The sequence below is a fragment of the Thalassobaculum sp. OXR-137 genome, from assembly GCF_034377285.1.
In the GTDB taxonomy this organism is placed as follows: domain Bacteria; phylum Pseudomonadota; class Alphaproteobacteria; order Thalassobaculales; family Thalassobaculaceae; genus Thalassobaculum.
The window spans coordinates 3290526-3348196 of record NZ_CP139715.1 but is presented as its reverse complement, the minus strand read 5'-3'; the positions used below and the strand labels follow the sequence as shown (position 1 = coordinate 3348196).

Below are 57671 nucleotides of genomic sequence, written 5' to 3'. Positions count from 1 at the left end.
CTGAAGCTGGCGCCGATCGGCGTGCCAGGCGAGATCTGCGTCGGCGGGGTCGGCGTCGGCGCCGGATACTGGCGCCGACCCGAGCTGACGGCCCGGGCCTTCGTCGCCAACCCCTATGCCGGCCGCACCCATGGGGACACCCTGTACCGCACCGGCGATCTCGGTCGGATGCGGGCGGACGGGACACTGGAGTTCCTGGGCCGGCTCGACGGCCAGGTGAAGATCCGCGGCTTCCGGGTCGAGCTTGCAGAGATCGAGGCCGTCCTCGCTCGTCATCCGCAGGTGCGCGACGCGGTCGTACAGGACTATCTCGATGCGGCCGGGGAGCGCCGGCTCGCCGCCTATCTGCAGACCCGGATGCCCCGCGAGCTCTCCGCCGATCTGGTGCGCGACCGGGTCGATCTCTGGAAAGAGCTGCACGAGGCGAGCTACGGCGACACCGAGGCGGCACCGCCGGACCCGACCTTCAACACCATCGGCTGGGACAGCACCTTCACCGGCGAGCCGCTGTCGGCGGAGGAGATGCAGGAATGCGTCGACAATGCGGTCGCGCGCATTCTGGCGCTCAACCCGAAAAGCCTGCTGGAGATCGGCTGCGGCACCGGGCTGCTGATGTACCGGCTTGTCCCGCACTGCGCGCGATATCTGGGCACCGACCTGTCGGCCGTGGCCGTCGAGCAGCTGCGCGACGGTCAGGGGAGGCTGGCGGTCGAACGGCTGAGCGAGGCGGAGCTGCGGCAGCAGACCGCCGACGACTTCCATGGCATCCCGGCGGGGAGCTACGACACGCTCGTCCTGAACTCGGTCGTCCAGTATTTCCCGACCCGCGACTACCTGCTCGCCGTGCTGCGGGAGGCGGTGGCGCGCTGCGCCGAAGGCGGGTCGATCTTCGTCGGCGACGTCCGCAGCCTGCCGCTGCTGCGCTCCTATCACGGCGCGGTCCAGCACTTCAGGGCAGAGCCCGGGGTGACTCCGCGAGAGCTCGCCCGGCGGATCGAAGAGCAGGTCGCCCGCGAGCAGGAACTGGCCGTCGCCCCCGCCTTCTTCCTCGCCCTGGCGGACCGGATACCCCGGATCGCCGGCGTCAGCATCCGGCCGAAGCGGGGCACGCTGAACAACGAGATGACCCGCTTCCGCTACGACGTGGTGCTGCGTGTCGCCGGGCCCGGCGCGGACCCGTCGGCGGACGTCGCGTGGGAAGACTGGCGCATCCGGCGGCCGGATCTGGAGGCGATCCGCGATCGGCTGATGGCGGGCGAGGAGCGCGTGGCGCTGCGCAACGTGGCGAACCGCCGGCTCGCCCAGGACCGGGCGTTGGCCGAGTGGCTGCGGGACGCGCCGGAAGAAGCCGGCGTGGCGCCGCTCGATGCCGAGCCGACCGGTCTGGATCCGGAGGACCTGTGGCGCCTGAGCGACAGCCTGCCGGTGGATGTGGAAATCTACTGCGAGCCGGAGAGCAGCCTGGGCGATTTCGCGGTGATCCTTCAGCCAGCGGGCGCCCCGCGGCCGGACGTCTGCCGCAGCCTCCTGCCGGCGCGCTTCGCCGAGGACGATCCGTTCGCCGGCCTCACCAACGAGCCCCTGGCCGAGAGCTTCACCCGCCACCTCCTGCCGCAGCTCCGCGCCGCCCTGAAGGCGAGCCTGCCGGACTACATGGTGCCGGCGAGCTTCGTGGTGCTCGACCGCTTCCCGCTGCTGCCGAACGGCAAGATCGACCGCAAGGCTCTACCCGTCCCCCGCACGGCCGCAAGCGATACCGCCGGCGGTGCGGAACCGGTCACCGAGACCCAGCGGGTGGTGCAGCGGATCTGGGCCGAGGTGCTGGCCATCGACCCGCCGGGGATCGACCGCAACTTCTTCGACCTGGGCGGCCACAGCCTGAAGGCGACCCAGGTGCTGAGCCGGTTGCAGGACCGCCTGGGCAAGGACCTGACCCTGCGGGACATCTTCCGGCACCCGACCATCGCGGAGCTTTCCGAAGCCCTGGACGCCTCGGAGAGCGGCGCTGGCGGCGCGCCGATCCGGCGCCTGCCCAATGCGGCGGACTATCCCGTTTCCGATGCCCAGCGCCGGCTCTGGGTGCTGTCGCAGATGGACGGCGGCGGGGCCTATCACATGGCCGACAGCCTGCGTCTGACGGGTCCGCTCGAAATCCACGCCCTGGGCCGCGCGATAGACACGGTGACCTCCCGGCACGAAAGCCTGCGGACCTGCTTCGTGGAGCGGAATGGCGACCTGCGCCAGCGGGTGGACGAGAACGCGACCGTCGAGCTGGTCGTGGAAGATCTGGGCGGGGAGGCCGATCCGCTGGCTTCCGCCCGGCGGCGGGCGCTGGAGGATGGCCGGCTGGGGTTCGACCTGACGCGGGCGCCGCTGCTGCGGCTCAGGCTGCTGCGCCTGGCCGACGACGACCACGTGCTGCTGTTCAACATGCACCACATCGTCTCCGACGGCTGGAGCATGGACGTGCTGCTGCGCGAGATCATGCAGGTCTATCGCGCCGTCCTTTCCAGCCTGCCCGACCCGCTTCCGCCCTTGGCGGTCCAGCCCCGGGACATCGTCGCCTGGCAGGCCGAGCGGCTGGCGGAACGGGAGGCGGAGCATCGCGCCTACTGGCAGGCTCGGCTCGGCGATCTGCCGCCGCCCCTGGACCTGCCCACCGACCGGCCGCGTCCGGCGGTCAAGACCTATCGCGGCGGACGCCTGCGCCGGCGCCTGTCGGCCGAGCAGTCGGCTGCCCTGTCGGCCTTTGCCAAGGCGCGGGGCGTCAGCCTGTTCATGGTGACGACCGCGCTGCTCAAGGCGTTGATGCACCGGGTCACCGGCGAGAACGATATCAGCCTCGGCACGCCCGTGGCCGGCCGGCCGCATGTGGATCTGGAAAGCCAGATCGGCTTCTTCATCAACACGCTGGTCCTGCGCGACCGGCTGGACGCGACGGAGAGCTTTGCCGGCCTGCTGGACCGTGTGCGGGACACCGCGATCGAGGCCTATGCCCATCAGGACTATCCGTTCGACGCGGTCGTGCGCGACCTGAACGTCCCCCGCGACCCCAGCCGCAATCCGCTGTTCGACGTGATGGTCGTCGTCCAGAACACCGAGAACCTGCGCCTCGACCTGCCGGGCCTGACGATCTCATCGCTGGATGTCGATTACGGCACGACCCAGTTCGACCAGCTCTGGAGCTTCGCCGAAGATACCGAAGGTCTGCGGATCGAACTACGGTTCAACCGGGATCTGTTCGACCAGGCGAGTGTCGAACGGCTGCTGGACTGTTGGCAGACCCTGCTGGCGGGTGCTCTGGCCGCGCCGGAGACGCCCGTCGGCCGCCTGCCGCTGCTTACGCCGCAGGATCGAGCGGCGCTGATCGCGCCCGCCGCGACGGCCGAGGTCCCCCAGCCCCTGCACGACAGCCTGACCGCCTGGTTCGAGGCGCAGGCGGCGGCGACCCCCGAGGCGATCGCCGTGACCGACGGCGCGATGCGGATCACCTACGGCGCGCTGAATGCGCGGGCCAACCGCCTGGCCCGGCGGCTGCGCGCGACGGTGCCGCCGGCCGAGGCCGACCGGACCCCGCTGATCGGCATCTGCCTGCCCCGCTCGGCGGAAATGATCGTTGCCATGCTGGCGGTGCTCAAGGCGGGTGCGGCCTATCTGCCGCTCGACCCGGATGCGCCGGCGGCGCGGCTCTCCTTCATTCTGGACGACGCCGAGGCACCGGTCCTGATCACCGACCCGTCCCTGGCCGACCGGTTCGCGCAGACGGGTTGCACGCTCTGCCAGATCGACGACGACGCCGACCTGCCGGCGGACGACGAAAACCTCGACCTCACACTCCGTCCGGACGACCCCGCCTACGTCATCTACACCTCCGGCAGCACCGGCGTGCCGAAGGGCAGCGTGATCCCCCACCGCAACGTCATGCGGCTGTTCACGGCGACCCAGCCCTGGTTCGGGTTCGACGGCGCGGACGTATGGACCCTGTTCCACTCCTTCGCCTTCGACTTCTCGGTCTGGGAGATCTGGGGCGCGCTGCTGCACGGCGGACGGCTGGTCATCGTGCCCTATGCGGTCAGCCGGGAGCCCGACCGCTTCCTCGCCCTGCTCCGGGACGAGCAAGTCACCGTCCTGAACCAGACGCCGTCGGCCTTCGGCCAGCTGCTCGCGGCCGACCCGGACCAGACCGTGCCGCTCAGCCTGCGCGCCGTGATCTTCGGCGGCGAGGCGCTTGACCCGACCATGCTGCGGCCCTGGTTCGCCCGACGCGGCGACCGGACGCCCCGGCTGGTCAACATGTACGGCATCACCGAGACGACCGTGCACGTCACCTATCGGCCGCTCACCGCCGCCGACGCGGAACACCCCGCCAGCCTGATCGGGGAACCGATCCCGGACCTGCAGCTCCACGTGCTCGACGCCTTCCTGGAGCCGGTGCCCCTCGGCGTGCCGGGCGAGCTGTATGTCGGCGGCGCCGGACTGGCGGCCGGGTACCTGAACCGGCCGGAACTGACCGCCGAGCGCTTCATCGACAACCCCTTCGTCCCCGGAAAGCGGCTGTACCGGACCGGCGACCGGGTGCGCCGGCGGGCGGATGGCGAGCTCGAATATCTCGGCCGCCTGGACAGCCAGGTGAAGATCCGCGGCTTCCGCATCGAGCTGGGCGAGATCACCGCCACCCTCAACCAGCATCCAGGAATCCGGGAGTCGGCCGCCCTGCTGCAGGGTGCGGCCGAAGACAAGTCGCTGACCGCCTATTACGTGGCCGCCGCCGACCCGCCGCCGGTGGAGGATCTGCGCCGGTACCTCCAGGCGCGGCTGCCCGGCTACATGGTGCCCGCCCGCTTCGTGGCGTTGGAGCGGATGCCGCTCACCGTGAACGGCAAGCTCGACCGCCGCGCCCTGCCCGACCCGGCTTCGGTCCCGACCGACGCAACCGGTCGAGCGCCCCGAACCGAGCGGGAAGCCCAGGTGGTCGATCTCTGGCGCGCGCTTCTGGCCCTGCCCGCGCTCGGCCTCGACGACAACGTGTTCGAGCACGGCGCCCATTCGATCCTGGCGGTCCAGGCCCGCGGCCGGCTGGAGGCGCTGACCGGCCGGTCCATCCCGGTGGTCCTGCTGTTCCAGCACCCGACCCCGGCCTCCCTGGCCGCCGCGCTGGAGACCCCGGAGGCGGCGACGGAACCGGACGCAACCGCCGACCGGGCCGCCCGCCGACGCAAGGCGTCTGGAAAGCGCCGCCGCCTCCCGCAACCGACGGCCGGAGAGTGACCGCCATGACCGCCCAATCCCTCGACCCATCCGCCGAGCGCGAGGAGATCGCGATCATCGGCATGGCCGGCCGCTTCCCCGGCGCCGACATCGTCGATGCACTCTGGCGCCTGCTCCGCGACGGGCGCGAGGGGCTGACCCGGTTCGAGCGCGAGGACCTGCGCGCCGCCGGACTGTCCGCCGAGGTGACCGACCGGCCCGACTACGTCGCCGTGAACGGCCGGCTCGACGGCGTCGAGAGTTTCGACGCGCCGTTCTTCCGGATGACCCCGCGCGAGGCTCGGATCACCGATCCCCAGCACCGGGCGATGCTCGAACTCGCCTGGCAGGCGCTGGAAGACAGCGGCTACGATCCCGCTCGGTACGACGGCTCGATCGGCGTCTTCGCCGGCTGCGGGCCGAGCAGCTACCTGCTGCACAACCTCTGGCCCAACCGGGCGGCCCTGGCGGGTATCGGCGAGCTGCCGGTTCAGATCGGCACCAACAAGGATTATCTGGCCACGCGGATCTCGTACCGGCTCGACCTCACCGGGCCGAGCGTCTGCGTGTCCACCGCCTGCTCCACCTCCCTCGTCGCGGTCCACATGGCCGCCCAGGCCCTGCTCGACTACCAGTGCGACATGGCGCTGGCCGGCGGGGCCGGCATCCAGGTTCCGCAGGACACAGGCTATCTGCATCAGGCGGGCGGGATCCTGTCGCCGGACGGCCATTGCCGCGCCTTCGACGCCGAGGCGCAGGGCACGGTGGGCGGCAACGGCGCCGCCCTGGTGGTGCTGAAACGGCTGTCCGATGCCCTGGCCGACGGCGACACCATCCACGCGGTGATCCGCGGGTCCGCGATCAACAACGACGGCGGCGACAAGGCGGGCTACACCGCCCCCAGCGTGGACGGCCAGGCCCGGGTCGTCGCCGAGGCCCTGGCAGTGGCGGCGGTCGGACCGGAGACCATCGGCTATGTGGAGGCGCACGGCACCGGCACGCCGCTCGGCGACCCGATCGAGGTGGCGGCCCTGGCCCGCGTGTTCGGCGGACGGGACCGGCCCTGCCCGATCGGCTCGATCAAGACGAATATCGGCCATCTGGACGAGGCGGCGGGTGTCGCCGGACTGATCAAGGCGGTGCTCTGCCTGCGCCACCGGCAGATCCCGGCGAGCCTGCATTTCGAGCGGGCGAACCCGGAAATCGATTTCGCCGCCGCCGGCCTGACGGTCAACCGGAGCCTCGTGGACTGGGCCGCGCCGGTAGCCGGCCATCCGCGGCGGGCGGGGGTCAGCTCCTTCGGCATCGGCGGCACCAACGCCCATGTGGTGCTGGAAGAGGCGCCGCCCGTCGTCCCCGTCGCGCCGTCGCGCCCGCTCCAGCTTCTGCCGGTCAGCGCCCGCAGCGCGGCGGTACTGTCGCGGCGGGTCCGGGACCTGGCCGACTGGTTCGCGGGCGGCGCCGACGCGGATCTGGCGGATGTCGCCTTCACCCTGCAGCGCGGAAGGCGCGCCTTCGAACATCGCGGTGTCGTCCTGGCGGCCGACGGCGAGGAGGCGCAGGCCCGGCTCAGACGTTTCGCACCCGCAGAGGGCAACGTCGCCGCCGCCGATCCGCCGCCGGTGATCTTCCTGTGCAGCGGCCAGGGCAGCCAGTACCCTGGCATGGGGCGCGGCCTCTATGAGCACGAGCCCGTCTTTCGGATGGCCCTGGACGCCTGCGCCGAGCGGCTTCTGCCGCATCTCGGCCTGGATATCCGCCGGGTCGTCCATCCCCGGGACGCGGCGTCGGAAGCCCGGGCGGCGGATCGGCTCCAAGCGACGGAGGTGGCCCAGCCGGCCCTGTTCGCCGTGGAATACGCAACCGCCGCCCTGTTGCGTCACTGGGGGGTCAAGCCCACGGCCCTGATCGGCCACAGCCTAGGCGAATACGTCGCCGCCTGCCTCGCCGGGTCGCTGGACCTGGACACCGCCCTCGCCCTGGTCGCCGCCCGGGGCCGGCTGATGCAGGCCGCACCGCCGGGCGCCATGCTGGCCGTCCCCCTGCCGGCGGACGAGCTGATGCCGCTTCTGGGCGCGGATCTGGCGCTCGCAGCGGTGAATGCGCCGGATCGCTGCGTGGCCAGCGGCAGCGGGCCGGCCATCGATGCGCTGGCGACACGGCTGGAGGAGAGCGGCGTCCCGGCCCAGCGACTGGCGGTCTCCCACGGGTTCCATTCGCCTCTGATGGAGCCGGTCCTGGTCAGCTTCGCGGCGGAGATCGGCCGCCACCGGCTGGCGGCGCCGACGCTGCCCTACATCTCCAATCTCGACGGCGACTGGATCACCCCGGAGCGGGCGCGCGATCCGCAGACCTATCTCCGCCATCTGCGCGAACCGGTTGCCTATGCCCAGGGGATCGCTCGGATCCTGCGCGACCATCCGGACGCCATCCTGCTGGAAATCGGGCCCGGCCAGGCGCTGGCCATGGCGGCGCGGCGCACCGGAGCGTCCCAGGCCCGGACCCTGACCACCCTGCCGGGGGCGCAGGCGCGGTCGACCGATCACCGCACGACCCTGGCCAGCCTCGGCGCTCTCTGGCAGGCCGGTGTCGCCGTCGACTGGGCCGCCTTCGCCGAGCCGCGCCGCCGCCGGGTGTCCCTGCCGGGATATCCGTTCGAGCGGGAACGGCACTGGATCGATGCGCCCAAGGAGGAGCCGGAGGCCACCGCCGCCGCGCCCGCCCACCCGCGCAAGAACTCGGACGTGACCCGGTGGTTCTACGCCCCGACCTGGCGCCGGGCGGAGGCGGCCGGGGGTCCTGCGGTGGATCCGGCGCAGACCTGGCTCGTCCTGACCCATCCGCACGGCAGGGGCGCGGAGGTGCTGCGGGCGCTGCGGGAGCGCGGGGCCCGGGCGATCGCCGCCCTTCCGGGCGACGCCTTCGCCCGGCTCGAGGACGCGACCTACTCCCTGCGCCCGGACGTGCCTGAGGACTTCGTCGCCCTGCTCGACGCCCTGGCGCGGGAGGGGCGGCAGCCCGACCGGATCGTCTATCTGTGGTCGCTGGAAGCGGAGTCCCGCGCTGGCGAGGGCCACGGTTTCACCGGTCTCGCCCTGCTCGGCCGGGCGCTGGCGGAGCGCTGCGGCGGCGGGAGCGTCGATCTCTGCACCGTGACCGCCGGCGCGGAGGACGTGACCGGCGACGAACCGCTCGTGCCCGACGCCGCGGCCGTGACCGGGGCGGCGCGGGTGATCGGCCAGGAACTCCCCGGTATCGTCTGCCGGACGATAGACCTGGACGCCCGCGAGCTGGCAGACGGGGTCGACAGGCTCTGCCAGGAACTCGCGACGGCCCGGCCCGACGGCCGGGTCGCCCTGCGCGGCCGCTACCGCTGGATCCATGGCGTCGAACCGCTGACCGTGACCGCGCCCGCAGCCGGCCTTCCGCCGCTGCTGCGCCGCGAAGGCACATATCTGATCGTCGGCGGGCTCGGCCAGCTCGGTCTGCTGCTCGCCGAATACCTGGCCGAGCGCGTGGCCGCGCGGCTCGTGCTGGTCAGCCGAACCGAGACCCCCACGGCCGCACAGTCCCGGCGCATGGCCGCGATGGAGCGGGCCGGAGCGCGGGTGCTGCATCTGGCCGGCACCGTCGGCGATCCCGCCGACATAGCCACGATCCGACGCAAGGCCGAAGCCGCCTTCGGCCGGATCGACGGCGTGATCCATGCCGCCGGACTGCCCGCCGCCGACACTCTTTGCGACCTGCGCAGCGTCGATCCGGAGGACGCCGCCCGGCATTTCGCGGTGAAGCCGCACGGGGTCGCCGCGCTGGATCGGATTTTCGCCGACGGCCCGCCCGACTTCTTCCTGCTGTTCTCCTCGCTCGCCTCGATCCTCGGCGGCCTCGGCTTCACCGCCTATGCCGCCGCCAACAGCATGCTCGACGCCGCCGCCCGCCGGCGACAGCGGGACGGCGCCGCCACCTGGATCAGCGTCAACTGGGACGCCTGGGACCTGGAGGCGCAGGACCGCCCCGAGCAATCGGCCCTGGACGGCCGGTTGCGGGCACTGTCGATCACCCCGGCCGAGGGCCGCCGGGTGTTCGACATCCTGTTCGACAACCGCTTCGCCCCGCAGGTCGCCGTCTCCACCTGGGACCTGCAGCAGCGGCTGACGCGCTGGCGAAGCGAAGGGCCTGCCGACACCGGTCCGGAGCCCGCCGTCATGCCCGCCACCGATCCGTCGCCGGAGCTGGAGGACGGACCGGGCGGCGCGATCGCCGACATCTGGTGCCGGGTGCTCGGTCTGGAGCGGGTCGGACCGGAGGACAACTTCTTCGCCCTCAACGGCGACTCCCTGCTGGCCACCCAGCTCATCGCCCAGATCAACCGGCGGCTCGGCACCAATCTCGGGGTGCGCGCGATGTTCGAGCACCCGACCGTCTCCGGTCTCGCCGCCCTGGCGGCGGCCGGCACCGACGCGGCACCGGCGGCCATTCCCCCCGCGCCGCCCGCGCCGGACTATCCGCTGAGCCACGGCCAGAAGCGGCTCTGGCTGCTCTGCCAGTCGCCCGAGGCCTCGGTCGCCTACAACATGAGCTACGCGGTGCGGCTGATCGGTCGCCTCGACCCCGACGCGCTGCGCAGGGCCTTCGACTATGTGGTGGCGCGGCACGAGAGCCTGCGGACCGCGTTCGTCGTCAGCGGCGGCGCGCCGCGTCAGGCGGTCCGGGAACCGGCTCCCTTCCCGCTGCCGCTCCGCGATCTGTCGAGACGCGCCGATCCGGCGGCCGTGGCCGAAGACGCGGCCCGGGCCGAGGCGCTTGCGCCCTTCGACCTCGGCGCACCGCCGCTGCTGCGCGCCGGCCTGCTGAAGCTCGGCGCCGACGATCACGTGCTGCTGATCACCCTGCACCACATCGTCGGCGACGGCCTCAGCCTCAACGCGCTGATCCGCGAGCTCGACCGGGCCTACGGCTCCCTGCGCGCCGGCGACGCCCCGAGCCTGCCGCCGCTGACCCTGCAGTACCGCGACTTCGCCGTCTGGCAGGAACGTCAGATGGCGGGGCCGGCGATGGCCCGGCACCGCGAGTACTGGATGACCAAGCTGCAAGGCGACCTGCCCCGCCCGGCACTGCCCGGGGTGCGGAACGCCGACGCCGGCCGGGCTCATGCCGGCGCGCAGGTCGTCGTCACCCTGTCCGACGCCGACCGCGACAGGCTACATCGGCTCTGCCGGGCCGAGACGGTCACGCTGTTCATGCTGCTGGCCGCCGCCCTCAAGGTCCTGCTCCACCGGGCCAGCGGCGAGGCGGACATCGTCATCGGCACCCCGGTCGCCGGCCGCGAGCAGGCGGAGCTGGAGGGCCAGATCGGCCATTACCTGAACAACCTCGTCCTGCGCGACCGCGTCACCCGGCGCGAGAGCTTCCGCACCCTGCTGCACCGGGTGGCCGCCACCGTCGCCGAGGCGTTCGAGCACCAGGCCTATCCCTTCGACCGGCTGGTGGAGGATCTGGGCGTGCCCGTGCGCCCCGGCGAGACGCCGCTGTTCGGCGTCCTGCTCAACCTGATGCCGAGCCGGGATCTGGAGCTGAGGCTGGGCAATCTGGAGCTGCGCCCCTTCGGCCGGGAGGCCGAGACCACCCTGTTCGACCTGAACGTGATGGTCTGCGACGGGCCGGACGGGCTTGCGCTGCAATTCGCCTACAACAGCGCCCGCTACGAGGCCGCCGCGATGCACGAGCTCGCCGAGGGTTACGCGCGGCTGCTCCGGCGGGTGGCGGAGACGCCGGAGATCGGGGTGCGCGACCTCTGCGCGGCGCTCGACGCCGCCGGTCCCCGCGAGGACGGCGACAAGGCCAAGTTTCTCGCCGACGCCCTCGACCTCGACGAGGTGTTCTAGCCATGTGCGGGTTCGTCGGCTGCTACACTCCCGGACGGGCGGACGCCATCGACGCGGCGCTGCTCGACCGCATGACGCGGACCCTGGAGCATCGCGGGCCGGACGGGCGCAGCCTCACCCGGATGCCGCATCTCGGCCTCGGCTTCTGCCGACTGGCGATCGTCGATCTGGCCGGCGGCAACCAGCCGATCCACAACGAAGACCGGTCGATCGCGCTGGTCTGCAACGGCGAGATCTACAACCACCTGGACCTGCGCCGCTCACTGCAGCGGCGCGGCCACAGCTTCCGCGCCCAGGTCGATGTGGAGGTGCTGGTCCATCTCTACGAGGAGCACGGCCCGGCCTTCCTCGACCGCCTGAACGGGCAGTTCGCCCTGGCCCTGTACGATCCGGCGCGCAACCGTCTGCTGCTCGCCCGGGACCCCGCCGGCATCGCGCCGCTGTACTATGTCTGGCGCGACGGCACCCTGCTCTTCGCCTCCGAGCTGAAGGCGCTGCTGGAACACCCGCTGGTCGGCCGCCGGATCGACCTCACCGCCCTGGACCAGGTCGTCACCTTCCCCGGACCTGTGAGCCCGCGCAGCCTGTTCGCTGATATCCGCAGCCTGCCACCGGGCCATCTGCTGATCCTGGAGGGTGGCGAGCCGGTCGTCTGCCCCTACTGGGACCTGGACTATCCGCTTGCCACCGACCTCGATCCCGCCGCCGAGCCGGACTACGAGGCTCTGGAGTCCAGCCTGCGCGCCTCGGTCGGACGGCGACTCCAGGCCGATGTGGATGTGGGCTTCTATCTCAGCGGCGGTCTCGATTCCTCGCTGATCGCCGCCCTGATCGGCGAGCACGACCGCGCCGCCGGCCTGACGCGCAAGCGCCACGCCTTCTCCATCGGCTTCCCCGACCGGCAGATCGACGAGCGCTGCCAGCAGGAGATGGTCGCCCGCCGCATCGGCGCCGTGCATCACACCGTCCTGTTCGACGCCGAGCAGATCCATGCCCGGCTGCGCGCCGCGGTCCGTCATGCCGAAGCACCGCTGAAGGAGAGCTACAACACCTGCTCCCTCGCCCTGTCCGAGCTGGTCCGTCGGCACGGGCTGAAGGTGGTGCTGACCGGCGAAGGCGCCGACGAGCTGTTCGGCGGCTATGTCGGCTACCGGCTCGATGCTCGTCCCCGGTCAGGTACCGAGGATTTCAGCCTCGACGCCCAGTTGGAGCGCGACCGCCGGCGGCGGCTCTGGGGCGATGCGGACTTCTTCTACGAGCGGGACTACGTCGCCCTGTCGGAAACCAAGCGGGCGCTCTACGCCCCCGATCTCGCCGCCGAGCTGGACCGGTTCGAATGCAGCCTGGCGCCGCCGGTCGACACCGCGAAGCTGGTCGGACGCCACCCGCTGCACCAGCGCTCCTATGTCGACTTCAAGCTGCGCCTCGCCGACCACCTCCTCGCCGATCATGGCGACCGTGTCGCCTATGCCCATTCGGTGGAAGCCCGCTACCCGTTCCTCGACCCCGAGGTCATCGACTGGGTGCGCACCGCCCCGCCCGGCTGCCTGGTGCGCGGCGGCATCGAGAAGGCTCCCCTGCGCCGCCTGGCCGCCGACCGCCTGCCGCCGGAGATCGCCGGCCGGCAGAAGTTCGGCTTCGTCGCCCCGTCCAGCGCCGCCCTGCTCCAGGCCCGCATCCCCTGGGTGGAGGACCTGCTGAGCCGCGCGCGGATCGCCGGCGCCGGCTACTTCGACCCCGATACCGTGGAGCGGCTGAAGACCCGCTACCGCGCGCCCGGCTTCGCCCTGAACACCACCTTCGAGCCCGATCTCCTGATGATCGTCCTTTCCTTCGAAATCCTGCGGGACTGCTTTCGGGTTCCGCCCCTGTAACCGCCCGGAAACCGTACCGCGCCAGCCACGGATGGTGATGCCATGGGAATGCCGACCACGACCAAGACCGTCATCCACGCCGCCTTCGAACGGGTCGCCGACGCCCATCCCGAGCGGATCGCGATCGAGGCATCCGGCCGCCGCATCGCCTACGGCGATCTGAACCGGGCGGCCAACCGCGCCGCCCATGGCCTGATCCGCCAGCATGGCGTCGGCAGGGGTGCCGTGGTCGGCCTGCACCTGCCGCCGGGCATCGCGTATGTGACCGCCATGCTCGCGGTGGCCAAGGCCGGGGGGATCTTTCTGCCGCTGGCCATGGCCGCCCCGCCCCGTCGCCAGGAGAAGATCCTGGCAGTCGCCGCCCCTGCCCTGATCCTGACCGAGCGGCCGTCGGACCTGCCGCCGGGCGCCGCCACCGCCTCACCGGCATCGCTGGGCGCGCAGGACGAGGCCAACCCGCCGCTCGCCGTCGCGGGCGACGATGCCGCCTACATCGTCTCCACCTCCGGCTCCACCGGCGCGCCGAAGGCGATCCTGGGCAGCCAGAAGGGCCTCAGCCATTTCATCCACTGGGAGGTCGGGCTGTTCGGCGCCGGCGGCGACACCAGGGTCAGCCAGCTCGCCCCTGCGACCTTCGACGTGAGCCTGCGGGATATCTTCTTCCCGCTGCTGGCCGGCGGCACCCTGTGCGTGCCCGACGACGCCACGCGCACCGACAGCCGGCGTCTGCTGGCCTGGCTGGAGGCGTCCCGGGTCACCCACATCCACTGCGTGCCCTCCCTGTTCCGCCAGCTCACCGCCGACCTCGCCAGCGCAGACGCGGCGGCCGACCGCCTCCCCGACCTGAGGCACATCCTGCTCGCCGGCGAACCGCTCTACGGCGCCGATGTCCAGCGCTGGCAGGCGCTGATGGGCCGGCGGATCGAGCTCACCAACCTCTACGGCCCGTCGGAGACCACCCTGGCCAAGGCGTTTCACCGGATCGGCGCCGCCCCGACCGAGCCCGGCCGCATGGTGCCGGTCGGGCTGCCGTTGCCCAACACCTCCCTGCTGGTGATCAAGGACGGCGAACTCTGCGACGAGGGCGAGATCGGCGAGGTCTTCATCAAGACCCCGTTCATGTCCAAGGGGTACCTCGCCGCCCCCGAGGAGACCGCCGCCGCCTTCGTCCAGAACCCGCTGACGCCCGGGACCCCGGACACGATCTACCGCAGCGGCGACCTGGGACGGTATCTCGCCGGCCATGTGGTCGAACTGCTCGGCCGCCGGGACGGGCAGGTCAAGATCGCCGGCACCCGGATCGAACTGGCCGAGGTCGAGGGGGCGATCCTGAAGCATCCCGCGGTCCGGGCGGCCGTCGTCGCGGTCAACCCCGCCACCGCCCGAGACCCGAGCCTGACCGCCTACTACATCGCCGACGCGCCGGTCGCCGCCGCCGACCTGCGCCGGCACCTGGACGACTGGCTGCCCGCCGCGATGCAGCCGGCCTACCTGATGCAGCTGGACCGGTTTCCGCTGAACCTGCACGGCAAGGTGGACCGGCGCGCCCTGCCCCGGCCGGCGGACCTGCTGTACCGCGACGCGCCCTATGTCGCCCCCCAAGGCGAGACCGAGACGCGGATCGCGGCGATCTGGGGCGAGGTGCTGGAGCTGGAGAAGGTCGGCGCGACCCACGGCTTCGTCGATCTGGGCGGCGACTCCCTGAAGGCGATCCGCGTCCTGTCCCGGCTCTATCAGGCCTTCGGCGTCGAGGCGACGCTGCCCGACCTGTTCCCCCACGGCACCGTGCGCTCCCTGGCCGCAACCCTGAACGCCACCCTGCCGGCACCCACGGCGGACCCCCGGCAGCCGGCCGTCGCCGGACAGGAGGGCTAGGTCATGTCGGACAACGCCCTTCCCGCGGATCTCGAGACGCCGCCCGCCACCGCGAAATCCGGCACCCCTCCGCCGCGCCGGACTGCGGACGCCTCGGCGCCCCGCGTCTATCCCGCCTCCTTCGCCCAGCAGCGGATCTGGATCCTCGCCCAGATGGATCGCGCGGCGGATGCCTACGGTATCACCCGCGCCCTGCGCCTGCGCGGGCCGCTGGACGACGCGGCGGTCCGCGCCGCCCTCGAGGGCATCGCCCGCCGGCACGACAGCCTGCGCACCCGCTTCGCCGAGGCCGACGGGGAGTTGACCCAGATCGTCGAGCCGGCGATCGCCCTGCCGCTGGAACCGGTCGACCTGCGCGATGCGGCCGAGCCGGAGGCCGCCTGCCGGGCGCTGCTGGAGACGGCGGCGCGACGTCCGTTCGATCTCGGCCGCGCGCCGCTCTGGCGGGTGCAGCTCTGCCGCCTGGCGGAGGCGGACTGGGTCCTCGCCCTGCACATCCATCACAGCGTCGCCGACGGCTGGTCCCTGGAACTGATCCAGCAGGAACTCGCCCTGCGCTACCGGGCTCATCTCGACGGACGCGAGCCCGACCTTCCCGACCTGAGCGCCAGCTACGGCGCCCATGCCGCCGGGCAGCGCCGGCCGGAGGCGCTGGCCGCGACGGACGCGGCGCGGGACTACTGGCGAAAGGTCCTGACGCCCCTGCCGCCGCATCTCGACTTGCCGGCGCTGTCCCGCCGGCCGCAACCGGGCCCGGCGCCGGCCGCCAGCCATCAGATCCACCTCGACGCGGTCCACACCGCCGGCCTGCGCCGGCTCGCCACCCGCCACGACGCCTCCCTGTTCATGGCCCTGACCGCCCTGGTGAAGCTGCTGCTGCATCGCTACGGCGGCGAGCGCGACGTGACGGTCGGATCGCCGGTGGCCGGCCGGGACAGCGCGGCGCTCGAACCTCTGGTGGGCCAGTTCGTCAATCTCGTCGCCCTGCGGGACGAGATCGATCCGGCCCTGGGGTTCCACTCCTTGCTCGACCGGGTCGCCGGCACCGTCTACGCGGCGCTCGAGCGCCAGGACTACCCGTTCGACCGGCTGGTGGAGGAGCTCGGCGTCCCGCGCGACGGCGGCCGGCCGCCGGTCTTCGACGTGCTGGTGGCGCTGCAGAACATGACGGGCGCGTCCGCCCCGATCGCGGGGTTGCGGGTCGAGGGGTTTCCCACCGCCCCCGGTCCGGCGAAATACGCTCTGATCTTCGAGTTCGCCGAGCATGACGGCGGCCTGCTCCTCACGCTCACCTACGACGCCGCCCGCTTCGCCGAGGTGGGGATCGCCCGGATGGGCCGCCATCTGATCCGGCTGCTGGAAGGCGCGCTGGCAGACCCGGAGATTGCGGTGGGACGCCTCGCCCTGCTCGACCGCGGGGAACGCCGCCGCATCGCGTCCTGGAGCGGCGGGGCGAGCCCCTATCCGCGCGACAAGAGCCTCGCCGCCCTGTTCGCCGAACGGGTCGCCGCCGAACCGCAGGCGGTGGCGCTGCGCCGGGGCGACCGCACCCTGACCTATGCCGAGCTGGACGCCCGATCCGACAGGCTGGCGGCTTATCTGACCGCACAAGAAGGCGATCTCTGTGGGCGGGTGATCGGCCTGTGCCTGGAGCGCGGACCGGAGTTGATCGTGGCGATGGTCGCGGTTCTGAAGGTCGGGGCCGCCTACCTGCCGCTGGACCCGGAGCTGCCCGACTCAAGGCGGCGCTACATGGTGGACGATGCCGGCGCCGCCCTGGTCGTCACCGAAGACGCCTTCGCCGACGCGCTGGACGGGTTGCCCTGCCCGGTCATCCGGCTCGACCGCGACGCCGACGCCATCGCCGCCTGCACGGATCCGGTCCCGGCCGTGGCGACCGCCGGGTCCAGCCTCGCCTATGTCATGTACACCTCGGGCTCCACCGGTCAGCCCAAGGGCGTGCTGATCCCCCAGCGGGCCGTGACCAGGCTGGTCCGCGATACCGACTATATCGACATCCGCCCCCACCACCGGATCGCCCAGGCGGCCAACACCGCCTTCGACGCCGCAACCTTCGAGATCTGGGGCGCGCTGCTGAACGGCGCCGCCCTCGTCCTGCTGTCCCGCGACGACGTGCTCGACCCCGACCGCTTCGCCGGGCTGCTGCGGGCGCAGAGGGTGGACATCCTGTTCCTGACCACCGCCCTGTTCAACCGCCTCGCCCAGATCGATCCGGGCGTGTTCGGCGGGCTGGACAGCCTGCTGTTCGGCGGCGAGACAGTCGATCCGCGACCCGTCCGCTCGATCCTGGCGGCCGGCGGGCCGACCCGCCTGCTGCATGTCTACGGCCCCACCGAATGCACCACCTTCGCCACCTGGCACCAGGTGACGGCCGTGCCGGACGACGCCGTCACCGTCCCCGTCGGCCGGCCGCTCGCCAACACCACCGTCCATATCCTCGATACAGACGGCCAGCCGGTGCCGGTCGGGATCGCCGGCGAGCTGCATCTGGGCGGCGACGGGTTGGCCGAGGGCTACCTCGGACAGCCCGACCTGACGGCACAGAAGTTCATCCCCCATCCGACCCTCGGCCGGCTCTACCGCACCGGCGACCTGTGCCGCTGGACCGAAGACGGTACCGTGGAATACCTCGGCCGCAGCGACCACCAGATCAAGCTGCGCGGTTTCCGCATCGAGCTCGGCGAAGTGGAGACCGCCCTGCGCCGCTGCCGCGGCGTCGACGATGCCGTGGTCGCACTGACCGGCGAGGGCGAACACCGCCGGCTGGTCGGCTATGCCGCCGGTCCCGGTCTCGATGCCGACGCGATCCGGGCCGAGCTGCGGGCCGACCTGCCCGACTACATGGTCCCGGCCCACCTGATCGTGCTCGACGCGATGCCGCTCAATGCCAACGGCAAGCTCGACCGGAATGCCCTGCCGGCGCCGGCCGAGAGCGCCGAGGGTCCCGCCGACGACCGCCCCGCGACGCCGCAGGAGGAGCTGCTGGCCGGGCTCTGGGCCGAGGTGCTGGGGCTGGAGCGTGTCGGCCGCGGGCAGAACTTCTTCGATCTGGGCGGCCACTCCCTGCTGGCGACCCAGCTGGTCTCCCGCATCCGCCAGGCCTTCGACGTCGACATTCCCCTGCGCCTGCTGTTCGAGCACCCGGTGCTTGGCGATCAGGCCGCCGCGATCGAGGCCGCGCGCAGAGGCGCCGACGCTCCCCCGCCACCGCCGATCACGCCGCGCGCGCACCGCGACAGCCTGCCGCTCTCCTTCGCCCAGCAAAGGCTCTGGTTCCTCAGCCAGATGGACAGGGGCCAGCTGGACGGGTCCGCGTCGAGTGCGGCCTATAACGTCACCGCCGCCCTGGCGCTGGACGGCGCGATGGACCAGGCGGCCCTGCGCCGGGCGCTGATCGCGCTGACCGGGCGCCACGAGAGCTTGCGCCTGTCCCTGCACGAACAGGCCGGCCAGCCCGTCCTCTCCCTGCGCGACCCCTTCGACCCGCTGCTGGTGGAGGATCTGTCCGCCCTGGACCCAACCGATCGAGACGCCGCCGTGGACGCGCGCGTCGCCGCCCATGCCGCCCAGCCCTTCGACCTGGAGGCCGACCCGCTGCTGCGCCTGACCCTGCTGCGGCTCTGTCCGGACCGCCATGTGCTGTTGGTCAACCTGCACCACATCGCCGCCGACGGCTGGTCTCTCGGCGTGCTGGTCCGCGATCTCGGCGCGCTCTACGCCGAGGCCCTGGGTCAGGGGCCTGGCCTGCCCGCACCTGCCCTGCACTATGCCGACTACGCCGCCTGGCAGCGCGGCTGGCTGGAGGGGACGGTTCTCGACCGCCAGCTCGGCTACTGGCGGTCGCAGCTGGCCGACGCTCCCCTGCTGCTCGACCTGCCCGCCGACCGCAAACGCCCCGCACTCAGGTCCGCCCGCGGCGCCCAGCTCGCCGTCACAATCGAGCCCGATCTGCTCGCCCGGCTGGAGGCGCTCGGCAGGTCCCGCGGCGCCACCCTGTTCATGACCCTGCTGGCCGGCTTCGCCGCCCTGCTGCACCGCCACACCTGCGAGAGCGACATCCTGGTCGGCAGCCCGATCGCCAACCGCACCCAGCGCCAGACCGAGGATCTCGTCGGCTTCTTCGTCAACACCCTGGTCCTGCGGACCGCCGTGCAGCGCGACGACCCCTTCGCCGAGCTGCTGGCCCAGGTCCGGGCGACCGCGCTGGACGCCTATGCCCATCAGGACCTGCCCTTCGAGACCCTGGTCTCCGAGCTTCGCCCGGAGCGCTCCTTGTCCCACACGCCGCTGTTCCAGGTCATGTTCGGCCTGCAGAACGCCCCGGAGGAGAACCTCACCCTGGGCGACCTCGCGGTCCGCGCCCTGGCGCCGCAGACCGGCACCGCAAAGTTCGACCTGACCGTCAGCGCCCAGGCCGGACCGGGCGGGCTGAGCGTCAGCTGGGAATACAGCACCGACCTGTTCGACCGGCCGCGCATCGAGCGCCTGGCCCGACAGTATGTCCGCCTGCTGCAGGCGGTGGCGGAGGCGCCGGAGCGGGCCGTCGGCCGCCTGCCGCTGCTCGACGCCGACGAGCAGGCCCGCATCGCGTCGTGGAGCGGCGGGGCGAGCCCCTATCCGCGCGACGAGAGCCTGGCGGCCCTGTTCGCCGAGCGGGTCGCCGCCGATCCGCAGGCCGTGGCACTGCGCTGGGGCGACCGCACCCTGACCTATGCCGAGCTGGACGCGCGCTCCGACCGGCTGGCCGCCTATCTCTGCGACCAGGCGGGCGATCTCCGCAGCCGGGTGATCGGCCTGTGCCTGGAGCGCGGACCGGAGCTGATCGTCGCGATGGTCGCGGTTCTGAAGGTCGGAGCCGCCTACCTGCCGCTGGACCCGGAACTGCCGGACGCCCGCCGGCGCTACATGGTGGACGATGCCGGTGCCGCGTTGGTCCTGACGGAATACGCCTTCGCCGACGGGCTGGACGGGTTGCCCTGTCCGGTGGTGCTCCTCGGCCAGGAAGCCGAGGCGATCGCCGCCTGCACCGCCGCGGTCCCGGCGGTGACGACGGACGGCTCCAACCGCGCCTATGTCATGTACACCTCCGGCTCCACCGGCCAGCCCAAGGGCGTGCTCATCCCCCAGCGGGCTGTGACCAGGCTGGTGCGCGATACCGACTATGTCGACATCCGCCCCGGCCAGCGGATCGCCCAGGCGGCCAACACCGCCTTCGACGCCGCCACCTTCGAGATCTGGGGCGCCCTGCTGAACGGTGCCGCGCTGGTCCTGTTGGCGCGCGACGATGTGCTCGACCCCGACCGCTTCGCCGGGCTGCTGCGGGCGAAGACCGTCGACATCCTGTTCCTGACCACCGCCCTGTTCAACCGCCTCGCCCAGATAGACCCGGCCGTCTTCGCCGGGCTCGACACGCTGCTGTTCGGCGGCGAGGCGGTCGACCCCCGCCCGGTGCGCGCCGTGCTCGCCGCCGGCGGACCGACCCGCCTGCTCCACGTCTATGGCCCCACCGAATGCACCACCTTCGCCACCTGGCAGCATGTGACGGACGTGCCGCAGGGCGCCGTCACCGTCCCCATCGGCCGGCCGCTCGCCAACACCACCGCCCATATCCTCGACCCCGACGGCCAGCCGGTCCCGGTCGGGGTCGCGGGAGAACTCCATCTGGGCGGCGACGGCCTCGCCGACGGCTACCTGGGACAGCCGGAGCTGACGGCGGACCGGTTCGTCGCCCATCCGGAGCTCGGCCGGCTCTACCGCACCGGCGACCTGTGCCGGTGGCGTGAGGACGGCGCCGTGGAATACCTCGGCCGCAGCGACCACCAGATCAAGCTGCGCGGCTTCCGCATCGAGCTCGGCGAAGTGGAGACCGCCCTGCGCCGCTGCCGGGGCGTCGACGATGCCGTGGTCCTGCTGACCGGCGAGGGCGAACACCGACGGCTGGTCGGCTATGCCGCCGGCCCCGGCCTCGATGCCGACGCACTGCGCGCCGAGCTGCGGGCCGACCTGCCCGACTACATGGTCCCGGCCCACCTGATCGTGCTCGACGCCCTGCCGCTCAATGCCAATGGCAAGCTCGACCGCAAGGCCCTGCCGGAACCCGCGCCCGGGGCCGCGCCGGAGGACTACACCCCACCGCGCACGCCGCGCGAGACGGTGCTGGCCGGGATCTGGGCGGCGGTGCTGGGCCGCGACCGCGTCGGGCGGGACGACAACTTCTTCGCCCTGGGCGGGGACTCGATCCTCAGCGTCCAGATCGTCGCCCAGGCCCGCCGGGCCGGGCTGGCGTTCGGCGTGCGCGACCTGTTCCGCCACCAGTCGGTCGCCGCCCTCGCCCCGCACGTGTCGGAAGCCGGACTGCCGCTCGCCGCGGACAGCGACCCGGCGGAGACGTCCGGTCCGGTCGCCCTCAGCCCCGTCCAGTCCTGGTTCTTCGCCTGGGACCTGGCGAAGCCGGGGCATTTCAACCAGGCCCTGCTGCTGCGGCCCCGCGACCGGATCGCGCCGGACGCCCTGGCCGCCGCCGCCCGCGCGGTCCTGGCCCGGCACGGCGCCCTGCGTCTCCGGTTCGAACGGGGGCCCGAGGGCTGGCGTCAGACCGTGGCGCCGATGCCGGACGTCCTGCCGGTCCATCGCGAAGACCTGCGGGACCTGCGGGACCTGCCGGAATCGGACCGGACGACCGCCCTGACCGACCGGGCGACCCGTTGGAACCGCAGCCTCGACCTCGCCGCCGGGCCGCTCACCCGCCTGGTCCTGTTCGAGCTGCCGGACGGGCAGCGGCTGCTTTGGTGCATCCACCACCTGGCGGTGGACGCGGTGTCCTGGCGCATCCTGCTGGCCGATCTGGAAAGCGCCTGCCTCCAGGCCCGGGCCGGCACCACGCCAGTCCTGCCGCCGCCGACGGCCGGCATCGCCGACTGGATCGGTTATCTCCACCGCCGGGCGCAGGATCCCGCCCGCGCCGCAGAGCTGGACCATTGGCGCGGCTGGCCGGCCGCAGCGCCCCTGCCCAAGGACGACCCGGACGCCCCGGCGCGCTGGGACAGCACCGCCCATGTCCGGTTCGCGCTCTCCCGACCCCGCACCGCCGACCTGCTGGAGCGCGCGCCGGCCGCCTTCAACACCCGGATCAACGACCTGCTGCTCGCCGCCCTCGCCCTGGCCCTGGGCGACTGGACCGGCCGCACCGACTGGCCCATCGTCCTGGAGAGCCACGGCCGCCCCGCCGATCCGGACGCGCCGGACCTGACCGCGACCGTCGGCTGGTTCACCGCCCTGTATCCGGTCCGCTTCGACCTGCCGGAGGACGGCGATCCCGCCGCGACCGTGAAGGCGGTCAAGGAACGGCTCCGCGCGGTGCCGGGCGACGGGCTCGCCTACGGGATCGCCCGGCACGGGCCATGGGCGGTCCCGGGTCCGCTTCCCGAGGCGGAGATCGCCTTCAACTATCTGGGACAACTCGATATCGGCATGGCAGTCGGCGAGAGCGGCGGCGGGTTCTTCCTGCCGGCACGGGAAGGCACCGGCGAGACCCAGTGCCTCGACGGGACCCGGCCCCACGCGCTCGACGTCAACGCCATGGTCGTCGGCGGCACCCTGCGCGTGTCGATCAGCTACAGCGACCGGCAGTACCGGCGCGCCAATGTCGAGGCGCTGGCCCGGCACCTGGAAGACGCCCTCGACCGGCTGATCGCCCTGTGCTGCGACCCGGCGCGCTGCGGCTATACGCCGAGCGACTTCCCTCTGGCCCGGCTGGACCAGGGTCGGCTCGACGCCCTGGCCCGGCGCGAGGGACGCGGGATCGCCGCCCTCTACCCGCTGAGCCCGATGCAGCAGGGCATGGCCTATCACAGCCTCCTCGACGCCTCGCCGGAGCGGCAGACGGACGCGGCCTATTTCGAGCAGATGACCTGGCGGATCGGTCCGCCGTTCGACCCGTCGGCCTTCCGGCGGGCCTGGACCGCCCTGGTCGAACGCCACCCGGTCCTGCGCACCGCCCTGTGGCTGGAAACCGAGCCGCCGCTGCAGATCGTGCGCCGGTCGGTCGACCTGCCCTGGCGCGAGTTGGACTGGCACGACCGCGGCGCCGAGGCGCAGAAAGCGGAACTGGAGACGCTTCTGGCGTCCGACCGGCGTCGGGGTGTCGACCTGTCCCGCGCCCCGCTTCTGCGCTGCACCCTGATCCGGCTGGGCGCAGACTCCTGGCGCTTCGTGCTCGGCTTCCACCACCTGCTGCTCGACGGGTGGAGCCTGCCCCTGCTGTTCGCCGATCTGATGGCGCTTTACGCGGCACCGGCGGCCGACCTGGCGCCGGCCGCCCCCTACGAGGACTACATCGCCTGGCTGCAGCGCCAGGATCACGGGGCGGCCCGGGACCACTGGCACGCGGCGGTGGGCGATGTGGAGGCGCCGACCCCGCTGCCACCGGCGCTCGGCCCCGTGCCGGAAGCCGACGGCGCCGGGGCGCGCGGCGAGATGCTGTTCGCGCTGGATGCCGAGGACAGCCAGCTGCTGAGCGACACGACCCGCCGCCGGCGGCTCACCCTGAGCACGCTGCTCCAGGCGGCCTGGGCGGTCGTGCTGAGCCGGACCAGCGGCGAGAGCGACGTGGTGTTCGGCACCACCCTGTCCGGCCGCGACATCGACCTGCCGGGCATCGAGCGGATGGTGGGACTGTTCATCAACACCGTGCCGCTGCGGGTTTCCACGGAAGACGGTCCGGTCGGCGCCTGGCTGCAGGCCCTGCAGGACCGGCACCAGGAGAACAGCCTGCACGGCTTCCTTCCCCTCGCCGAGATCCAGCGCGGCAGCGCCGTGCCGGCCGGCGACGCCCTGTTCGACAGCCTTCTGGTCTTCGAGAACTATCCGAGCGAGCCGGCCGAAGGCGCCGCCGCCGCGGGCGGGCCGTCCTTCGCCGACGGGCAGGCGATCGACCACACCAACTATCCGCTGACGCTGATCGCCGCGTCGGTGGAGGACCGGCTGCGGCTGCGCGTCGGCTATGACGCAACCCGGTTCGCGCCGCGCGACATCGAGCGGATCGTCGGGTTCCTGCGGGTGGCCCTGAGGCGCCTGGCGGAGGCCGAGCCGGAGGACCCGCTCGATGCCATCGGCATTCTCACCCGAGCGGAACGGCAGGGGCTTCTGGCCGCCGGCGGTGCCCAGGTGCGGCTGGATGTGGGGGAGACGCTGACGTCCAGGGTCGCGGCGCAGACCGCCGAGGGCCCCGACCGGATCGCGGTGACCTGCGGCGCGCAGTCCCTGACCTATGCGCAACTGGACGCGCGCGCCGAGGCGATCGGCCGGCATCTGCGGAAACTGGATGCGGGCCCGGAGAAGATCGTGGGGCTCTACCTGCCCCGCTCTGCCGACCTCGTCGCCGGGATGCTGGGGATCCTGAAGGCCGGCGCCGCCTATCTGCCGATCGACCCGGCAACGCCCGCCGAGCGGGTGGCGTTCATGCTGCGCGATGCGGGGGCCGTCGCCCTGGTCACCGAGACGGGACTGCGGGCCGGGCTCGGAGAGCTGGATCTGCCCTGTCTCTGCCTGGATGCCCTCTGCGTCGATGCGCTCTGCCCCGATGCGGCCGACCCGTCGGGCCCTGTCCCTGCCCCTGCCCCCGCCCCTGCGCCCGACGACCTCGCCTATGTGATCTACACCTCGGGCTCGACCGGCACCCCCAAGGGCGTGATGATCAGCCACGCCAACGTTCTGCGGCTGTTCGACGCCACCAACCCCGACTGCGGATTCGGGCCGCAGGACGTTTGGACGCTGTTCCATTCCGCCGCCTTCGACTTCTCGGTCTGGGAAATCTGGGGCGCCCTGCTCCATGGCGGACGGCTGGTCGTCGTACCGGAGGAGGTGCAGCGCGACCCGACCCTGTTCCACGGGCTGCTCGAGCGGGAACGGGTGACGGTGCTGAACCAGACGCCCTCGGCCTTCCGCCAGCTCATCCCGGTCGCCCGGGAACGCGGCGCGTGCCTCGCCCTTCGGATGGTGATCTTCGGCGGCGAGGCACTGGATCTGCCGTCGCTGCGCCCCTGGTTCGCGCTCTACGGCGACAGCGCCCCGCTGCTCGTCAACATGTACGGCATCACCGAGACCACGGTCCATGTGACTTGGCGGCGGCTGTGCGAGGCGGATTGCGACACTCCGGCCAGCCTGATCGGACGACCGCTGCGCGACCTGGACCTGCATCTGCTCGACCGGCGGGGAGAGCCGGTGCCGGACGGGGTCACGGGCGAGATCCATGTGGGCGGCGCCGGCCTGGCGCGCGGCTATCTGAACCGCCCGGAGCTGACCGCCGAACGCTTCGTGGTGCGCGAGATCGACGGGGAACCGACCCGCCTCTACCGCAGCGGCGACCTGGCCCGGCGGCGGCCCGACGGCGATCTGGAATTTCTGGGCCGCGCCGACCGGCAGGTGAAGCTGCGCGGGTACCGGATCGAGACCGGCGAGATCGAGGCGGTGCTGAGCCGGCATCCCGGGGTGCGTCAGGCCGTGGTGGTCGCACAGCAGGACGAAGGCCGGCTGATCGCCTATGCGGTGGCCGACCCGGAGACGGCCGCGGAACTCCGCGACTGGGCCTCCACCCGCCTGCCCGCGTACATGGTGCCGGCGCTGGTCGTGCCGATCGACGCCGTCCCCCTGACCCGCAACGGCAAGCTCGACCACCGCGCGCTGCCCCGGCCCGAGACGTCGCGGTCCGTGGAGGCGGCCGCCGGGGTGCCGCCCGGGACCGAGACCGAACGGCGGCTCGCCGCGATCTGGCGCGACGTCCTCGGCGTCGAGGTTGCGGGGATCGATGACGGGTTCTTCGATCTGGGCGGCCACAGCCTGAAAGCCGTGCAGGTGGTGGCCCGCATCCGCCGGGAGTTCGGGGTCGAGGTCTCCCTGGCGGCGTTCCTGCGCCGGCCGACGATCGCCGCCCTCGCCCCGCTCACGGGCGGGCCAAGCACCGCCGACGGCGCCATCGCGCCGGTAGCGGACCGGGCCGACTATCCGTTGTCCCATGCCCAGCACCGGCTGTGGCTGGAGGACCGGCTGCACGGCGACGCCCGCTACACCATGCCGGCGGCGGTCGAGCTGCGGGAGCCGCTCGATCCGGACGCGCTACGCCTGGCCCTGGGCCGGCTGATCGAGCGGCACGAAACCCTGCGGACGGTCTTCGTGGAGGTGGCGGGCGAGCCCCGGCAGACGGTCCTGAACCGCATCGAGGTGCCGCTGGACGTCGTCGATCTGCCGGCCGGCGACGACGACGCAAGCGCCATCGTCGAGCGGGAGAGCCGCCGGCGCTTCGACCTCGACCGCCCGCCGCTGTTCCGCATCACCCTGGTCCGCCGGACCGCCCTACCGCCCGTTCTGATCCTGGCGATGCACCACATCATCGGCGATGGCTGGACGATGCAGGTATTCCACCGGGAACTGGCCGCCTTCTACGCCGCCGCCCGGACCGGCGGCACCCCCGACCTGGCACCGCTGGCGATCCAGTACCGGGACTACGCGGTCGCCCAGCAGCAGCGGGACCGCGAGGCGGATGCGGCGTTCTGGGCCGATCACCTGGCGGGGCTCGACGGCCCGATCCGACTGCCCCGGGACGCGACCGACGGCGCCGGCGGCGACCGGCGCAGCCTCAGGCTGTCGCCGGCCTGCACCGCCAGGCTGCGCGCCCTCGCCGCGGCCCAGGGCAGCACCCTGTCGGCGCTGATCCTGACGATCTTCACCCTGTTCCTGCACCGGCTGACCCGCCAGGACGACCTGTGCATCGGCATGGCGGTGGCCAATCGCGGCCGGCCGGAGCTGGAACCGCTGCTCGGCATGTTCGTGAACCTGCTGCCGATCCGCATCCGGATCGAGGACGACATGGACGTCGCGGCACTCCTCCAGGCGGTGACCCGCACCGCCTATGCCGCGCTGGACCACCAGGACCACCCCTACGACCTCATCCTGAGGGCGCAGCGCCGAGACGCCGGGTCCGGCGACCTCGTGCGAGTGGTCTACGCCTTCCAGAACGCGGCGGAGCCGGATGGCATGGCCGAGCCGGCCGCGACCACGGTCCCGCTCAGCTTCCCCTTCGCCAAGTTCGACCTGAGCCTGATCGTCGAGGATCCCGGCCCGCATCTCGACCTCACCCTGGAGTTCGACGCCGGCCTGCTCACCGCCGCGACGGTCGAGCGCTACCTGCACAGCCTGAACCGCTTCGCCGAAGACATCGCGGCCGGACCGCCACGGGAGGATTCCGATGAGACTGTCTAAATTCACCCTGATCGACGACGCGGCGGGATCGGCGGAGGCCGCGGCCCTGGCCGCGCGTTTCAACGCGACGACGCGGCCCTACCCGCGCGACCGCGGCGTCGCCGACCTGTTCGCCGAGCAGGCGGCGCGCACACCGCAGGCGGTCGCCCTCAGCCGGGGCGGCCGGGCCGTGACCTACGCCGAACTGGACCGCCGCGCCAACCGGCTCGCCCGGTATCTCCGCGCGCGGCTGCCGGACTGCCGGGGCAGGCTGATCGCGCTCGCGCTGCCGCGATCGGTCGACCTGATCGTCGCGATGCTGGCGACCCTCAAGGCCGGGGCCGGCTATCTGCCGCTCGACCCGGCCTATCCGGCGGCGCGCCGGGATCTGATTGTGTCGCATTCCGGGGCGCTGGCCGTGATCGACCGAGACGGCGGGACGGACGACGCGGCACCGCCGCCGGTCCGCCGGATCCGCCTCGACGCCGAGCGGTCTGCCATCGACGCCGGTCCGGACGACACTCCGCCCGTCACGGCCGCCGGCGGCGAGCTCGCCTATGTCATGTACACCTCCGGCTCCACTGGCCGTCCCAAGGCCGTCGCCGTGCCCCATCGTGCCGTCGTCCGGCTGGTCCGCAACGCCGATTACGCCGATTTCTCGCCGGACCGGATCTTCCTGCAATACGCGCCGGCGGCCTTCGACGCGGCCACGTTCGAGATCTGGGGGCCGCTGCTGAACGGCGCCCGTCTGGCCCTGGCGCCGGAGGGACGGCTCGGCCCACGGGAGCTGGGCGCGGTGATCGCCGACGAAGGGGTGACGACCCTGTGGCTTACCGCCGGTCTGTTCAACCTGATGATGGACGAGCACCCGGAGGGCCTGCACCCGCTCAAACAGCTGCTGGTCGGCGGCGAGGCGTTGTCGGTCGCCCATATCCGACGGGCCCTGGAGCTGCTGCCGAAGTGCGCCCTCGTCAACGGCTATGGCCCGACCGAGAACACCACCTTCTCCTGCTGCTTCCCGATCGCGCCCGGCGACTACCGGGGCTCGATCCCGATCGGCCGCCCGATCGCCAATTCCACCGCCTATGTCCTGGACGAGGAGCGCCGGCCGCTGCCGCCGGGCACCGCCGGGGAACTCTATCTGGGCGGCGACGGCCTCGCGCTCGGCTACTGGAACGATCCGGAGCTGACCGCCGAGCGCTTCGTGGCCAGCCCGGCCCTGCCCGGCGAACGGCTCTACCGCAGCGGCGACCTCGCCTGCTGGCGCAGCGACGGCACGATCGAGTTCCTCGGCCGGCTCGACGACCAGATCAAGATCCGCGGTTTCCGCATCGAGCCGGGAGAGATCGAAGAGGCCCTCTTGCGGTATCCCGGCGTCACCGCGGCCGTCGCGCTGGCCCGGGAGATCGCGCCGGGGCGCCGGGAGCTCGTCGCCTACGTGGCAGCGAGTGAAGCCATCGGGACGGGCGACCTGCACCGGCATCTCGGCGCGACCCTGCCGGACTTCATGGTCCCGGCCCATATCGTCCGGCTCGACGCCCTGCCCCTGAACGCGAACGGCAAGGTCGACCGCGCCGCCCTGCCCCTCCCGGCCGCCTCGAACCCGGACGGCGCCCAGCCCCCGGAACCGCCGGCAAGCGAGACCGAAACCTCGCTGGTCAGTCTCTGGGAACGGGTGCTCGACCGCGAAAGGATCGGCGTCACCGACGATTTCTTCGCCCTGGGCGGCCACAGCCTCACCGCCGCCAAGCTGGTGTCGCTGATCGCCGGCGAGCTTGGGGTCGCCCTGCCGCTCGCCTCCATCTTCACCCATCCCACGATCCGCAGCCAGGCCGAGGCGATCCTCGACGCCGCAAGGTTCGGGATCGACGCCCTCGACCGGCCCCGGGTGCTGCTGAACGCGCCGAGGGGCGGTCGTCCGCTTTTCGCCCTGCCCCCCGGCACCAGCGACACGCTCGGCTACGCCCGGCTGGCGGCGGGGCTGGACGGAGTCGACGTCCACGCCTTCAACTTCATCGAGGCAGAGACACGGATCGCCGACATCGCCGACCTGATCGCCGAGGTGCAGCCTGAGGGGCCGGTCCTGCTCTTCGGTTATTCCGGCGGCGGCAACATCGCGTTCCAGGTGACGTCGGAGCTCGAGCGGCGGGGCCGGACGGTCAGCGACATCGTGATGCTGGACGCCTCCCGCTTCCTGCGGCCCTTCGCCTTTCCGCCGGAGGAGGCCGACCGGCTGGCGGATTCCTTCCTCGCCGATGAGAGCGTCGCCGCGGCGGTCGGCACCGGCGTCCTGCGGGACAAGGCCCGCAGACGGATCCGGCGGTACTACGCCTATCTGTCGTCCCTCTCGGAGGACCGGCCGGTCGCCGCCGACATCCACCTGATCCGCAGCGCCGGCGGCGCGGACGAGCACCGCGACGCGGCCGGCACCGTGCTGTCCAGCCAATCCGCCTGGGTGGAAGCGACGACCGGACGCTTCACCGCCTGCAACGGCGCCGGCGGCCATGGCGAGATGCTGATCGAGCCGCATTTCAGCGCCAACCTCGCTCTGCTGCAGGCGGTGCTGGCCAGAACGGGGAGGTCGGCATGACCGCCCCCCTGCCCTCCGATCCGTGGATCCGCCCCGCCCAGCCCCGTCCCGACGCCGCCCTGCGCCTGTTCTGCCTGCCCTATGCCGGCGGCGGCGCCTCGATCTACCGCACCTGGGGCGAGGCCCTGCCGGACTGGCTGGAGGTCTGCGCGGTGCAGTTGCCGGGGCGCGAGGAACGGATCGGCGAGCCGGCCTTCCGCCAGGTCGACCGGCTGCTTCCCGTGCTGCTCGACCGGCTGCGGCCGCATCTGGACCGCCCCTACGCTCTGTTCGGCCATTCCATGGGCGCGGTCATCGCCTACGAGACCGCACGCGCCCTCGAGGCCGAGGGCGGCGGGCCGGTGCATCTGATCGTCTCCGGCCAGCGGGCCCCGCACCTGCCCCTGAACCGCCCCCCCAGCTACCACCTGTCCGAGCCGGCGTTCCAGGAGCGACTGCGGGTCCTCAACGGCACGCCGGCCCCGGTGCTTCAGGAGCCCGAACTGATGAAGATGGTCCTGCCGCTGCTGCGCTGCGATTTCGAACTGAGCGAAACCTACCGACGGCAGCGGGCCGAGCCGCTGGCCTGTCCGATCACCGCGCTCGGCGGCCGCGACGACGGCGAGGTCGATCCGGCGGGGGTGGAGGCCTGGCGAGAAACCACGAGAGGACCGGCGGAGATCCGCATGTTCGCCGGCGACCACTTCTTCCTGCACGGCCAGCGCCGCGTCCTGCTCGACACGGTCGCCCGGTGCCTGCGCGGCCACGCGCCGGTCGCGGCGGAGACCCCGGGAGGCCGGTCATGAGCGCACATCGGGCCGCCCTCGCCTTCGCCGCCTTCGAGGACAAGGACCTGGAGGCCGCCGCCGCCCATGCCCAGGCGGCGCTGGACGGCGGCTACGGACCGATCCGCCAGCTCGCCGCGGTGATCGCCTATCAGCGGCGCGACTACGCCACCGCGATCCGCCTGCTGGAATCCCTCGACGGCGCCGGCGACGCCGCCGTCTCCCTGCTGATCCGCCTGCATCTGCTGGCAGGCGACGTCCGGCGCGGCGGGCAGCTTCTCCTCGACTGCTGCCGGGCCGACGCCTTCGGCCCGCCGCTGCACCCGGTCCCGCGCTGGACCGGCGAGCCGCTGGCGGGAAAGTCCGTCGTCGCCTGGGGCGGCGGGTACGGAGACGACATCCTCTACGCCCGGTTCGTTTCGATGCTGGCCGAGCGGACCGGAGCCGAGGTGACCCTGCAATGCCGCCCGGCCCTGGTGCGGCTGTTCCGGTCGCTGTCGGGCGTCGCCCGGGTGCTGCCGCTGGATGCGGACGTGCCGGAGAGCGACTACCAGGTCCAGACCGCGGAAGTTGCCGCGCTGTACGGCCTGCTCCAGGGCGAGACCTGGTCCGGCCCCTATCTCCACGCCGATCCGCGGCCTCTGCCCTCCGGCGGGCTGAAGGTCGGGTTGGTCTGGGCCAGTGCCGCGGCCCATTGGGAGGTCGGCGACAAGAGCGCCGCCCTGGCCGCCATGGCGCCGCTGGCGCAAGTCCCCGGCGTCCGTCTCTACAGCCTGCAGGTCGGCGCCCCCCGCACGCAGCTCTCGCCCCCGCCGACGGGCATGGCGGTGGAAGACCTGGCCGGCGGTCTGCGCGATTTCGCCGATACCGCCGCCGCCATCGCCGGGCTCGACCTGGTCGTCGCCATCGACACCGCCGTCGCCAATCTCGCCGGCGCCATGGGAGCCGCCGTCTGGGTCGCCGCCCCCTTCATCCCCGACTGGCGCTGGGGCCGGGACGGAGACCGGACCCCCTGGTTCCCGACCGCCCGGGTCTACCGGCAGGCCGGACCGGGCGACTGGCGCGGCGTGTTCGAAGCCATGGCGGCGGATCTCGCCGCGCTGGTGGAGGCAGGGCGATGACGGACCTGGCCGAAAGCTGCGACTGCCGGCTATGCATGGAGACGCCGGACCATCCGGCGCGGCGCTTCCACGATGGGTTTCGCCGCATCGCCCGGTGCCTGCCGCGCGACGAGCTCGCCGTCTGCCTGGCGCAATACGGCGGGAAATCGGAGATGGGCGACACCGCGGATCCGATCCTGTGCCGCATCGGCGGTCTGTCGCCGGACCAGCTCGACCGCGGCCGGGAGGAGGCCGCCCGGGATGCAGCGGAGCTGACGGACGGTCTGGCCCGGGCGCCGGAGGCGATCGGGACGGTCGCCGCCGATGCGGATACCGCCGACTGGCTGACCCGCGTGGCCCAGGCCGCCGCCGCGCTGTGCCGGGACTTCCAGCTGCGGCCGACCACCCTGTCGGTGCTGATCAACGAGCGGCGCTACCGCATCGACATGCCAGCCGACTGGATGGCCTACGGCAACCTGTTCGAGGTCCTGCTGCAGGCCAATTACGACCACGCGCGCCGGCCGGTGGACGCGATCTACGACCTGGGCGGCTATATCGGCCTGTCGGCGCTGTACCTGCATAGCTGTTACCCGGAAGCCGAGATCGTGGCGGTCGAGCCGGACCCGGCCAACCTGCGCTATCTGCGGGCCAATCTCCGCGGATCGGGCCAGCCGATCCGGCATCGGGTGGTGGAGGGCGCGGTCGCCGCCTCGGCAGGGACGGTCGCCCTGTCGAGCCTCGCCGCCTCCGCCGAGGCGACCAGCATGATCCATTCCACCGTGACCTCTCATGCCCAGGCCTCGACGACCCGGGTGGCGGCGGTCGACCTCGGCACGCTTTTCGATCCTCGGCGGCCCTACGGTCTGAAGCTCGACATCGAGGGGGGAGAATTCGACCTGGCGCCGGCGCGCGACGTGCTGCGCGGCGCCACCTGGATCCTGGGGGAGTTCCATTACGGCCCCTGGACCCGGGCCGAGGACCGCTGGCTGCGCGACCTGCTGGCGCACGACTTCGCCCTGACCGTCAGTCCGCCGCGCTTGGAGATGACCGGCACCGGCGACTATCTCTGCATCGGCCAGGATTTTCGAGCCGTTCGATAGTTATGCTCGCATGACGCGCATTTTCAGAATAGAGTAATATATTATTCAAGCCAGCTTCGGTCCGGGAGTCCGACCCATGCACGACATCTTCGACCTCGCCGAATCCCGTGTCCGCTCCTACTGCCGCAGCTTCCCCGCCCTGTTCACCCGGGCGATCGGGCATCAGGTCTTCACCGAGGACGGCCGCTGCCTGACCGACCTGCTCACCGGCTGCGGCGCCCTAAACTACGGCCACAACAATCCGACCCTGAAACGGGCGGTGCTCGACTATCTCGCCCATGACGGGATCGTGCAGGCCATGGACCTGCACACCGAGGCCAAGGCGGCATTCCTACGACGCTTCCGCCGGGTGATCCTGGAGCCGCGCGGGATGCCGCATCGGGTCATGTTCACCGGCCCGACCGGCACCAACGCGGTGGAGGCGGCGCTGAAGCTGGCGCGCAAGGCGACCGGCCGCGCCACGATCGTGGCCTTCACCGGCGGGTTCCACGGCATGACCCTCGGCGCGCTCGCCGCCACCGCCAACCGGGACAAGCGGCGCGGCGCCGGCCAGCCGCTGCCGGGGGTGCTGCGCCTGCCCTTTGACGGCTACGGCACCGCCGACATGCTCGATTTCCTGGAACGCGCCATCGAGGATCCGGGCAGCGGCATCGACGCGCCGGCCTGCTTCCTGGTGGAGACGGTGCAGGGCGAAGGCGGCCTGCGGGCGGCGTCCGCCGACTGGCTGCTGCGGGTGCAGGCCCTGGCCGAGCGGTCGGGCGCCCTGCTCGCGATCGACGACATCCAGGCGGGATGCGGGCGCACCGGCAGTTTCTTCAGCTTCGAGCCGTTCGGCCTTAAGCCGGATCTGGTCTGTCTGTCGAAATCCATCGGCGGCATCGGCCTGCCCATGGCGCTGCTGCTGATCGAGCCGTCGCGCGACGTCTGGGAGCCGGGGGAGCATAACGGCACGTTCCGGGGCAACAATCTCGCCTTCGTCGCGGCGGAGGCGGCGCTGGGCTACTGGGAGGACCGGGCGTTCCAGGACGACCTGGCGCAGAAGATCGACATTCTGGACGACCGCTTGGAGGCCATCGCCGCCCGCTGGCCGGAGCATGTGGCCGGGCTGCGCGGACGCGGGTTCATGCGCGGGCTGGTGCTGCAGGGACCGGGCACCGCCGCCCTGGTCTCGCGGCAGCTTTTCGCGCGCGACGTGATTGCGGAGACCTGCGGGCCGGACGACGAGGTGCTGAAGCTGCTGCCGCCCCTGACCATCCCGATCGACGCCCTCACCCAGGCGCTGGACACCATCGAGGACGTGATCGCCGGCCTCGCCTCGGTGGAGCTGGCGGCGGCGCGGTGATCCCCCGTCACCGACTTCCTGGACTTGATCCAGGATCGTGCCGCGGACGCTGCAGAGGCACGGTCCTGGACAGCGCCTCCGGCGCTTCCAGGAAGTCGGTTGTATTTGCAGGTGAATGTAGAGCCTGGTGCCGAGCCCGGCTTCTTCCCTACCCCCAAACCGACTTCCCGGACGATCCCGGATCTCATCCGGGATTGAGCCGGGAAGTCGGTTGTTTTCAGTATTTTGCGAATCTATCCTGAATCAGAGATTCAACTCCGACATCACCTCATCGGTGCTGCGCACCCGGCCGAAGAGGCGCTGGAAGTTCTGCATCGTGCCCTCGTGCAGCTCTTTCCGCGTCGTGGCGCAGCCGTCTTCCACCATGGTCACGTGATAGCCGCGGTCGGCCGCCTCGCGGGCCGTGGTCTCCACGCACATGTTGGTCGACACGCCGGTCATGTAGAGATTGTCCCAACCCATCGAGCGCAGCAGGTGGTCGAGCCCGGTGGAGGCGAAGGCGCCGATGCTGGTCTTGCGCACGATCAGTTCGCCCGGCTGCGGTTCCAGGCCGGCGACGACCTTGTGCTCCTCGCTGCCGACCCAGTTGTTGGTCTCCTGGAACATCTTGCGCATGTGCGGCGGGGCGTCGGCGGCATCCTCGCGCTGGGCGCCGAGGGTGACGTAGACCACGCCGCCGCCCTTGGCGCGGAAGCCGTCCAGCATGCGGCGGATGTTCGGCACCACGAGCTTCTCGATCCGGTCGAAGCGGTAATCGGTGGAGGTCGACCCCTCCGCCTTCATCCGGCGGCCGAGCGCGCCGGTGCGCGAGCCCGACGCGTTCTGCATGTCGACGATCACCAGGGCGGAGCGCTCGAACTCCACCGGGCGCTCGGTCATGAACGCGCGGATGTAGTCGACATTGTCGATGCCTGCGGTGGCCATGTCAGTCTCTCCTTAGGGGCGCCGTCGGGCGCGAAAAGTCAGTCGGATTGCAGGGAGCGGAAGTGCCGGGCGACGTCGCCGGCGGTGGTCTGCCAGACGCCGTCGCGCGCCGGCGCGATGCGCTCCAGCACCTGCTCCAGGAAGCGGATGCGGTGGAACTGGCCGACGATCCAGGGATGCAGGGACAGCGAGAAATACCGTCCCCCCGCCCGCTCCTCGTAGAGCCGGTCGAAGGCTGAGACGACCATCTCCTCCCAGGTCTCGCGCGGCACCTTGCGCAGCCACATGATCTCGCCGTCGTCCCATTCGGGCTGGCGCGGGATGGAGACCAGGGACGGCTTGGTGGTGAGCATGTAGGGCTGGTCGTCGTTCGGCCAGTCCATGACGTAGTCGAGCCCGAACTCGGCCAGCAGGCCGGCGGTGATCTCGCTCTCGCCATAGGCCGGGCCGGCCCAGCCGGTCGGCCGCTGGCCGGTGATGCGCTCCACCGTCTCCAGGCTCTCGTCGATCATCCAGCGCTGGGCGTCGGCGTCGAGCTTGGAGGTGATCATCCGGTCGGAATGGGTGCCGGCGGCGACGAACTCGACCTTGCGGTCCATCAGACGCTCGACGATGGCCGGATAGCGCTTCAGCGCCGAGGCGTTGGCCGGCACCGTCAGCTTCAGGCCGAACCGGTCGAGCCGGTCGAGCACCCGGAAGATGCCGATGCGGTTGCCGTATTCGCGCTGGGTGTAGCCGGTGTAGTCCGGGTAGAAATTGCCGAACGCGCCCTGATAGCGCGGGTCGCGCCAATCCTCCTTGGGCGGCTCGAGCCGCCAGAACTCCAGGTGCAGCAGCACGGTGAAGGCGAGCCCGTTGCCGTCGGGCCAGGAGATCGCCGGACGCCGGTCCATCGCCGAATAGCGATAGAGATCATGGTCCATGCCGGGACGCGGTTCGGTCATGGCGCGTCCTCCCAGCCCAGATGGGCTTTCATCGTGTCGAGGTGATTGGCGATGTACCAGTCGGCAATCTCCTCGCCGGTGGCCAGCCAGACCTTGTCGTGGCCGGTGATGTAGGCGAGCGTGCGGTCCAGATGCTTGATCCGGTGCGGCTGGCCCAGGATGTAGGGGTGCAGCGCCAGACAGAGCACCCGCGGCTGCTCCTCGCCCTCCTTGTACAGGGTGTCGAAGGCGTCGCAGGTCCAGTTGGCGAAATCCTCGCCGTCGAACTGGTTGCGGTACATGACCGCGTCGTTCAGCTCCATCGTGTAGGGGATGGTCACCAGGGTGCGGCCCGAGCGGGTGCGCATCGGGAACGGCTGATCGTCGTGGTACCAGTCGCAGTAATAGTCGATCCCCGCCTCGGCCACGAGGTCGGGCGTGTTGAAGGTCCAGGAACCGGCCGGCGAGAACCAGCCGCGCAGCTTGCGGCCGGTGAGCTTGGTGTGCAGATCCATGCTCTCATGGATCGCGTCCCGCTCCTCCTCCTCGGAGTAGCCCCAGTGGTAGCGGGTGTTGTACATGCCGTGGGACATGATCGCCCACTTGCGGGCCTCGCAGGCCTCGAAGATCTCGGGGTAGTGCACGAAGTTCGACATGCTGAGCGACAGGGTGCCGCGCACGCCGTGGGCGTCCATGACTTCCATCATCCGCCACAGACCGACCCGGTTGCCGTAGTCCCGCACCCCGTAGCCGTGCACGTCCGGATGGGGCGTGCGCGGCCAGGGATCGCGGATCCGCGACGGCCGCGGCAGGAACTCGTAATGCTCCACATTGGGCACCACCCATACCGCGATCTTCGCGCCGTTCGGCCAGGTCAGCTTCGGGCGGTCGACGATGGCGGAATACGGGGCCCTATCCTCGTGCGCGAACGTCATGCGGGGCTCTCCTAGTCCTCGACGGCGTAGTGCTTTTCCATGGCGTCGTAGGTCGACTTGTGGACCAGCCGCTGGCGCTCGACGAAATCGGCGAGACGGTCCTGCACGGCGTCCAGATTGCCGTCGCGCTTCAGCGCACCCAGCACCTCGCTCATGGCCCGCATCGCGGCCTGCAGCGGCGTGTTGGCATAGAGCACGATGGCGAAACCGATCTTCGCCAGCTCTTCCTGGGACAGCATCGGGGTGCGGCCGCCGACCACCAGGTTCGCCACCTGCGGCACCGGCAGCTCGGCGCAGATCCGGGTCATCTCCTCGACCGAGGTCGGCGCTTCCACGAAGGTCACGTCGGCCCCCGCCTCGATATACATCCGGGCACGGTCCAGGGCGCCGTCGATCCCCTCGATGGCGCGGGCGTCGGTGCGAGCGATGATGAGAAAGTTCTCGTCCTCGCGCGCGTCGGCGGCGGCGCGGACCTTGGTCGCCATCTCCTTGGCGGGGATCACCGCCTTGCCGTCGAAATGGCCGCATTTCTTCGGGAAGACCTGGTCCTCGATCTGAACGGCGCAGGCGCCCGCCCGCTCAAGCACCCGCACCGTGCGGTGGGTGTTGATGGCGTTGCCGAATCCGGTGTCCATGTCGACGAACAGCGGCAGGCTGCTGATCTCGGCGATCGCGGCGGTGGTGGTCTGGATCTCGCTCATGGTGACCAGGCCGATATCCGGCACGCCGAGCAGGGTGTTGGCAATGCCGGCCCCCGTCACGTAGCAGGCCTCGAAGCCCTGATCCTCGATCACCCGGGCGGTCAGCGAATTCGCGGCCCCCGGCACCAGAACGGCGCGCCGTTCCTCCAGCATCGCCCTGAATTTCTTTCGGCGATCAGCAAGCGTCGTCATCTGGTCCAAACCTCCCAGGCCTGTTTCTATCGGGACTTAATGCCCGTTCGGATTACAGCGGGGACGAACAATATCGTCAACTGTTGACAGTTATCGATCCTCGCAGGGATGATCCGGCGCCAAGAAAATAAGGAGGAAACCATCGTGAGCAGCGCCGTCTACCGCATGTTATCGACCAGCGGCATCCTCGGCTATGGGTTCCCAGAAGCGTCACTGACGCGGGGCGAGGAGCGCGGAGTCGACATGATCGGAGTCGACGGGGGCAGCACCGATCCGGGGCCGTTCTACCTCGGCTCAGGCAAGACGCTGAGCTCGCGCCGCGCCATGAAGCGGGACCTGCGGCTGATGGTCCAGGCCGGCCGGCGCCAAGGCGTTCCGGTGGTCATCGGCACGGCCGGCGGGGCGGGCGGCGCCCCGCATCTGCAGATCACCGCCGACATCGTGCGCGAGATCTGCCGCGAGGACGGCATCCACCTGCGGCTCGCCACCATCGAGGCCGAGCAGGACAAGGCGGCGCTGAAACGGGCGACCGCCGACGGCAGGATGAAGACGCTCACCGGCGGGCCGGCGATCGACGCCGCTTCCATCGACCGGGCCGAGCGGGTGGTCGGCATGATGGGTCCGGAGCCCTTCGCCGCCGCCCTGGACGGCGGCGCCGACGTGGTGCTCGCCGGCCGGTCGAGCGATCCCGCCCCCTGGGCCGCCATGGCGATCCGCGCCGGCAAGGCGCCGGCCCCGGCCTGGTATGCCGGCAAGATGCTGGAATGCGGCGCCACCCCGTCGATTCCCAAGGGCCACGACTGCCTCTACGTGACCGTGGACGACGACGGCGTGGTGCTGGAGCCGACCGCGCCGGAGCGAGCCTGCACCCCCTCCTCCGTCGCCAACCACGCGCTGCACGAGAACCCGAGCCCCTGTATCCATGTGGAGCCGGGCGGCATCCTCGACACCACCGACTGCCGCTTCGACGCGGTGAACGACCGGGCGGTGCGGGTCTCCGGCATGACCTGGACCCCCTCGCCCTACACGGTGAAACTGGAGGGCGTGGAACTGGTCGGCTACCGGGCGATCAGCATCTGCGGCACCCGCGACCCGCTGCTGATCGACACGCTGGACGATTTCCTGAAGGCGATCCACGAGTCGACCGCCACCAAGGTCGGCAATCTCGGGGTCACGCCGGACGACTACAAGCTCATCATCCGCCGCTACGGGCTGGACGGGGTCATGGGGGCCGCCGAGCCGCTGCGGAGCACGGCCAAGCCGCACGAGATCGGCTTCGTGGTGGAGGCGGTCGCCGACGACCAGGACACCGCCGACGCGGTGCTGTCGGTCGCGCGGGTGACCATGCTGCACACCGACTTCCCCGGCCGGCTCTGCCGCGAGGGCAACATGGCCTTCCCCTACTCGCCCTCGGACATCCAGGCGGGGCCGGTGTACCGGTTCTCGGTGTTCCAGACCATGGCCGTGGACGATCCCCTCGCCCCGTTCCCGATCAGCTACGAGGACCTGTGATGCCCCGGATCCGCGATATCGCCAAGGTCTGCAAGTCGAAGAACGCCGGCCCGTTCCAGCTCACCATCGACGTGGTGTTCGAGACCCGCGCCACCTACGACGCGGTGGCGGCGACCGGCGTGCTGACCCCGAAACTGATCGCCGAACTCTACGACGTGGCCGAGGAGGACGTGCTGTTCACGCCCTATCCGGCGGGTCTGGCGTTCAAGGCGACGATCCCGCGGCATACGCCGGCGGGAGATCTGGGCGACACCGACGTCTATGGCTGCCAGCAGCACGCCCCGATGCTCGATGTCGACATCCCGATCAACGATGTGCCGGCGGCCTGAACCGGACCGGTCAGGCCACGTCGGCGGCGACCAGGTGATTGATGCTGGCGCGGCTGTTGCGGATATGCGTGCGCATGGCCGCCTCCGCCGCGTCGGGATCGCGCGCCTCCAGCGCCGCCAGCACCGCCCGGTGCTCCTCCAGCGCCTGGGCCGGGCGGCCCGGGGCCGTGCTCAGCCGCTGACGGAACAGGCGCAGCAGCGAGTACAGGTCCTCGTCCAGCATCTTGATCAGCCGGTCGTTCCGGCTGGCCCGCACGATGCGGTAGTGGAAGTCCATGTCGCCGCCGCCCTGGAAGTATCCCTTCCCGGCCACGACCTGTTCGTCCTGGGCATGCCCTTCGATCATCCGCTGCAGCCGCTTCAGCTCGGCCGGCTTCATCCGGGTCGCCGCCAGACGGCAGGCCATGCCCTCCAGGCTCTCGCGGATCACCAGCAGGTCGAGGATCTGCGCCTGGTCCAGGGAGACCACCCGCGCGCCCTGATTGGCCTGGCGCTCCACCAGATTGCGGCCCTCGAGCCGGCCGATCGCCTCGCGCAGCGGGCCGCGGCTGATGCCGTAGCGCCGGGCCAGGGTGACCTCGGACAGCCGCTCCCCCGGCTTCAGCTCGCCGGACATGATCGCCTGCTCCAGCCGCTCGAAGGCCAGAGTCGACAGATTCGTCGAAGTGATCGGTTGCATCGTCTCAATCGTCGCCACAGCTACGGCCCCTCGCCCTATGCCCGGGCAGTTGGGCCTGCCCGATTTGCTTGTCATTCTAACCAGTCTAGCGCGGGATTGCCTGCGCATCTGTGCGAAATCCGCCTATTTGGCAATGAATTCGCCACGTCGCCTTGCCTATCCGCCCATAATTTGCACCAACATCGCGAACGGCGGAACCACCCATGCCGAGGGGCCGCGCGCCCGGCGGACAAGAACCCGATGGAGAGGACACGATGACCAAGATGGACCTGAGGCTGGCCGGCGGATCGGTGCTGTTGCCTGGACAGGGATTCCGCGATGTCGATGTGCTGGTCGCCGACGGCCGGATCGCCGCGGTGACCGAGCCGGGCAGCGGACCGGAGGCCACGGAGACGGTCCAGCTCGGCGGCCTGACCGTCCTGCCAGGTGCCTGCGACGTCCACCTGCATCTGGGTCACGGCAGCGACATCTCCAAGCCGCGCGTGCCCTCCGACGCCGCCAGCGAGACGGCGGCGGCGGCGATCGGCGGCGTGACCTCCTTCATCCCCTACGTGATGAGTCCGGATCCCTACGGCGCCCAGTTCGAAGAGCTGAAGTCGGTGACCGAGGCTGGCGCGCGGATCGATTTCGGCTTCCACTTCGTCATCGCCACCGACGACCAGCTCGCCGAACTGCCGCGCTACATCAAGGAGTTCGGGGTTCCTACGGCGAAGCTGTTCATGAACATCCGCGGCGACGAGGGCAAGCGGCTCGGCCTGCCCGGCACCGATGACGGTTTCATGCTGCGGCTCCTGGAGGTGCTGGCCGAGCATGGCGGCATGATGTGTCCGCACCCGGAGAACATCGAGGCGGCCTGGGTGCTGCGCGACCGGGTGATGGCCGCCGATCCCGAGGGCAGGAACGGCCTGGCGAGCTGGAACGCCACCCGCCCGCCCTTCGTGGAGGCCGACGCCATCCGCCGGGCGGCCTATTTCGGCCGAGTGACCGGTGCCAGGGTCTACACCGTCCACACCTCCTCCGGCGAGGCGCTGGCCGCCGCCGTCGAGCAGCGCAAGGCCGGCTCGAAGCTGACCATCGAGACCTGCACCCACTACCTGACCCACGACACCACGTCCCACTGGGGTCCCGTCGCCAAGGTGAACCCGCCGCTGCGCGACCCGGCCGACCGGGAGGCGCTGTGGGAGGGCATCCGCCGCGGAGACATCGACACGCTGGGCACCGACCACATCCACCGCCCGGTCTCCAGCAAGGACGGCGGCATCTGGAAGGCTCAGCCGGGCTTCCCGGGGCTCGACGCCTTCCTGCCGGCCTTCTTCACCGAGGGTCACGCCAAGCGCGGCATCCCGCTGGAGCAGCTCGCGAAACTGGTCACCTGCCAGCCGGCCGACGCCATGGGTCTGGCGCCGCGCAAGGGCCGGATCACGCCGGGCGCGGACGCGGACTTCGCGATCCTCGACATGAAGGCGCCGTGGACGGTGGAGAAATCCAGCCTGCAGAGCGATGCCGGCTACTCCGTCTGGGAAGGCCAGGAGATGGCGTGCAAGGTGCTGCACACGGTCGTGCGCGGCAATTTCGTGGTGCGCGACGGCGCCCTGACGGACGGCAGCGAGGGCACCGGCCGGTTCATGGCCCGCACCCTCGCCTGACCTCTCAGGCGACCCGCCAGCGGCCGGCATACAGCCGGCAGGCGGTACGCTTGTCATCGGTGACGACGGTCGCATCCTGGCTGACCGCCGTCCCGATGCCCTGCTCCACCTCCGGCGTGAACCGGGCGGCCAGCCAGCCGCGCACGGTCTCCGCCGACAGCGGGGTGAACGGCCCCTGGTTCGGAATGCAGCCCAGGGACTCCACCTCGCTCCAGTGGTCGCCGTAGTCGGAATCCAGGTTCCGCACGCTCGCGACCACCGCCCCGCCCGGCTTCAGCACCCGGCGCACCTCGTCCAGCATCTTCTCCGGCTCCGGCATCTGCTCCAGCACCTGGGGCAGGACGACCGCGTCCACGCTCGCATCGACATAGGGCAGCTTCGGGCCGTCGATCCGGTCCGCATGGGTGCGGTCCATGGCGAAGCCCTCCCGCTTCAGCCGCTCCAGGATGAAAGTCAGGTTGCCCTGGGACAGTTCGGCCAGATGGAAGTCCACGCCAGGATCGAGCCGGCGGCGGATCTCCGCACTGTAGGTCCCGCCCCACGGCATCAGTTCGACCGCCTTGGTTCCCGGCTTCAGATCGGGCAGCAGCGCCATCTCGGCCGCCGTCGCCTCGCCCTGGCGGCGCGAGACATAGACGCCCGCAAGCGGCGACTTGGCCCAGACCGCATAGCCCCGGAAATCGCCGAGCTGCGCCCAGGACCAGCCGCGCGGATCCCACACGGCGAAGGGGTTGGACGGGTTGGTGATCTCGAAATACGGATAGGCCTTGGCCGGCTTCGCCGGATAGATCGTGTGGGACGGCCGGGCGAAGCCGTTCCAGGAATGCACCTCCTCGAACGGCCGGCGCGGCGCCTTCATGGCCGGCGCGGTCGGCCGCGCCCGGCCGATCGCCAGGGCGCCGGTGATCTCGAAGATCGGCGGCACGTCGAACAGTTCGGCCAGCGCCTTGTTGTCGCCGATTCCCGCGTTCCAGATCGAGTCGTATCCCCGCAGATGGGCGCTCAGCATCATGTGATAACAGGCACCGGCGACCGATTGGACAACCGAGAAGTTGCCGTGGGTCCAGCCCTTCTGGAAACACAGGTAGATCAGCGCCGAGCACTCGGCGAAGTGGTGGTTGCCGCCGGAGATGTCGTGGCACCGCTGCAGCAGGTCGCGGTCGTCGACGATGATGAAATGCCACTGCTGCTGATTGCACGACGACGGCGCCTGCATCCCGTCTCGCACGATCTCGGCCAGCAGCCCGCGATCCATCGGCGAGCCGTCGAAGTCGCGGCACGACCGGCGGTCGGCCAGGATCCCGAGGATCCGGCGCCAATCTTCCGTGGCATGGGCCTCGACGGCATGGGTTTCCATCGAATGCGGGCGCGTATGCGCGTCATCCATCCCTAGTCTCCTGGTGGCCATTTCCCTTAGATTACCCCGGCAGACGAGGCGTTGACAGAAGGCTGTCGGGGCGGAAAAATGTCAACAGTTGACTATTCTGGCGCCTCCGACGCGCATGCCTGTCGGCGTGCCGGGGCCGGAAAATCAGGTCGACCCGACGGGCCGAACCGCAGATGATGCCGGATCGGCGCCGAGGTCCAGCGGACATCCCGCCAAATCAGGCGCTGAAACAGGGAGACGGAGAACTCTATGAACAAATATATCGGAACCTTCATCAAGGGTGCCGCGGTCGCCGCATCGCTCGGCATCGCCGGCAGCGCGCTGGCGCAGGATCAGGTCACGCTGCGCTGGGGCCACTATCTGCCGAACAGCCCCTTCCTCGAGGTCGAGCAGACCTTCGCCAAGAAGATCGAGGAGCGCACCGACGGCAAGGTGAAGATCGACATCACCTATGCGGGTGGCCTCGGCAAGGGCAACGAGCTGATGACCCTCGCCGGTCGCGGCGCCATCGACATGGCCTCGGTCGTGCCGGGCTACTACGCCGACCAGCTTCTGTTCATCCGCGCCTTCCAGATCCCGTTCGTGTTCGACACGCCGGCCGAGGCGATGACCCTGTCGCGCAACTCCTTCGCGGAGCTGCCGATGTTCGGCGAGGAGCTCGACAAGTTCAACGTCAAGTTCCTGTTCCACCAGCCGCTCGGCCAGTACTACCTGACCGGCCCGAACGAGAGCTGCGACACGGTCGCCGGCCTGAAGGACAAGAAGATCCGCAGCTTCGGCGCGGACATCCCCAAGCTGCATAACGCGGTGGGCGCGGTGCCGGTCACCATCGGCGTGGGCGACATCTACGAGGCGCTGGAGCGCGGTACGCTGGACTACTCGTTCATCAATCCGGGCAACATCGTCACCAACCGCTTCTACGAGCCGGGCAAGTTCAGCTGCGGCCCGGTCATGGCGATCACCGGCCACCTGATCACCATCGGCAAGCGCGCCTGGGACAAGCTGACCCCGGAGACGCAGGCGATCTTCATGGAAGAGGCCAAGATCGCGCAGCAGGCTTATCTCGACTGGATCGACGCCTTCGAAAGCAACGCCGTCGAGCAGATCAAGGCCAATGGCGGCACGGTGAAGCCGTTCCCGGATGCCGAGCTCGCCAAGTGGAAGGAGATGGCTCCGGACCTCCTCGGCGACTGGGTGAAGGACATGGAAGGCCGTGGCCTCGGCGCCGAGGCCAAGAAGGTCTACGACCAGTGGCACGCCTGGCTCGGCCACTGATCTGACGCACACCCTCCCGGCCGCCGCTTTCGGCGGCCGGGATCTTTTATTGATCCCTTCTGTTAGACCCTTTCATTCAAACCGGCACGGCGGAACCATGGTTCTTCTTTCTGGCATTCTGCGGCGCCTCGCGCTCGCCATCCTGCTGATCGGCGGGATAGGCACCATGGCGGCCATGTTCCTGGGAACCATCGAAGTGGTGGGGACGCAGATCCTCCACACGCCGGTGCCGGGCGCGCTCGAACTGACCGAAAGCACCATGGTGCTCATCGTGTTCGGCGCCCTGTGCTACGCCCAGATCCGGCGCAGCCACATCCGCGTCGAGCTGATCTACACCAACATGGGTCCGCGGGTTCGGGCCGGCATGGACGTCTTCGCCGACCTCTGCGGCCTGGTGTTCTTCTCGCTGCTGCTGTGGCAGGCCTATAACGAGGCCCAGTACAGCCTGCAGATCGGCGAGGCCACGGTCGGGCTGATCCGCTTCCCGCTGTATCCCGCGCGGATCATCCTGGCGGTCGGCACGGGGCTGCTGATCCTGCAGCTGATCCTCGACCTGATCACCGATACCAGACGGGTGATCGACGGCAGCGAATACGTTCCGGCCGAAGACTTCGACCCCACGCGCCCCCCCGGCACCGACTGAGGACCCCCGAATGCTCGATCCCGCCACGACAGGCATCCTTGTCGGCATCCTGCTGCTGTTCTTCCTGGCCGTCGGCGTCCATATCGGCGTCGCGCTCGGCCTGGGCGGCATTCTGGGCATGTATCTGGCCATCGGACCGGACGCCGCCTGGGCGCAGCTCGCCACCATCCCGTTCAGCACGACCAACGAGTTCACGCTGGCGGTCATCCCGCTGTTCATCCTGATGGGCTCGCTCGCGACGACCGCCGGGATAACCACCGATCTGTACAAGGCGGCCTATAACTGGCTGGGCCATCTGCGCGGCGGTCTCGCCATCGCCACGACGCTGGCCTCCGCCGCCTTCGGAGCGGCCTGCGGCTCAACCGTGGTCAACGCCGCGGTCTTCACCCGCATGGCCCTGCCGGAGATGACGAAGTTCGGCTACGACAAGCGGTTGAGCGCGGGCTGTATCGCCGCGTCGGGCACGCTGGCCTCGCTGATTCCGCCGAGCATTCTGATGGTGATCTACGCGATCATCACCGAGCAGTCGATCGCCGTGCTGCTGATGGCCGGCCTGGTTCCGGGCCTGCTGTCCGCCGCCGTTTTCGTGGTCGGCATCTATATTTGGGCGCTGCGCCGACCGGATATGGCGCCGACCCTGGAGACCCGTCCCTCCGCCCGCGAGCGCTACCAGTCGCTCTACGGTGTGTGGGGCATCATCTTCCTGTTCACGCTGGTCATCGGCGGCATCTACACCGGCTTCTTCGTGCCGACCTATGCCGGCGCGGTCGGCGCGTTCGGCGCCTTCCTGATCGTCCTTGCCAAGGGCCGGTTCTCCGGCAAGTCGATGGTGGAGACCTTCAAGGACGCGGGCGTGACGACCTCGGTGATCTTCATCATCGTGATCGGCGGCATCCTGTTCGCCCGGTTCCTGACCTATACCGGGCTGATCGCCGACATCTCGACGATCCTGCTGGCCTGGGACCTGAACCCGTATCTGTATCTGCTGGCCTTCGCGGTGATCTATCTGATCCTCGGCATGTTCATCGAGCCGATCGCGATCATGGTGATGACCCTGCCGGTGATGTTCCCGATCCTGACCAGCGTCGGTTTCGACCCGATCTGGCTGGGCGTGATCTCGATCAAGCTGGCGGAAATCTCGCTGATGACCCCGCCGGTTGGCCTGAACGTCTATGTGGTGCGCAGCGCCTCGCCGATCCCGCTGACGTTGGAGGAGGTGTTCTCCGGGGTCATGCCGTTCGTGCTGATGGACGTGATCACCCTCGGCCTGCTGATCGCCTTCCCGGCCATCGTCACCTTCCTGCCGGAACTGATGCGCTAGACGGGCACCACCTCCCAACGCAAGCGGCCGCACCGGGGACCCGGCGCGGCCGTTTTCGTTTCCCCGCCCTCGCGCACTCCCCGGATTTATTCCGGGGTAAGGCCGGGGATCTGGCGGGCGTCCGCCCCGTCACGCGGAAGCCTCGCCCCGGAATAAATCCGGGGAGTATCCGTGGGTGGGGGTCGCACGACGGCCGACTCGGTCCGGAGCCGCCGAGGCCGAACCACTCACCTCCCCTTCCCACTCTCGCACTCCCCGGATTCATTCCGGGGTAAGGCCGGGGATCTGACGGGCGTCCGCCCCGTCACGCGGAAGCCTTGCCCCGGAATGAATCCGGGGAGTACGTGTGGATGTGGGTGGTAAACGTCAGCCGCGCCCGCTCCGCAATTCGTCGAACGACACGATGCGCCCGGCGATGGCGCTGGCGGCGACCGTCTTCGGGCTGGCGAGCCAGACCTTGCCCGGGCCGGAGCGTCCGGGGAAGTTGCGGTTGATGGCGCTCACCGTCACCTGGTCGCTCTCCAGCGACAGGCCCGGCCCGCAGCCGGCACAGGCGCCGCAGGCCGGCTGCAGGATCTCCGCCCCGACCGCCTCGAACGCCTCGAGATAGCCCCGCTCCCGACAGTATTCCCGCACCGCCGTGGTCCCGAACTGCAGGTACAGCTTCACACCGTCCGGCACCGTGAGGCCCTGGTCGGCGGCCCAGCGCAGCACCTCGTGATAGCCGTCGAAATCCTCGCGCTTGCCGGCGGTGCAGGACCCGCCATAGGCGATGTCGACGAACACCGTCTCGGCCAGATCGGACAGCCGCACCCCGTTCCCCGGATCGCCCGGTGCCGCCAGCATCGGCACCAGGGCGGCGCAGTCGATCTCGATCTCGTGGGCATAGGCCGCCCCGGCGTCGCTCTTCATCCAGGGTTCGAGCACCACATCGATCCCGCGCCGTTCCTTCAGGAAGCGGCAGGTCTCCGCATCCGGCTCGAACAGGCCGGTCAGCCCGCCCATCTCGGCGGTCATGTTGGTGAAGGTCGCCCGCTCGTCGGTGGAGAGCTGGGCCGCGGCCGGGCCGCAGAACTCGAACACGCAGCCGATGCCGCCGCCGCCGCGCACGAACGGGTCGGCCAGCAGATGCAGCACGATGTCCTTGGCCATCACCCCGGCCGGGATGTTGCCGCTCAGGGTCACCCGCACCGTCTGCGGCACCTTGATCCGGGTCAGCCCGGTCATCAGGGCGTTCGCCATCTCGGTGCTGCCGATCCCGTAGGCGAGGCAGCCGAGCGCGCCGCAATGGGGCGTGTGGGAATCCGTCCCCGCCGCGAGCTGTCCGGGCAGCACGTACTGCTCGGTCATCATCGCGTGGGAGATGCCTTCGGAGCCCTCCTCGCCGTCCAGATAGCCGTGGTCGCGCAGCCCGTACTTCCCCACGAAGGCCCGGTGGCCGGTCGACATGCGGCGGATGCCGGGCATGCGGTCGGTCTTGGCGTTCACCTCCGGGCGATGGGCGTAGGAGTAATGGTCCTCGAAGGACACCACGCTCGCCGGGTCCGCGAAGACCAGATCCTCGCCATAGGCCTTTTCCAGCATGTGGCCGCACATGGCGGTGTAGATGTCGTGGAAATAGCGCCAGGCCGGACGCACGAACCCGGCCGAGCCGGGCGCCAGGCTCCAGCTCTCGCCGCCGATTTCCACGGCGTGGCGGGCGATGATCTTCTCGGCCAGGGTCTTCGGGGCCAGGGTTTTCGGGCCGCTGTTCGCCAGGCGCTCGGCCCGCAGCGGCGTGGCGGTCGGCGCGACGGCGCGGCCGTAGCCGAGCAGTCCGCCGGCGCGCAGGATCGCCTGGGCCTGGGGGTCGCGGCCGGCCAGCAGATCCTCGATCGGGATCGCCTCGCCGGCGCGGATGCGCGCGATCAGCCCGAAATCGGTGGCGGTGAACAGGCCGAGATTGTCGGCGTTCTGGCGGTACAGCCGCTCGAACCCCTCGGCGACGATCAGCCGGATGCCGGCCCGCACCTCGGCCAGCGGGCTGTGCTCGCGCGAGGAGCCCTTGCCGTAGCGGTTGCCGCCGACGAGGACCGAGAAGCCGCCATCGAGGATCGCCGCCTCGCCGATCGGCCGCTGCCCCTGGGTCTCGAAGCCGATATGGGCGAAGCGGGCGATGGTGTCGTCGTAATGCACCACGGTGGGGATCGGGGTGATCTCGTCGGTGGAGATGTCGGTGCGCAGGGGCGCGGCCTCCTCCGCGGAGAGGTCCTCGCCGGCGAACTGGCGCGCGAGCTTGGCCGGGTCGTCCGACAGGAACAGGATGCGACCGGGAAACGCGATCCGGGTCATGGCGCTCGGCCTCATGCGGTTTCGGTATGCGGGAATGCTAGCGCTGCGGCGGGCCGCCGAGAAACCCGGATGTCCGCAAACCGGTTCCGCGGGGGATGTGCACATTCCCCCTCCTCCCCCACTCCCCGGATTTTTTCCGGGGCGAGGCCAGGGATCTGACGGGCATCCGACCCGTCACGCGGAAGCCTTGCCCCGGAATAAATCCGGGGAGTGTCAGAGTTTGGGGAGTCGCACGAAGGCAGGCTCGTCCAGGCACGCCGAGGGCAAACAACTCATACTCCGCACCCATTCCCCCACTCCCCGGACTTGTTCCGGGCCGAGACCTGGGATCCGACGGGCATCCGACCCGTCACACGGACGCCTTGCCCCGGAATAAATCCGGGGAGTGCCAAAGTTTGGGGAGTCGCACGAAGGCAGGCTCGTCCAGGCACGCCGAGGGCAAACAACTCATACTCCACGCCCATTCCCCCACTCCCCGGATTTATTCCGGGGCGAGGCCAGGGATCCGACGGGCGTCCGACCCGTCACGCGGAAGCCTCGCCCCGGAATTAATCCGGGGAGTGTGAGAAGGTTGGGAGTGTGGAGAGGGTGAAGAGTGCCGGAGACCCCCGCCTCAGCCCCGCAGATCCCTCGCCGCCCGCAGGCCCGCCAAGCGACCAAGCGCGAGTGCCGTCAGCAGCCCGTTGCCCGAGGCATACCCGCCCGCCCCGGTCCGGCCGCTGATCCCGGCCGCGGCACCGCCACCGGCGAAGAGGTTCTCCACCACGCTGCCGTCCGGGCGCAGCACCCGCGCGTCTTCGTCCACCATCAGCCCGCCCTGGGTGTGGAACAGGCCGGGCTTCACCCGCACGATGGCGAAGGGGGCGGCCAGCGGCGCCAGTTCGAACTTCCGGCGGCCGAACCCGTCCGCCGCATCGCCCCGCGCCGCCGCGTTATAGGCGGCCACCGTGTCGGCCAACACCGCCCCGTCGACCTCCATGTGATCGGCCAAGCCTTCCGGCGTGTCGGCCCAGCGCACGCCGCCCATCTCGGCCAGCTCGGCGTATTCCTCCTCCTGGGCGGCGATCTCGTGGATGCGGCGGTCGTAGACGGCATAGGCCATCTCGCCCTGCCCCATCACGTTGGGGGCGAAGCCGGAATAGCCGGCATCCTCGTTGCCGAAACGTTTGCCATTGGCGGAGACCAGGATCCCGCCCTTCTCGATCGTGGTCCAGGACAGCAGGCTGCCCTGTGGGTACGCCACCGCAGCATAGCCCTGATAGGCGCCCATATTGCCCAGGGCCGCGCCGATCTCCCCGCCCCAGGAAGCCGCCTCTCCGGTGCTGCCCAGTGCGCCGAAATACTCCGCCGGCGCGATCTCCGGGCACCAGCGGGCGACCATCTCCCGGTTGCCGGCGAAGCCGTTGGTCGCCACCAGCACCTTGGAAGCCCGGATCGGCTCACCGGCGACGATGGCGCCCTGCACGGCACCATCCTCGACGATCAGCCGGTCGACCGGGTTGCCCACCGCCAGGGGAATGCCCCGGTCGGCCACGAAGCCCAGCAGGTCGTCCACCAGATCCTGCCCCCGGCGCGAGCGCGGGGCGTGCAGGCGCGGCACGCTGTGGCCCACATGCTTGTAGGCGGTGACCAGCTCCATGCGGGCGCCGAGATCGTCGATCAGCCATTCCACCAGCGGGGCGGACTGCTCGGCCATCCGCCGGGTCAGACCGTCGGCGTCGTGATGCCCGGCGGTCGCCAGCAAGTCGGCGACGAGCTGCTCCGGCGAATCCTCGATCCCGGCCGCGCGCTGGAAGCGGCTGCCCGCCCCCGGCACCGAGCCGGTGCTGAGCGACGAGTTGCCGCCGGGACGGGCCAGCTTCTCCACGATGGCGACGGAGATGCCCGCGTCATGGGCGGCGATGGCCCCGGCAAGCCCGCAGGCGCCGGCGCCGATGACCAGCAGGTCGGTATCCACGTCAGTCATTTGTCAGGCCGTCATCTCGGTCACGGTGTCGGCCCAGGACCGGTCGAGGGCCGCCGGGTCCAGGTCCAGCAGCCGCTCAAGCGCCGCGCCCATGGCCGGGTACGGCGCGTCGACGATGCCGCGGATCTTGGCCCGCACCTCCGAAGGGTCGAACGGCCGGTCGGGGCCGCCGCGCGCGCTCAGGCATTCCTCGGTCACCCGCGCGCCGTCGGACAGCACCCAGGTCACCCGGGCCGGCCGGTCGTTCGGCCATTCGGGTTCGGGGTCGTAGGCGCCGATGGTCACCTTTTCCCGCATCGCCGCCAGCTCCGGCGCGGTCAGGGTGGAGGCATGGAACGCCTCCGCCCCGGCATGGCCGAACTGCGCCGTCGCCGCCAGGATGTGCTGCATGGAGAACTTCGCCGCCAGGGTCGTCGCCGGCTGGGCGTTGTCCAGGTGCCGGCCCTTCCAGTGGGTGTCGATATGGATCTCGCGGATCTTCGAGGCATCGGCCTTGGCGTGCAGCGCCAGGCTCGCCTCCACCGCGGAGTGGGCGTATTGGCAGCAGGCGTGGAGCTTGTGGTAGCCGTCGGACAGCGCCCACTCCTTCCCCAGCCCGTCGGTCAGTTCGCCCGGATGCGGCTCGCCGTTGAAGGCGCTGGCATAGACGTCGTGCAGGCTTTCCGGACGGCCGGTGATGCCGCACAGGGTCCAGTCGACCGCCCGCAGCCCGCTCCACGCGCCCACGCCCGGCCAGACGTTGCGCACCAGCGCGCCCTCCACCGTGTGGTTGAAGGGTCCCGGCACCACGAGGGTGCAGGCGGTGGAGATCGCCTTGGCCATCTCCTCGGCCGTCAAACCGCGCAAGGCGGCCACCGACGCGGCGGCACCGACGGCGGCGAGGCTGCCATGGGGATGCAGGGTCAGGGTGGCCCAGCCGAAGGCGCGGGCGACCCGGCCGGAAATCTCGTAGCCCACCGTCAGCGCCCGCAGCAGATCGCGCGCCGTCGCCCTGCTGGCCTCGGCCTCAGCCAGAAGTGCGGGCACGCAGTACAGGCCGGCATGGCAGATCACCCGGCGGTAGCCCTCGTCCAGCTCGCACCAGTCGGCGGCGCTGCCGTTTACCGTGGCGGCGGAGTAGCGGTCGAGCCTCGTGCCCCTGCCGTCGAACACGGTCGCCTCGGCCGCCCCCGACGATGTCGCCATGCCCTGGGTCAGGCCGATCAGTTCCGGCTCCTCCCGCGCGGCGACGATGGCGGCGAGGTCGTCGGCCAGCACCGTGGCGGCGCGGACCCGGATCGGCTCAGGGATGTCCTCGAAACGCAGATCCGCGGCCCAGCGGGTCAGGCTGTCGATGCCGGCGACAATCTCGCGGGCGGGGTCGGTCGGCTGGGGGGCACCGTCCATCTTACTCTCCGGCCGCGCGGGTGATGCCGCTTTCCAGGCCCTTCAGCAGGGCGATGGCGTCGGCGGTCGGCATGACGTCGGCGTATTTGGCGTTCATGTCGAATAGGTTGACCGCGTGGCTGGTCGGGCTGCGGTCGTAGACGCATTCCTGCGGCACCACGCATTTGAAGTTATAGGCGAACCCGTCGGTCACCGAGGAGCGCACGCAGCCGCTGGTGGTGCAGCCGGTGACGAACAGGGTGTCGGCGCCGAGATCGATGAGGTGGCTGACCAGCGGCGTGCCGAAGAAGGCGCTGGGATGCTTCTTGGGCAGCAGGACGTCGCCCTTCACCGGCGCGATCTCCTTCACGAACTCGTAGCCCTTGGCGTCCACGGTCATGATCGCCGGCACCTTCTCCGCCAGGCGGCCGGAATCGGTGTCTACGTTCTTCGGCGCCACATGGGGATACAGCACCGGCAGGCCCAGGCGGCGGAACTCGGCGAGCAGCGGGACGATGCTGTCCACCGCCTCCCAGCCGACATCGCCGCAGGCGGTCGGGTATTCCTTGATGGCGTCCCAGTACGGCCGGCGCTCGGTGCCGACGGTGCGGTACTGGACGTCGATGATCAGCAGGGCGGGCCGCTTGCCGATGCCGCTCGACCGGCCGAAGCCGGCAGCGTCATAGCGCTTCTGTTCATCTTCGGTGATTGTCTGCGACCACGGGTTCATAGCACCCTCCCCATCATGCTTAACGGCCTGCTAAAGTGTCGACAGTTGACGATCCAGACCCCGACCTTGTCAATATTCCGCTCACCCCTAACGCCGGTTATACGCCATGAAACTCGCTGTTCACGACCGCTACGACTACATCCCCCTGGACGACCGCCCGGTCTATGACTGGCCCGGCGGCAAGCGCCTGGCGGTGTGCTTCTGCAACAATATCGAGGTGTTCTCCTTCCTGGAGGGCCTCGGCACGGACAGCACGGTGATAGGCGCGCCGCAGACCACGCGCAACTTCGCCTGGCGCGACTACGGCAACCGGGTCGGCCAGTGGTACATGTTCGACCTGTTCGAGGAGTTCGGCGTCCCGGCCTCGCACAACCTGAACTCGCTGCTGATGGAGCACTGCCCGCAGATCGGCGAGAAGATCAAGGCGCGCGGCGACGAGGTGGTCGGCCACGGCCGCACCAATGCCGAGCGCCAGGACGTGCTGGACGAGGCCGGCGAGGCGGCGCTGATCAAGGAGACCACCGACACTCTGGCGGCGTATTTCGGGACGTCTCCGAAGGGCTGGCTCGGTCCGTATCTGGCGCAGACCCCGGTGACCCTCGATCTGCTGGACGAGGCCGGCTACGACTACGTGATGGACTGGCCGGCGGACGACCAGCCGTTCTGGATGCGCACCCGCAAGGGCCGGATCCTGTCGGTCCCCTACTCCATCGAGCTGAACGACAGCCCGGCCATGGTGTTCCGCCAGCATTCCGGCGAGGAATTCGAGCGGATGATGATCGACCAGTTCGACGAGATGCTGGTGCAGTCGAAGAAGCGGCCGCTGGTCTATACCGCCGTGCTGCACCCGTTCGTGGTCGGCCAGCCGTTCCGCCTGCGCGCCCTGCGCCGGGCGATGGAACACATCCTGAAGCACCGCGACGACATCTGGGTGACCACGCCGGGCGAGATCGCCAAGTACTGCGCCGGCTTGCCGGAAGGGACGATTCCGGGGTCTTGAGGCGGCTGTGTAGGGGAGCTAGAGAAATCCGCTCCCCCAATTCCCAATCTTACACTCCCCGGCCTCGTGCCGGGGCAACGCGCCCGCGCGTCAGGTCGCCGGATTGAATTCTTCCGCATCCACGCCAGCTCGACGGATTGCCCCGGAACAGGTCCGCGGAATGAAGAGGGCGAGGTCGAAACTCTCAAACCCCAAGACCTCGCCCTGAGCAGGAGCCCGGCGCCCCGCCGGGGGACGTGTCGAAGAGCCGGGTTCCGGATGAGGTCGGTTGGGGTTGATGCAGAGACGGCGTCACCCCGCCGGGACGCGCACCTTGCCGTGCCACGGGTCGACCACCGGGGCCGCCGCCGCCGCGACGTCGAGCAACGCGTCGTCGCCGTGGCGGAAGCCGACGAACTGCACCCCGATCGGCAGCCCCGTCGGCCCGTCGCCCGCCGGCACGCCGACCACCGGCAGGTGCAGCAGGGTCCACAGCGAGTTGAAGACCGAATTGCCGGTGCTCTCCAGCCCTTCATCCGCCTCGCCGGTCGCACCGAAGGTCAGCACCGCGTCGAAGCCGCGGTAATGGCCCTCATAGGCCAGCCGCAGATGGGCGGCGTAGTCCTGGGCCGCCTTCAGGGTCAGCGGCGTGATGCCGGTGCGGTACTCGGCGATGCCGCGCAGGGTGTCGTGCAGGTCGTCGCCGCGGGTCAGCAGGGCCGGCAGGAAGGCCGCCCGGCCCTCGCCGCGCATGATCGTGTCCTTGGCCTCGTCGATTCCGGCGAAGGAGTCCGGCAGTTCCAGCCGCTCCACCGTGGCACCGGCCGCCGTCAATGCCTCGGCGGCGCGAGTCAGCACGCCGAGCGCGCCGTCGCGGGCCTTGTCGGCATAGGGGGTGAGGCAGATCGCGATACGCAGGGAGGCGACGTCGCGCGGCGTTCCGGTCTGATCCGCGATACCGCTGGCCGCCGCGACCAGGCGCAGATCCTGCACCGAGCGGGCATACCAGCCGATGGTGTCCAGACTGGCGGCGAACAGCTTCGCGCCCTCCCGGCTGACCACGCCCCAGGTCGGCTTCAGGGCGTAGGTGCCGCAATAGGAAGCCGGGCGCATCACCGACCCGCCCGTCTGGGTCCCGAAGCTGATCGGCACGTGCAGGTCGCCGACCGCCGCCCCCGATCCGCTGGACGAGCCGCCGGCGGTGTGGGTCGGCCGGTGCGGGTTCACCGTTTTCGGCAGATGGCCGAGGGCGGCGAACTCCACCGTGTCGAGCTTGCCGAGCGGGATCGCCCCGGCCGCGCGCATCAGCGCCACGCAGCCGGCATCGTCCACCGGCACCCGCCCCTGGTGCAGGGGCGAGTTGTGGGTGCCGGGCATGCCGGCGACGTCGATCACGTCCTTGATGCCGATGGGAATGCCGTGCAGCGGGCCGCGCACCGTGCCGGCGGCGCGCTCGGCGTCCAGCCGCTTCGCCTCCGCCATCGCGCCCTCGCGGTCGACATGGAGCCAGGCGCGCACGGACGGCTCGCGGGCGTCGATGCGGGACAGAACGCTGGTCAGCAGGTCGACGGCGGTCAGGCTGCCTTGCGCCATGGCGGCGGCGGCCTCACCGGCCGTCAGGCGGTAGGGATCGGATACGGTCACGTTGGAAGCCTCGTCTTCGGAGATGAGGCCCGATCATGGAGCGGCCGGCGGGGCGCAGGCAAGATGCCGTCTCGCCCCGGCCGGCAGTCGTGGGCTCGACGGACTAGCCCTTGCGGTGGGGCGCCTTCTTCGGCTTGTCGAGGCCGAGCCGGGTCTTCGCGGGATGCGGCTTGCCGAATTTCCGGTCGCCGAACTTCTTGCCGCTCTTGCCGGCGCCTTCCTTGCCGGCCCCTTCTTTGCCCTTCCAGGCCTTCTTCGGACGCTCCTGCGCCGTGGCGATGGGCGTGGCATCCACCGGCGCGGACGGCGTCCGGGCGGCCGGGGCCGTGTCGCCATCGCGGCGGCGCTTCAGCGGCCGCTCGGCCGGGTTGCCGTCGCGGCGCACCACCTCCCGCTTGAAGCTGGGCGCGCCGCTGCCCCGCGTGTCCTTGTACAGCTTCTCGCGCACCGGCTTCTCGCCGGGTGCCGCAGCCTCCCGCGGCTTCTCGGCCGGCGGCTGAACGGGCTGCGGCTGAACGGGCTGCGGCTGAACGGGCTGCGGTGCTGCGGCCGGTGCCGGGGCGCTGACCGCGACATCGGCGCGCGGCGCCGCCCGCAGGGTGCCCTGCGGCTTCGGCTTGCGCGGGGCACGCTCGGGCCGCTCGGCCCGCTCCTTGCGCGGCGCGGCGGCAGGCTCGGTCGGCATCCCCTCGATCTTGTCGACGGTGATGCTCTTCTCGATCTTCCGGCTCGGGCCGACCGCTTCCAGGAAGGCGATCGCCGCCTCCGGATGCAGCTCAACATGGGTCTCGTTCTCGTGGATGCGAATCGCGCCCACGTGGTTCTTGGTCAGATTGCCGGCGCGGCACAGCATCGGCAGCAGCCAGCGCGGCTCGGCACTGTGGTGCCGGCCGACCGACAGGCGGATCCAGGTGCCGCTGTCAAAGTCGCCCGGCCGCTTGCCCGCCCGGTCACCCCGGTCGCGCTCCGGACGGTCGCCGCGATCCGGACGCGGACCGCGGTCGCCCCGGTCGTCGCGCCGTCCCCGATCGCCGCGCTCCGGGCGCTCGTGGCGCTCGCCGGCGGCGGGGCCGTCCAGCAGTTCCTCGGGCGCGGTCAGGCCGGCCATGTGCTTGCGCAGGAAGGCGATGGCCACCGCGTTGGCGTCGTATTTCGCCAGCAGCTCGACGGCGAAGGCCTGTTCCTCCTCGGTGGTCTCTCCGGTGAGATCGGTATCCTCGAGGATCCGCTGACGGTCGAGCGCCAGGACCTCGTCGGCCGACGGCGGCTTGCCCCAGGTCGCCTTGATGTTGGCATTGGCCAGCAGCCGCTCGGTATGGCGGCGTCGGGGATACGGCACGATCAGCGCCGAGATGCCCTTGCGCCCGGCCCGGCCGGTCCGGCCGCTGCGGTGGAGCAGGGATTCCGGGTTCTTCGGCAGGTCGGCGTGGATCACCAGTTCCAGGTTCGGCAGGTCGATGCCCCGCGCCGCCACGTCGGTGGCGATGCAGACCGACGCCCGGCCGTCGCGGAGCGCCTGCAGGGCGTGGGTCCGCGCGCCCTGGTTCAGCTCGCCCGACAGCGCCACGACCGACAGGCCGCGGTTGGTGAAGCGGCTGGTCAGATGGTTCACCGTCGCCCGCGTCCCGCAGAACACGATGGCCGATTTCGGATTGGCGTGGCGCAGAACATTGATGATCGCGTTCTCGCGGTCGGTCGGCGCGCAGGTCAGGGCCCGGTACTCGATATCGCCGTGCTGGCGGCTCTCGCTCGCCGTCGTCAGCCGCACCGCATCGCGCTGGTAGCGCTTGGCCATGGACGCGATGGTCGGCGGCACGGTGGCCGAGAACATCAGCGTGCGCCGGGTCTGCGGGGCCGACTGCAGGATGAACTCGAGATCCTCGCGGAAGCCGAGATCGAGCATCTCGTCCGCCTCGTCCAGCACGACGACCTTCATGGCCGACATGTCCAGCGAGCCGCGCTCGATATGGTCGCGCAGGCGGCCCGGGGTGCCGACGACGATATGGGCGCCGCGCTGCAGGTTCATGCGCTCGGTGCGCATGTCCATGCCGCCGACGCAGGACGTCACCGACGCTCCGGCGAATTCGTAGAGCCAGTCCAGTTCGCGCTTCACCTGAAGCGCCAACTCGCGCGTGGGCGCGACCGCGAGCGCGACCG

29 protein-coding genes (2 of these 29 cut by a window edge) are annotated in these 57671 nt (G+C 70.8%); 17 read left to right on the top strand and 12 right to left on the bottom strand.

Features of this window, described 5'->3' with window-relative positions; genetic code table 11:
- From T8K17_RS15665 to ectB, 10 genes are all read left to right on the top strand, one after another.
- Nucleotides 1–5268 carry the 3' end of a non-ribosomal peptide synthase/polyketide synthase gene (locus tag T8K17_RS15665; RefSeq protein ID WP_322330673.1) on the top strand. 18507 nt of this gene lie to the left of the window's left edge, so 5268 of the gene's 23775 nt are visible here — the last part of the coding sequence; its start codon lies beyond the left edge, outside the window; its stop codon occupies nucleotides 5266–5268.
- Between the two features lie 5 nt (nucleotides 5269–5273).
- Complete coding sequence (locus T8K17_RS15660; RefSeq protein WP_322330672.1) at nucleotides 5274–11132, top strand: SDR family NAD(P)-dependent oxidoreductase; 5859 nt, start codon at nucleotides 5274–5276, stop codon at nucleotides 11130–11132.
- A 2-nt stretch (nucleotides 11133–11134) separates the two neighbouring features.
- Nucleotides 11135–13006 carry an asparagine synthase (glutamine-hydrolyzing) gene (gene asnB / locus T8K17_RS15655; RefSeq protein WP_322330671.1) on the top strand — a complete coding sequence of 624 codons (1872 nt, stop codon included), beginning with the start codon at nucleotides 11135–11137 and terminating at the stop codon, nucleotides 13004–13006.
- 48 nt (nucleotides 13007–13054) lie between these two features.
- Nucleotides 13055–14881 (top strand): non-ribosomal peptide synthetase, encoded by a 1827-nt coding sequence (locus T8K17_RS15650; protein ID WP_322330670.1) that lies wholly within the window; start codon nucleotides 13055–13057, stop codon nucleotides 14879–14881.
- A gap of 3 nt (nucleotides 14882–14884) precedes the next feature.
- A complete protein-coding gene (locus T8K17_RS15645) occupies nucleotides 14885–27157 on the top strand; it encodes a non-ribosomal peptide synthetase (protein ID WP_322330669.1) in 12273 nt (4090 codons plus the stop codon).
- The gene (locus T8K17_RS15640) at nucleotides 27144–29726 is read left to right on the top strand and encodes an amino acid adenylation domain-containing protein (RefSeq protein ID WP_322330668.1); all 2583 of its coding nucleotides are present in this window, start codon (nucleotides 27144–27146) and stop codon (nucleotides 29724–29726) included. The genes T8K17_RS15645 and T8K17_RS15640 overlap by 14 nt, the downstream gene beginning before the upstream one ends.
- Nucleotides 29723–30511 carry a thioesterase II family protein gene (locus T8K17_RS15635; RefSeq protein ID WP_322330667.1) on the top strand — a complete coding sequence of 263 codons (789 nt, stop codon included), beginning with the start codon at nucleotides 29723–29725 and terminating at the stop codon, nucleotides 30509–30511. Before T8K17_RS15640 ends, T8K17_RS15635 begins: the two co-directional genes overlap by 4 nt.
- A complete protein-coding gene (locus tag T8K17_RS15630; protein ID WP_322330666.1) occupies nucleotides 30508–31611 on the top strand; it encodes a hypothetical protein in 1104 nt (367 codons plus the stop codon). The genes T8K17_RS15635 and T8K17_RS15630 overlap by 4 nt, the downstream gene beginning before the upstream one ends.
- Nucleotides 31608–32690 (top strand): FkbM family methyltransferase, encoded by a 1083-nt coding sequence (locus tag T8K17_RS15625; RefSeq protein WP_322330665.1) that lies wholly within the window; start codon nucleotides 31608–31610, stop codon nucleotides 32688–32690. The genes T8K17_RS15630 and T8K17_RS15625 overlap by 4 nt, the downstream gene beginning before the upstream one ends.
- Nucleotides 32691–32766: 76 nt before the next feature.
- Nucleotides 32767–34032, top strand: a complete 1266-nt coding sequence (gene ectB, locus T8K17_RS15620) for a diaminobutyrate--2-oxoglutarate transaminase (RefSeq protein WP_322330664.1) — start codon at nucleotides 32767–32769, stop codon at nucleotides 34030–34032.
- Between the two features lie 243 nt (nucleotides 34033–34275).
- Here ectB and T8K17_RS15615 read toward each other — a convergent pair whose 3' ends face one another.
- The 4 genes from T8K17_RS15615 to T8K17_RS15600 are packed head-to-tail and all read right to left on the bottom strand — an operon-like array spanning nucleotide 34276 to nucleotide 37707.
- On the bottom strand, nucleotides 34276–34956 hold the full coding sequence (locus tag T8K17_RS15615; protein WP_322330663.1) for an isochorismatase family cysteine hydrolase: 681 nt from the start codon (nucleotides 34954–34956) through the stop codon (nucleotides 34276–34278).
- A gap of 38 nt (nucleotides 34957–34994) precedes the next feature.
- Complete coding sequence (locus T8K17_RS15610) at nucleotides 34995–35900, bottom strand: polysaccharide deacetylase family protein (RefSeq protein WP_322330662.1); 906 nt, start codon at nucleotides 35898–35900, stop codon at nucleotides 34995–34997.
- A complete protein-coding gene (locus T8K17_RS15605; RefSeq protein WP_322330661.1) occupies nucleotides 35897–36814 on the bottom strand; it encodes a polysaccharide deacetylase family protein in 918 nt (305 codons plus the stop codon). Before T8K17_RS15605 ends, T8K17_RS15610 begins: the two co-directional genes overlap by 4 nt.
- 11 nt (nucleotides 36815–36825) lie before the next feature.
- Complete coding sequence (locus T8K17_RS15600) at nucleotides 36826–37707, bottom strand: isocitrate lyase/PEP mutase family protein (protein WP_322330660.1); 882 nt, start codon at nucleotides 37705–37707, stop codon at nucleotides 36826–36828.
- A 144-nt stretch (nucleotides 37708–37851) separates the two neighbouring features.
- Here T8K17_RS15600 and T8K17_RS15595 point away from each other — a divergent pair, with 144 nt between their 5' ends.
- Complete coding sequence (locus T8K17_RS15595; protein WP_322330659.1) at nucleotides 37852–39219, top strand: acyclic terpene utilization AtuA family protein; 1368 nt, start codon at nucleotides 37852–37854, stop codon at nucleotides 39217–39219.
- Complete coding sequence (locus tag T8K17_RS15590) at nucleotides 39219–39548, top strand: DUF4387 domain-containing protein (RefSeq protein ID WP_322330658.1); 330 nt, start codon at nucleotides 39219–39221, stop codon at nucleotides 39546–39548. The genes T8K17_RS15595 and T8K17_RS15590 overlap by 1 nt, the downstream gene beginning before the upstream one ends.
- 10 nt (nucleotides 39549–39558) lie before the next feature.
- Here T8K17_RS15590 and T8K17_RS15585 read toward each other — a convergent pair whose 3' ends face one another.
- Nucleotides 39559–40227, bottom strand: coding sequence for a GntR family transcriptional regulator (locus T8K17_RS15585; RefSeq protein WP_322330657.1), 669 nt, complete (start codon nucleotides 40225–40227; stop codon nucleotides 39559–39561).
- A gap of 254 nt (nucleotides 40228–40481) precedes the next feature.
- Here T8K17_RS15585 and T8K17_RS15580 point away from each other — a divergent pair, with 254 nt between their 5' ends.
- Nucleotides 40482–41873, top strand: a complete 1392-nt coding sequence (locus T8K17_RS15580; RefSeq protein ID WP_322330656.1) for a dihydroorotase — start codon at nucleotides 40482–40484, stop codon at nucleotides 41871–41873.
- Nucleotides 41874–41877: 4 nt separating this feature from the next.
- Here the strand turns inward: T8K17_RS15580 and T8K17_RS15575 are convergent, their stop codons facing one another.
- Complete coding sequence (locus tag T8K17_RS15575; RefSeq protein ID WP_322330655.1) at nucleotides 41878–43260, bottom strand: nitroreductase family protein; 1383 nt, start codon at nucleotides 43258–43260, stop codon at nucleotides 41878–41880.
- Between the two features lie 249 nt (nucleotides 43261–43509).
- On the opposite strand from T8K17_RS15575, the gene T8K17_RS15570 reads away from it, so the two are divergent.
- The 3 genes from T8K17_RS15570 to T8K17_RS15560 all read left to right on the top strand — a co-directional run bounded on the left by T8K17_RS15570 (nucleotide 43510) and on the right by T8K17_RS15560 (nucleotide 46499).
- On the top strand, nucleotides 43510–44535 hold the full coding sequence (locus tag T8K17_RS15570; RefSeq protein ID WP_322330654.1) for a TRAP transporter substrate-binding protein DctP: 1026 nt from the start codon (nucleotides 43510–43512) through the stop codon (nucleotides 44533–44535).
- 97 nt (nucleotides 44536–44632) lie between these two features.
- Nucleotides 44633–45178 carry a TRAP transporter small permease gene (locus tag T8K17_RS15565; protein ID WP_322330653.1) on the top strand — a complete coding sequence of 182 codons (546 nt, stop codon included), beginning with the start codon at nucleotides 44633–44635 and terminating at the stop codon, nucleotides 45176–45178.
- A gap of 10 nt (nucleotides 45179–45188) precedes the next feature.
- On the top strand, nucleotides 45189–46499 hold the full coding sequence (locus T8K17_RS15560) for a TRAP transporter large permease (protein ID WP_322330652.1): 1311 nt from the start codon (nucleotides 45189–45191) through the stop codon (nucleotides 46497–46499).
- A gap of 366 nt (nucleotides 46500–46865) precedes the next feature.
- Here the strand turns inward: T8K17_RS15560 and T8K17_RS15555 are convergent, their stop codons facing one another.
- From T8K17_RS15555 to T8K17_RS15540, 4 genes are all read right to left on the bottom strand, one after another.
- On the bottom strand, nucleotides 46866–48830 hold the full coding sequence (locus tag T8K17_RS15555; protein ID WP_322330651.1) for an aconitase family protein: 1965 nt from the start codon (nucleotides 48828–48830) through the stop codon (nucleotides 46866–46868).
- Between the two features lie 613 nt (nucleotides 48831–49443).
- Nucleotides 49444–50796, bottom strand: coding sequence for an FAD-binding protein (locus T8K17_RS15550; protein ID WP_322330650.1), 1353 nt, complete (start codon nucleotides 50794–50796; stop codon nucleotides 49444–49446).
- Nucleotides 50797–50799: 3 nt separating this feature from the next.
- Entirely contained in the window at nucleotides 50800–52182 is a 1383-nt protein-coding gene (locus tag T8K17_RS15545; RefSeq protein WP_322330649.1) for an MmgE/PrpD family protein, read from the bottom strand.
- Nucleotide 52183: 1 nt separating this feature from the next.
- Entirely contained in the window at nucleotides 52184–52891 is a 708-nt protein-coding gene (locus tag T8K17_RS15540) for an isochorismatase family protein (RefSeq protein WP_322330648.1), read from the bottom strand.
- A gap of 106 nt (nucleotides 52892–52997) precedes the next feature.
- On the opposite strand from T8K17_RS15540, the gene T8K17_RS15535 reads away from it, so the two are divergent.
- Nucleotides 52998–53891 (top strand): polysaccharide deacetylase family protein, encoded by an 894-nt coding sequence (locus T8K17_RS15535; RefSeq protein WP_322330647.1) that lies wholly within the window; start codon nucleotides 52998–53000, stop codon nucleotides 53889–53891.
- Between the two features lie 291 nt (nucleotides 53892–54182).
- Here the strand turns inward: T8K17_RS15535 and T8K17_RS15530 are convergent, their stop codons facing one another.
- The gene (locus T8K17_RS15530) at nucleotides 54183–55514 is read right to left on the bottom strand and encodes an amidase (protein ID WP_322330646.1); all 1332 of its coding nucleotides are present in this window, start codon (nucleotides 55512–55514) and stop codon (nucleotides 54183–54185) included.
- Between the two features lie 103 nt (nucleotides 55515–55617).
- A protein-coding gene (locus T8K17_RS15525; RefSeq protein WP_322330645.1) for a DEAD/DEAH box helicase crosses the window boundary here: on the bottom strand, nucleotides 55618–57671 show its 3' portion. The gene runs 223 nt beyond the window's last position; the window shows 2054 of its 2277 coding nt (coding positions 224–2277); its start codon lies off the right edge, out of view — the gene reads right to left on this strand; it ends in the stop codon at nucleotides 55618–55620.

Excerpts from the sequence above, each read along its gene's own strand:
- T8K17_RS15555 (WP_322330651.1), bottom strand. The coding sequence starts at position 48,830 with ATGACCCGGATCGCGTTTCCCGGTCGCATCCTGTTCCTGTCGGACGAC.
- asnB (WP_322330671.1), top strand. The coding sequence starts at position 11,135 with ATGTGCGGGTTCGTCGGCTGCTACACTCCCGGACGGGCGGACGCCATC.
- T8K17_RS15610 (WP_322330662.1), bottom strand. The coding sequence starts at position 35,900 with ATGACCGAACCGCGTCCCGGCATGGACCATGATCTCTATCGCTATTCG.
- T8K17_RS15600 (WP_322330660.1), bottom strand. The coding sequence starts at position 37,707 with ATGACGACGCTTGCTGATCGCCGAAAGAAATTCAGGGCGATGCTGGAG.
- T8K17_RS15565 (WP_322330653.1), top strand. The coding sequence starts at position 44,633 with ATGGTTCTTCTTTCTGGCATTCTGCGGCGCCTCGCGCTCGCCATCCTG.
- T8K17_RS15580 (WP_322330656.1), top strand. The coding sequence starts at position 40,482 with ATGACCAAGATGGACCTGAGGCTGGCCGGCGGATCGGTGCTGTTGCCT.
- T8K17_RS15625 (WP_322330665.1), top strand. The coding sequence starts at position 31,608 with ATGACGGACCTGGCCGAAAGCTGCGACTGCCGGCTATGCATGGAGACG.
- T8K17_RS15605 (WP_322330661.1), bottom strand. The coding sequence starts at position 36,814 with ATGACGTTCGCGCACGAGGATAGGGCCCCGTATTCCGCCATCGTCGAC.
- T8K17_RS15550 (WP_322330650.1), bottom strand. The coding sequence starts at position 50,796 with ATGACTGACGTGGATACCGACCTGCTGGTCATCGGCGCCGGCGCCTGC.
- T8K17_RS15660 (WP_322330672.1), top strand. The coding sequence starts at position 5,274 with ATGACCGCCCAATCCCTCGACCCATCCGCCGAGCGCGAGGAGATCGCG.
- T8K17_RS15590 (WP_322330658.1), top strand. The coding sequence starts at position 39,219 with ATGCCCCGGATCCGCGATATCGCCAAGGTCTGCAAGTCGAAGAACGCC.
- T8K17_RS15640 (WP_322330668.1), top strand. The coding sequence starts at position 27,144 with ATGAGACTGTCTAAATTCACCCTGATCGACGACGCGGCGGGATCGGCG.
- T8K17_RS15650 (WP_322330670.1), top strand. The coding sequence starts at position 13,055 with ATGCCGACCACGACCAAGACCGTCATCCACGCCGCCTTCGAACGGGTC.
- T8K17_RS15615 (WP_322330663.1), bottom strand. The coding sequence starts at position 34,956 with ATGGCCACCGCAGGCATCGACAATGTCGACTACATCCGCGCGTTCATG.
- T8K17_RS15575 (WP_322330655.1), bottom strand. The coding sequence starts at position 43,260 with ATGGATGACGCGCATACGCGCCCGCATTCGATGGAAACCCATGCCGTC.
- T8K17_RS15635 (WP_322330667.1), top strand. The coding sequence starts at position 29,723 with ATGACCGCCCCCCTGCCCTCCGATCCGTGGATCCGCCCCGCCCAGCCC.
- T8K17_RS15630 (WP_322330666.1), top strand. The coding sequence starts at position 30,508 with ATGAGCGCACATCGGGCCGCCCTCGCCTTCGCCGCCTTCGAGGACAAG.
- T8K17_RS15535 (WP_322330647.1), top strand. The coding sequence starts at position 52,998 with ATGAAACTCGCTGTTCACGACCGCTACGACTACATCCCCCTGGACGAC.
- ectB (WP_322330664.1), top strand. The coding sequence starts at position 32,767 with ATGCACGACATCTTCGACCTCGCCGAATCCCGTGTCCGCTCCTACTGC.
- T8K17_RS15645 (WP_322330669.1), top strand. The coding sequence starts at position 14,885 with ATGTCGGACAACGCCCTTCCCGCGGATCTCGAGACGCCGCCCGCCACC.
- T8K17_RS15540 (WP_322330648.1), bottom strand. The coding sequence starts at position 52,891 with ATGAACCCGTGGTCGCAGACAATCACCGAAGATGAACAGAAGCGCTAT.
- T8K17_RS15545 (WP_322330649.1), bottom strand. The coding sequence starts at position 52,182 with ATGGACGGTGCCCCCCAGCCGACCGACCCCGCCCGCGAGATTGTCGCC.
- T8K17_RS15570 (WP_322330654.1), top strand. The coding sequence starts at position 43,510 with ATGAACAAATATATCGGAACCTTCATCAAGGGTGCCGCGGTCGCCGCA.
- T8K17_RS15585 (WP_322330657.1), bottom strand. The coding sequence starts at position 40,227 with ATGCAACCGATCACTTCGACGAATCTGTCGACTCTGGCCTTCGAGCGG.
- T8K17_RS15560 (WP_322330652.1), top strand. The coding sequence starts at position 45,189 with ATGCTCGATCCCGCCACGACAGGCATCCTTGTCGGCATCCTGCTGCTG.